This window comes from Nocardiopsis coralliicola (assembly GCF_054779695.1).
Window position 1 is genome coordinate 1 of sequence record NZ_BAAGXT010000005.1, and the last position, 55,143, is coordinate 55,143.

Annotated in this window: 53 protein-coding genes, 2 tRNA genes, 1 other RNA gene and 1 pseudogene (1 of these 57 only partly in view); 37 read left to right on the forward strand and 20 right to left on the reverse strand. The window is 72.6% G+C overall.

Translation table 11 applies throughout. From position 1 onward, the window contains the following. The 7 genes from ACYVGT_RS05590 to ACYVGT_RS05620 all read left to right on the forward strand — a co-directional run. A partial coding sequence (locus ACYVGT_RS05590; protein WP_460855333.1) for a transglycosylase domain-containing protein occupies positions 1-2,264 on the forward strand: 2,264 nt, incomplete at its 5' end. Between the two features lie 354 nt (positions 2,265-2,618). Beyond that, positions 2,619-3,968, forward strand: coding sequence for a glycosyltransferase family 87 protein (locus ACYVGT_RS05595; RefSeq protein WP_460855334.1), 1,350 nt, complete (start codon positions 2,619-2,621; stop codon positions 3,966-3,968). A 76-nt stretch (positions 3,969-4,044) separates the two neighbouring features. Further along, positions 4,045-4,335: a 30S ribosomal protein S6 gene (rpsF, locus tag ACYVGT_RS05600; RefSeq protein WP_460855335.1), complete on the forward strand. Its 291-nt coding sequence runs from the start codon at positions 4,045-4,047 to the stop codon at positions 4,333-4,335. A gap of 48 nt (positions 4,336-4,383) precedes the next feature. Beyond that, a complete protein-coding gene (locus ACYVGT_RS05605) occupies positions 4,384-4,956 on the forward strand; it encodes a single-stranded DNA-binding protein (protein ID WP_460855336.1) in 573 nt (190 codons plus the stop codon). Positions 4,957-5,121: 165 nt separating this feature from the next. After that, positions 5,122-5,358, forward strand: a complete 237-nt coding sequence (gene rpsR / locus ACYVGT_RS05610) for a 30S ribosomal protein S18 (protein WP_460855536.1) — start codon at positions 5,122-5,124, stop codon at positions 5,356-5,358. Positions 5,359-5,384: 26 nt separating this feature from the next. Further along, the gene (gene rplI, locus ACYVGT_RS05615) at positions 5,385-5,831 is read left to right on the forward strand and encodes a 50S ribosomal protein L9 (protein WP_460855337.1); all 447 of its coding nucleotides are present in this window, start codon (positions 5,385-5,387) and stop codon (positions 5,829-5,831) included. A 192-nt stretch (positions 5,832-6,023) separates the two neighbouring features. Then, positions 6,024-6,842 (forward strand): peptidoglycan recognition protein family protein, encoded by an 819-nt coding sequence (locus tag ACYVGT_RS05620; RefSeq protein ID WP_460855338.1) that lies wholly within the window; start codon positions 6,024-6,026, stop codon positions 6,840-6,842. An 18-nt stretch (positions 6,843-6,860) separates the two neighbouring features. Here the strand turns inward: ACYVGT_RS05620 and ACYVGT_RS05625 are convergent, their stop codons facing one another. Continuing rightward, positions 6,861-8,237, reverse strand: coding sequence for an MATE family efflux transporter (locus ACYVGT_RS05625; protein WP_460855339.1), 1,377 nt, complete (start codon positions 8,235-8,237; stop codon positions 6,861-6,863). 509 nt (positions 8,238-8,746) lie between these two features. On the opposite strand from ACYVGT_RS05625, the gene ACYVGT_RS05630 reads away from it, so the two are divergent. Then, positions 8,747-11,377: a replicative DNA helicase gene (locus ACYVGT_RS05630; protein ID WP_460855340.1), complete on the forward strand. Its 2,631-nt coding sequence runs from the start codon at positions 8,747-8,749 to the stop codon at positions 11,375-11,377. A 249-nt stretch (positions 11,378-11,626) separates the two neighbouring features. Here ACYVGT_RS05630 and ACYVGT_RS05635 read toward each other — a convergent pair whose 3' ends face one another. From ACYVGT_RS05635 to upp, 5 genes are all read right to left on the reverse strand, one after another. Continuing rightward, a complete protein-coding gene (locus ACYVGT_RS05635) occupies positions 11,627-11,854 on the reverse strand; it encodes a hypothetical protein (protein WP_460855341.1) in 228 nt (75 codons plus the stop codon). A gap of 324 nt (positions 11,855-12,178) precedes the next feature. Beyond that, positions 12,179-12,697 (reverse strand): PH domain-containing protein, encoded by a 519-nt coding sequence (locus tag ACYVGT_RS05640; protein ID WP_460855342.1) that lies wholly within the window; start codon positions 12,695-12,697, stop codon positions 12,179-12,181. Positions 12,698-12,710: 13 nt separating this feature from the next. Next, complete coding sequence (locus ACYVGT_RS05645; protein WP_460855343.1) at positions 12,711-12,875, reverse strand: hypothetical protein; 165 nt, start codon at positions 12,873-12,875, stop codon at positions 12,711-12,713. Between the two features lie 350 nt (positions 12,876-13,225). Beyond that, complete coding sequence (locus tag ACYVGT_RS05650; RefSeq protein WP_460855344.1) at positions 13,226-13,441, reverse strand: hypothetical protein; 216 nt, start codon at positions 13,439-13,441, stop codon at positions 13,226-13,228. Positions 13,442-13,923: 482 nt separating this feature from the next. Further along, positions 13,924-14,577, reverse strand: coding sequence for a uracil phosphoribosyltransferase (gene upp / locus ACYVGT_RS05655; RefSeq protein ID WP_460855345.1), 654 nt, complete (start codon positions 14,575-14,577; stop codon positions 13,924-13,926). A 365-nt stretch (positions 14,578-14,942) separates the two neighbouring features. On the opposite strand from upp, the gene ACYVGT_RS05660 reads away from it, so the two are divergent. From ACYVGT_RS05660 to ACYVGT_RS05680, 5 genes are all read left to right on the forward strand, one after another. Further along, on the forward strand, positions 14,943-15,452 hold the full coding sequence (locus ACYVGT_RS05660; protein WP_460855346.1) for a tRNA adenosine deaminase-associated protein: 510 nt from the start codon (positions 14,943-14,945) through the stop codon (positions 15,450-15,452). Between the two features lie 65 nt (positions 15,453-15,517). Continuing rightward, positions 15,518-16,039, forward strand: coding sequence for a tRNA adenosine deaminase-associated protein (locus ACYVGT_RS05665; RefSeq protein WP_460855347.1), 522 nt, complete (start codon positions 15,518-15,520; stop codon positions 16,037-16,039). 83 nt (positions 16,040-16,122) lie between these two features. Beyond that, on the forward strand, positions 16,123-16,590 hold the full coding sequence (locus tag ACYVGT_RS05670) for a nucleoside deaminase (protein ID WP_460855537.1): 468 nt from the start codon (positions 16,123-16,125) through the stop codon (positions 16,588-16,590). 10 nt (positions 16,591-16,600) lie between these two features. Continuing rightward, positions 16,601-16,685 (forward strand) — tRNA-Ser (locus tag ACYVGT_RS05675). 130 nt (positions 16,686-16,815) lie between these two features. Beyond that, complete coding sequence (locus tag ACYVGT_RS05680; protein ID WP_460855538.1) at positions 16,816-17,262, forward strand: phosphoribosyltransferase; 447 nt, start codon at positions 16,816-16,818, stop codon at positions 17,260-17,262. A 25-nt stretch (positions 17,263-17,287) separates the two neighbouring features. Here ACYVGT_RS05680 and ACYVGT_RS05685 read toward each other — a convergent pair whose 3' ends face one another. Beyond that, positions 17,288-17,653 (reverse strand): DoxX family protein, encoded by a 366-nt coding sequence (locus ACYVGT_RS05685; RefSeq protein WP_460855348.1) that lies wholly within the window; start codon positions 17,651-17,653, stop codon positions 17,288-17,290. 87 nt (positions 17,654-17,740) lie between these two features. Between ACYVGT_RS05685 and ACYVGT_RS05690 the strand changes: the two genes are divergently transcribed. Next, positions 17,741-18,595: a sigma-70 family RNA polymerase sigma factor gene (locus ACYVGT_RS05690; protein WP_460855349.1), complete on the forward strand. Its 855-nt coding sequence runs from the start codon at positions 17,741-17,743 to the stop codon at positions 18,593-18,595. 77 nt (positions 18,596-18,672) lie between these two features. On the opposite strand, the gene ACYVGT_RS05695 is transcribed toward ACYVGT_RS05690, so the two are convergent. Continuing rightward, positions 18,673-18,757 (reverse strand) — tRNA-Ser (locus ACYVGT_RS05695). Between the two features lie 95 nt (positions 18,758-18,852). On the opposite strand from ACYVGT_RS05695, the gene ACYVGT_RS05700 reads away from it, so the two are divergent. From ACYVGT_RS05700 to ACYVGT_RS05715, 4 genes are all read left to right on the forward strand, one after another. Further along, positions 18,853-19,284, forward strand: coding sequence for a hypothetical protein (locus ACYVGT_RS05700; RefSeq protein WP_460855350.1), 432 nt, complete (start codon positions 18,853-18,855; stop codon positions 19,282-19,284). 130 nt (positions 19,285-19,414) lie between these two features. After that, positions 19,415-19,510: signal recognition particle sRNA small type (gene ffs, locus ACYVGT_RS05705), an RNA gene on the forward strand. A 203-nt stretch (positions 19,511-19,713) separates the two neighbouring features. Continuing rightward, complete coding sequence (locus tag ACYVGT_RS05710; protein ID WP_460855351.1) at positions 19,714-21,837, forward strand: DNA polymerase III subunit gamma and tau; 2,124 nt, start codon at positions 19,714-19,716, stop codon at positions 21,835-21,837. Positions 21,838-22,179: 342 nt separating this feature from the next. Next, positions 22,180-22,536: a YbaB/EbfC family nucleoid-associated protein gene (locus ACYVGT_RS05715; protein WP_460855539.1), complete on the forward strand. Its 357-nt coding sequence runs from the start codon at positions 22,180-22,182 to the stop codon at positions 22,534-22,536. Positions 22,537-22,630: 94 nt separating this feature from the next. On the opposite strand, the gene ACYVGT_RS05720 is transcribed toward ACYVGT_RS05715, so the two are convergent. Then, positions 22,631-23,347: a DUF6882 domain-containing protein gene (locus tag ACYVGT_RS05720; RefSeq protein ID WP_460855352.1), complete on the reverse strand. Its 717-nt coding sequence runs from the start codon at positions 23,345-23,347 to the stop codon at positions 22,631-22,633. Positions 23,348-23,827: 480 nt separating this feature from the next. Between ACYVGT_RS05720 and recR the strand changes: the two genes are divergently transcribed. The 3 genes from recR to ACYVGT_RS05735 all read left to right on the forward strand — a co-directional run bounded on the left by recR (position 23,828) and on the right by ACYVGT_RS05735 (position 26,984). Then, positions 23,828-24,427 carry a recombination mediator RecR gene (gene recR / locus ACYVGT_RS05725; RefSeq protein WP_460855353.1) on the forward strand — a complete coding sequence of 200 codons (600 nt, stop codon included), beginning with the start codon at positions 23,828-23,830 and terminating at the stop codon, positions 24,425-24,427. Between the two features lie 230 nt (positions 24,428-24,657). Then, positions 24,658-25,929, forward strand: a complete 1,272-nt coding sequence (locus ACYVGT_RS05730; RefSeq protein ID WP_460855354.1) for an aspartate kinase — start codon at positions 24,658-24,660, stop codon at positions 25,927-25,929. Then, the gene (locus tag ACYVGT_RS05735) at positions 25,926-26,984 is read left to right on the forward strand and encodes an aspartate-semialdehyde dehydrogenase (protein WP_460855355.1); all 1,059 of its coding nucleotides are present in this window, start codon (positions 25,926-25,928) and stop codon (positions 26,982-26,984) included. Before ACYVGT_RS05730 ends, ACYVGT_RS05735 begins: the two co-directional genes overlap by 4 nt. 121 nt (positions 26,985-27,105) lie before the next feature. Here the strand turns inward: ACYVGT_RS05735 and ACYVGT_RS05740 are convergent, their stop codons facing one another. The 9 genes from ACYVGT_RS05740 to ACYVGT_RS05780 all read right to left on the reverse strand — a co-directional run bounded on the left by ACYVGT_RS05740 (position 27,106) and on the right by ACYVGT_RS05780 (position 36,993). After that, the gene (locus tag ACYVGT_RS05740) at positions 27,106-27,828 is read right to left on the reverse strand and encodes a GntR family transcriptional regulator (RefSeq protein WP_460855356.1); all 723 of its coding nucleotides are present in this window, start codon (positions 27,826-27,828) and stop codon (positions 27,106-27,108) included. A gap of 3 nt (positions 27,829-27,831) precedes the next feature. After that, the gene (locus ACYVGT_RS05745) at positions 27,832-29,658 is read right to left on the reverse strand and encodes a S9 family peptidase (RefSeq protein ID WP_460855357.1); all 1,827 of its coding nucleotides are present in this window, start codon (positions 29,656-29,658) and stop codon (positions 27,832-27,834) included. A gap of 224 nt (positions 29,659-29,882) precedes the next feature. Continuing rightward, positions 29,883-30,593 (reverse strand): HXXEE domain-containing protein, encoded by a 711-nt coding sequence (locus tag ACYVGT_RS05750; RefSeq protein ID WP_460855358.1) that lies wholly within the window; start codon positions 30,591-30,593, stop codon positions 29,883-29,885. 198 nt (positions 30,594-30,791) lie between these two features. Continuing rightward, complete coding sequence (locus tag ACYVGT_RS05755; RefSeq protein ID WP_460855359.1) at positions 30,792-31,280, reverse strand: NUDIX hydrolase; 489 nt, start codon at positions 31,278-31,280, stop codon at positions 30,792-30,794. A 216-nt stretch (positions 31,281-31,496) separates the two neighbouring features. Beyond that, complete coding sequence (locus tag ACYVGT_RS05760; protein WP_460855360.1) at positions 31,497-32,135, reverse strand: GNAT family N-acetyltransferase; 639 nt, start codon at positions 32,133-32,135, stop codon at positions 31,497-31,499. A 304-nt stretch (positions 32,136-32,439) separates the two neighbouring features. Next, positions 32,440-33,732 carry a dihydrolipoamide acetyltransferase family protein gene (locus ACYVGT_RS05765; RefSeq protein ID WP_460855361.1) on the reverse strand — a complete coding sequence of 431 codons (1,293 nt, stop codon included), beginning with the start codon at positions 33,730-33,732 and terminating at the stop codon, positions 32,440-32,442. A gap of 9 nt (positions 33,733-33,741) precedes the next feature. Then, entirely contained in the window at positions 33,742-34,740 is a 999-nt protein-coding gene (locus ACYVGT_RS05770) for an alpha-ketoacid dehydrogenase subunit beta (protein WP_460855362.1), read from the reverse strand. Between the two features lie 12 nt (positions 34,741-34,752). Continuing rightward, positions 34,753-35,865, reverse strand: coding sequence for a pyruvate dehydrogenase (acetyl-transferring) E1 component subunit alpha (gene pdhA, locus ACYVGT_RS05775; protein WP_460855363.1), 1,113 nt, complete (start codon positions 35,863-35,865; stop codon positions 34,753-34,755). Positions 35,866-36,315: 450 nt separating this feature from the next. Next, a complete protein-coding gene (locus ACYVGT_RS05780) occupies positions 36,316-36,993 on the reverse strand; it encodes a GntR family transcriptional regulator (RefSeq protein ID WP_460855364.1) in 678 nt (225 codons plus the stop codon). 768 nt (positions 36,994-37,761) lie between these two features. On the opposite strand from ACYVGT_RS05780, the pseudogene ACYVGT_RS05785 reads away from it, so the two are divergent. Both ACYVGT_RS05785 and ACYVGT_RS05790 read left to right on the forward strand, forming a co-directional pair. Further along, positions 37,762-38,430, forward strand: a pseudogene (locus ACYVGT_RS05785) (phosphatase PAP2 family protein); the annotation flags it as partial. A gap of 368 nt (positions 38,431-38,798) precedes the next feature. Continuing rightward, entirely contained in the window at positions 38,799-39,707 is a 909-nt protein-coding gene (locus tag ACYVGT_RS05790) for an NAD(P)-dependent oxidoreductase (RefSeq protein WP_460855365.1), read from the forward strand. A 31-nt stretch (positions 39,708-39,738) separates the two neighbouring features. Here the strand turns inward: ACYVGT_RS05790 and ACYVGT_RS05795 are convergent, their stop codons facing one another. Then, entirely contained in the window at positions 39,739-40,815 is a 1,077-nt protein-coding gene (locus ACYVGT_RS05795) for a DUF418 domain-containing protein (protein ID WP_460855366.1), read from the reverse strand. Between the two features lie 384 nt (positions 40,816-41,199). Between ACYVGT_RS05795 and ACYVGT_RS05800 the strand changes: the two genes are divergently transcribed. The 4 genes from ACYVGT_RS05800 (at position 41,200) to ACYVGT_RS05815 (ending at position 43,541) form a co-directional block, all read left to right on the forward strand. After that, entirely contained in the window at positions 41,200-42,582 is a 1,383-nt protein-coding gene (locus ACYVGT_RS05800) for a flavin monoamine oxidase family protein (protein ID WP_460855367.1), read from the forward strand. A gap of 225 nt (positions 42,583-42,807) precedes the next feature. Next, a complete protein-coding gene (locus tag ACYVGT_RS05805) occupies positions 42,808-42,930 on the forward strand; it encodes a hypothetical protein (protein WP_460855368.1) in 123 nt (40 codons plus the stop codon). A gap of 102 nt (positions 42,931-43,032) precedes the next feature. Next, the gene (locus ACYVGT_RS05810; protein WP_460855369.1) at positions 43,033-43,284 is read left to right on the forward strand and encodes a type II toxin-antitoxin system Phd/YefM family antitoxin; all 252 of its coding nucleotides are present in this window, start codon (positions 43,033-43,035) and stop codon (positions 43,282-43,284) included. Next, entirely contained in the window at positions 43,281-43,541 is a 261-nt protein-coding gene (locus ACYVGT_RS05815; protein WP_460855370.1) for a Txe/YoeB family addiction module toxin, read from the forward strand. The genes ACYVGT_RS05810 and ACYVGT_RS05815 overlap by 4 nt, the downstream gene beginning before the upstream one ends. Before the next feature lie 96 nt (positions 43,542-43,637). Here the strand turns inward: ACYVGT_RS05815 and ACYVGT_RS05820 are convergent, their stop codons facing one another. Continuing rightward, positions 43,638-44,057, reverse strand: a complete 420-nt coding sequence (locus tag ACYVGT_RS05820) for an SRPBCC family protein (RefSeq protein WP_460855371.1) — start codon at positions 44,055-44,057, stop codon at positions 43,638-43,640. Between the two features lie 146 nt (positions 44,058-44,203). Between ACYVGT_RS05820 and ACYVGT_RS05825 the strand changes: the two genes are divergently transcribed. From ACYVGT_RS05825 to ACYVGT_RS05870, 10 genes are all read left to right on the forward strand, one after another. Continuing rightward, positions 44,204-45,199, forward strand: coding sequence for a GlxA family transcriptional regulator (locus tag ACYVGT_RS05825; RefSeq protein WP_460855372.1), 996 nt, complete (start codon positions 44,204-44,206; stop codon positions 45,197-45,199). Between the two features lie 62 nt (positions 45,200-45,261). Next, positions 45,262-45,888 carry a DJ-1/PfpI family protein gene (locus ACYVGT_RS05830; protein WP_460855373.1) on the forward strand — a complete coding sequence of 209 codons (627 nt, stop codon included), beginning with the start codon at positions 45,262-45,264 and terminating at the stop codon, positions 45,886-45,888. 134 nt (positions 45,889-46,022) lie between these two features. Next, positions 46,023-46,862 (forward strand): alpha/beta fold hydrolase, encoded by an 840-nt coding sequence (locus ACYVGT_RS05835; protein ID WP_460855374.1) that lies wholly within the window; start codon positions 46,023-46,025, stop codon positions 46,860-46,862. Between the two features lie 765 nt (positions 46,863-47,627). Then, on the forward strand, positions 47,628-48,890 hold the full coding sequence (locus ACYVGT_RS05840) for a glutaminase (RefSeq protein WP_460855375.1): 1,263 nt from the start codon (positions 47,628-47,630) through the stop codon (positions 48,888-48,890). Between the two features lie 179 nt (positions 48,891-49,069). Beyond that, on the forward strand, positions 49,070-49,678 hold the full coding sequence (locus ACYVGT_RS05845; protein WP_460855376.1) for a helix-turn-helix domain-containing protein: 609 nt from the start codon (positions 49,070-49,072) through the stop codon (positions 49,676-49,678). 370 nt (positions 49,679-50,048) lie between these two features. Continuing rightward, the gene (locus ACYVGT_RS05850) at positions 50,049-51,311 is read left to right on the forward strand and encodes an NAD(P)/FAD-dependent oxidoreductase (protein WP_460855540.1); all 1,263 of its coding nucleotides are present in this window, start codon (positions 50,049-50,051) and stop codon (positions 51,309-51,311) included. Positions 51,312-51,826: 515 nt separating this feature from the next. Continuing rightward, positions 51,827-52,132: a (2Fe-2S)-binding protein gene (locus ACYVGT_RS05855; RefSeq protein ID WP_460855377.1), complete on the forward strand. Its 306-nt coding sequence runs from the start codon at positions 51,827-51,829 to the stop codon at positions 52,130-52,132. Continuing rightward, positions 52,129-53,484 carry an FAD-dependent oxidoreductase gene (locus ACYVGT_RS05860; protein ID WP_460855378.1) on the forward strand — a complete coding sequence of 452 codons (1,356 nt, stop codon included), beginning with the start codon at positions 52,129-52,131 and terminating at the stop codon, positions 53,482-53,484. Before ACYVGT_RS05855 ends, ACYVGT_RS05860 begins: the two co-directional genes overlap by 4 nt. A gap of 79 nt (positions 53,485-53,563) precedes the next feature. Beyond that, the gene (locus ACYVGT_RS05865) at positions 53,564-54,487 is read left to right on the forward strand and encodes a dihydrodipicolinate synthase family protein (protein WP_460855379.1); all 924 of its coding nucleotides are present in this window, start codon (positions 53,564-53,566) and stop codon (positions 54,485-54,487) included. Position 54,488: 1 nt separating this feature from the next. Next, positions 54,489-55,143, forward strand: partial view of a proline racemase family protein gene (locus tag ACYVGT_RS05870; RefSeq protein ID WP_460855380.1) — the 5' portion only. It continues 347 nt past the right edge of the window; only the first 655 of its 1,002 coding nucleotides appear in the window; its start codon is at positions 54,489-54,491; the stop codon falls past the right edge of the window.

Here is a 55,143-nt window from a genome sequence, read left to right on the forward strand (position 1 = left end):
GGCGCGAGGCCGCGCACGGGGCCCGCTCCGGCGGTGCGCGCCGTGCAGCCGGCGGCGGCGGTTCGCGCCGCCGCCCCCCGGGACGCGGGCGCGGCGGCGACTTCGACGACGACCGCGGCCCGGTCAAGCGCTTCTTCGCCAAGGTGTGGAAGCCGGCCCTGATCGTCTGCGGTGTCCTTTTCGCCGGTGGTGTCGCTGCGCTGGCGATCGCCTACTTCTCGATGGACAACGCCGAGGAGATGGAAGCCCAGGCCGCGGCGACCATGGAGGCGTCGGTCATCTCCGACGGCGGCGGCGAGGAGATCGTCACCACCGGCGACGTCAACCGGCAGCCGGTCACCTACGACGACATCCCCGACACCGTGGTGAACGGAGTGCTCGGCACCGAGCAGCGCACGTTCCCCAGTGACGGCGGCATCTCCATCACCGGCACGATGCGCGCGATCCTGTCCGGCGGCTCCGCCGGCGGCGGCTCCACCATCACCCAGCAGATGGCGCGCAACTACTACGACGGCCTCTCCCAGGAGCGCAGCTACGTCCGCAAGCTCAAGGAGATCCTGATCTCCATCAAGCTCGGCAACCAGCTGAGCAAGGAAGACATCATCACGCAGTACCTGAACACCATCTACTTCGGGCGCAACGCCTACGGTGTGCAGGCTGCGGCGCAGGCGTACTTCGGCAAGGACGTGCAGGACCTGGACGCCGCCGAGGGCGCGTTCATCGGCGCGATCATCCAGCAGCCGGGCAACTTCGAGAACTTCGAGGCCGACCCGGCGATGGAGGAGGTGCTGCGCGAGCGCTGGCAGGAGCACTCCGTCAACGGCATGGTCCTGATGAACGAGGACTACCCCGACTACGGCCTCACCGCCTCCGAGGCCAAGGAGCTCGAGTTCCCCGAGACGGTGCCCTACGACACCGGCCAGGACCTGAGCGGCTACAAGGGCTACGTCCGCGAAGCCGTGTTCAACGAGCTCGAGTCGCGCTACGGCGTCACCCGCGAGCAGGTCGCCAAGGGCGGCTACCAGGTGCAGACCTCGCTGGACCAGCCGCTCATGAAGCAGGCGGAGAAGGCGTTCACCGAGACGCTCCCCGAGGGCACCCCGGAGGACACCAACTACGCCCTCACCTCGGTCGACCCGGCAACCGGCGAGATCAAGGCGTTCTACGGCGGCACCGACTTCACCAGCGACGCCAACAACTCGCTGAGCGAGCGGGCACAGGCGGGTTCGGCGTTCAAGCCCTACGCGCTGGCCGCGGGCCTGGAGAACAACATCGGCCTGGAGTCGATGTTCGACGGCGACTCGCCGCAGACCTTCGAGGGGATCGAGGGCGAGATCCAGAACGACTCCAACAAGTCGTGGGGCCCGGTGGACCTGATCGATTCCACCAAGCACTCGGTCAACACGTCCTACGTGAAGCTCACCGAGGAGGTCGGCGCGGAGGCCGTGCGCGAGAAGGCGCGCCTGGCCGGCGTCGGCGAAGAGCAGCTGGAAACCGCCCAGCTCGGCGCGAACATCGTGCTCGGCACCTACCAGGTGCGCGCGCTCGACCAGGCGTCCGGCTACGCCACCTTCGCCAACCAGGGCGTGCACCTGCCGGCCCACATGATCACCAAGGTGGTCGACCCCAAGGACGAGGAGGTCGCCCCGAACGACGCCGACGAGCTCGAAGAGGGCACCCGGGCGTTCAGCGCCGAGGTCGCCGCGGACTCCACCTTCGCGATGCAGCAGGTGGTCACCGAGGACGGCGGCGGCAAGGAGGCCATGCTGGGCGACCGCCCGGTAGCCGGCAAGACCGGTACCTCCAACGACGCCAAGTCGGCCTGGTTCGTGGGCTACACCCCGCAGATGTCGACCGCGGTCGGGCTGTTCCGCGACAACGGCGAGCAGCTGGAGATCCCCGGCGTGCAGGACGTCTACGGCGGTACCACCTCGGCGAAGATCTGGCGCTCCTTCATGGAGGTGGCGATGGAGGGCGAGCCGGTCGAGCAGTTCCCGGCGCGCGCCAACATCGGCGCCGCCGAGGACTTCCTGCCGGCGGAGCCGTCGCCGACCCCCGAGCCGGAGCCGTCGCAGCCGCCGGAACCGTCGGAAGAGCCGACGACACCGCCGACCGACGGCCCGTCCTTCTCGCCGCCGCCCACGGGCCCCGAAGAGCCGTGCGTGCCGGCCTGGGACTGCGACGATACGGAGCCGGGGCAGCCGGAGGAGCCGGGGCAGCCCGACGATCCGGGCGGCGACCTGTTCGGGCGCAGGGAAGACTAGGGATCAGGACGCGGCGCGGATGCCGGCGTCGGCCAGGGGGCCGGCGCCGGCATCCGGCGTTCGGGGCGGAAACCGGTATCGGACGATTTGGAGTGATCGACGGTGGGTGCGCAGCACGGCGCCGCGGCGGGGGGTACCGGCGGGGCGGGCGGCCCGCGGGGGCCGGGCGGGGAACAGGAGCGGCCCGGGCTGCCGGGCGATGCAGCGGCGGCCGGTACGGGGACGGCCGCGGGGGATGAGCGGGAGCCCGGTCCCGAGCCCGAACCGGCCGGCGGCTCCGGCCCCCCGGAACGATCCGGCAGTCCCGGGCACGCGGACGGCGCCGGGGCTGCCGCGCAGCCGCGCGGCAGCCGCATGCCGTGGGCCGCGCTCACCCTGCTGGGCGCGGCCGGTGCGCTGATCGGCTATCTCGCGAAGTGGCCGTGCCGGTTCGGCGGCGCCTGGCTCGACGGCGGCCAGTACGCCGCGTCCTGCTACAGCGACGTCTTCCCGCTCTACTACCGCGACGGCCTGGACGAGGGCGCCCTGCCCTACCTCGACCGGCCGCTGGAGTACCCGGTGCTCACCGGCGGCCTCATGCACCTGCTCGGGCGGGCGGTCGCCGGCCTGCCCAGCACGCTCGACCGCGCCTTCGCCTACTTCGATCTGACCGCCCTCGCCATGGGCCTCTGCCTGGTCGCAACGGCGCTCGCGACCGGATGGATCGCCGGCCGCGGCGGCGTCCTGCCGGACGCCGCACGTGCGGCGTCCGGGTTCGACCGGCGCCGCGCCCTGCTGGCCGGCGGTGCCGCGGCGCTGCTGCCCGCAGTGGTGCTCACCGCCTACATCAACTGGGATCTGCTCGCCGTCGCCCTGTTCACCGCGGGACTCGGCGTGTGGGGCGCGGGTACCGGCAGCCGGGCGGGCGCGCGCGGTCCGGCGCTGCAGTGGGCGGGCGGCGCTCTGATCGGACTGGCGGTCGCCGCCAAGTTCTACCCGTTCCTGGCCTTCGGTCCGCTGCTGGTCCTCTGGCTGCGCGGCCTGTTCGGCGGCGCGCTCGGGCGCACCGGCGGGATCAGCGCCGGCGCCCTGTTCCGCCCGCTCGGCGGAGCGGCCGCCGCGTGGGCTGCCGTCAACCTCCCCGTGGCGGCCCTCGCGCCGGAGAACTGGGCCACGTTCTTCACCTTCTCCCAGGAGCGCGGGACCGACTGGGGCTCCGTCTACTACGTGCTCGGCGGGTTCGGCCTGTTCGACAGCGCCGACGGCGACCTGGTCAACAGCGTCGGCGTCGGCGCGCTCGCGCTCGCCTGCGCGGGCGTCGCCGCGATCGGCCTGTTCGCCCGCCGGCCACCGCGTCCCGAGCAGCTGGTGTTCCTGGTCGTCGCCGCGTTCCTGATGACCAACAAGGTCTGGTCGCCGCAGTTCGTGCTCTGGCTGGTGCCGCTGGCCGTGCTCGCCTGGCCGCGCACGATGGGCGTCCGGCTTCCGGCGGTGCTCTTCGCGCTCTGGCAGCTGGCCGAGGCCGCGTACTTCTTCGGGGTGTGGCAGCACCTGCTCAATGCGGCGGCGGTTGCGGACCCGGCGGTGCCCGACCCGGCACCGGGGCTGGGTTTCGAGGGGTATGCGGCGGTCTCGTTGGCCCGGTTCGGCACGCTCCTGCTGCTGGCCGGGGCGGTGGTCGCGGACCTTCTCCGACGCGGCAAAACGGTCGCAGGCCTGCGGTAGCCTTGGCTCTCGTCTGGCTCAAACGCCTCCTGCCATGGAGAGACCATGGCCGCGACAGTCCAGAGGAGGAACGGCAATGCGTCGTTACGAAGTAATGGTCATCCTCGACCCCACCCTTGACGAGCGCACGGTTGCGCCGTCGCTCGAGCAGTTCCTCGCGGTGATCCGCAACGACGGCGGGTCCGTCGAGAAGGTCGATGTCTGGGGCAAGCGCCGCCTCTCGTACGACATCGCCAAGAACAGCGACGGCATCTACGCGGTGATCGACCTGACCTCCGAGCCCGCCACGGTGAAGGAGCTGGACCGCCAGCTCAACCTCACCGAGTCGGTGCTGCGCACCAAGGTGCTGCGTCCCGAGGTCCACTAGCGCCGGGCGTCCCTCCAGCCGCACGATCCGATCCAACGGGAGCCGTCCATGGCAGGCGAAACTCAGATCACCCTCGTCGGCAACCTCGTCGACGACCCCGAGCTGCGGTTCACCCCCAGCGGTGCTGCCGTGGCCAACTTCCGCGTCGCATCGACCCCGCGCACCTTCGACCGGCAGGCCGGCGAATGGCGCGACGGCGAGTCCATGTTCCTCACGTGCTCCGTCTGGCGGCAGTACGCCGAGAACGTGGCGGAGAGCCTCCAGCGGGGCATGCGCGTGATCGTGCAGGGGAAGCTGAAGCAGCGTTCCTTCGAGACGAAGGAAGGCGAGAAGCGCACCGTCTTCGAGATCGACGTCGACGAGGTCGGCCCGGCTCTGCGCAGCGCCACCGCGAAGGTGACGAAGGTGCAGCGCCAGGGCGGACAGGGCGGCGGTTTCGGCGGCGGTGGCGGCGGCTTCGGCGGCCAGCAGGGCGGCCAGCAGGGCGGCGGCTACGGGAACCAGGGCGGCGGCTTCGGCGGCGGCCAGGGCAACCGGGCCCCCGCTGAGGACCCCTGGGCCACCGGCGGCGGTGGCGGCGGCTTCGGCGGCGGCGGGTTCTCCGACGAGCCCCCTTTCTAGGCACCGCCCGCTGCACCACTCGCGGCTGAACTGCGCTCGTCCGCGGTAACCGCACTGCACTCGGGCCGATGCGCGCCGCGCACCGGTCTGCGCCGGCTTCGGCCGGCACTCTGTCCACACCGACCATCCCCGGGGTTCCCGGGGCTCTTGAAAAGGAGCACCACGATGGCGAAGCCTCCGGCACGCAAGCCCAAGAAGAAGGTTTGCCTGTTCTGCCAGGAGAAGCTCTCCTACATCGACTACAAGGACACGACCCTGCTGCGGAAGTTCATTTCCGACCGCGGCAAGATCCGTGCCCGCCGGGTCACCGGCAACTGCACCCAGCACCAGCGCGACGTCGCCACGGCGATCAAGAACTCGCGTGAGATGGCGCTGCTGCCCTACACCAGCACCGCTCGCTAACGGGGATTCCGAGGGAGGCACTCGTCATGAAGCTGATCCTGACCCACGAGGTCAACGGTCTCGGTTCCCCCGGCGACGTCGTCGAGGTGAAGGACGGCTACGGCCGCAACTACCTACTGCCCCGCGGTTTCGCCATCCGGTGGACGCGCGGCGGCCAGAAGCAGATCGACTCCATCCAGCGGGCCCGTCGCGCGCGCGACATCCGCAGCCTGGATGAGGCCCAGCAGGCCGCCGGCCAGCTCGGCAGCCTCACGGTGACGCTGACCCAGCGCGCCGGTGACGGCGGCCGCCTGTTCGGCTCGGTCACCGCTGCCGACGTCGCCGAGGCGGTCAAGGCCGCCGGCGGCCCGCAGCTGGACAAGCGCCGGATCGAGATCCGGAACGCGATCAAGTCCGTGGGCGCGCACAAGGTGCAGGTCCGCCTCCACCCGGAGGTCTCCGCCACCATCGCGCTCGAGGTCGTGGGCGGCTGACCGGCCCCGCCGGTCCGCTGCACCGGGCCCCGTTCCTGCACCGCAGGGGCGGGGCCCGCGGCGTGTGCAGAGGCCGCGGCGCCGGTTCCCGGGGCGGGAGACACGCCATCGCTCTATAGTCACACTTGGTTGTTAGTTGGTGACTTAAAGTGGTGATGTGGGTCGCCATGGCCCCGGGAAGGATGGATCCGCATGTCCGTTGACGAGCCGGCGCCCGCGGGCGCGATGACCCGCCGCGGAGCGGTGCGCACCGCCGCCGTCGCCGCGGGCGCCGTGCTGCTGGGCGGTGCGGCCGACCTCGCCGCCGCCCCTGCAGCCTCGGCCTCCGCTGAACCCAAGGTCTACACCCGGTCCGACTGGGGCGCGCGCAAGGCCGCGCGCGCTGCGACGCTCACCGGAGCGCCGGACCACATCGTCATCCACCACACCGCCACCGGGAACAGCACCGACTACTCGGCGGGGCACGCCGCCGCGCTCTCCCGGTCGATCCAGCGGTACCACATGGACAGCAACGGCTGGGATGACACCGGTCAGCAGTTCACGATCTCCCGTGGCGGCCACCTGATGGAGGGCCGCAACCGCAGCCTCTCCGCGGTGCGGCAGGGCCGGCATGCGGTGGGTGCGCACACCGCCGACCACAACTCCCACACCGTCGGTATCGAGAGCGAAGGCACCTACACCTCCGCCACACCCACCAAGGCGCTGATGGAGCGGCTCACCGAGACGTGCGCCTGGCTCTGCACCGTCTACGGGCTCGACCCCAAGGATGCCATCGTCGGGCACCGCGACTACAACTCCACCAGCTGCCCCGGCGACCGGCTGTACTCGCTGCTGCCGTCGCTGCGCAGGGACGTCGCCGCGCAGATGTCCCGCAAGGAAGGGCGGCTGGAGCTGCTCACCGCCGCCGACCTGCCGCAGGACCACCTGCCGACATTCCCGCTGGTGCCGTCCAACGAGCGCACTGCGGAGTACTACCACGGGCCCACTCTGGGCGAGCGCGACGGCCGCTGAGCAGGGGGCGCCGCCCGGTCAGCGGGTGGCGCCCAGAACCACCCACGCCGGGCCGCGCGCCCGCAGCCCGAGAGTGATGCCGCGCGCGGCCATCCACACCCCGAACGCCGCCCACAGCCGCACCAGCGCATCCGGAGCGCCTGCCGGGGTGGTCCACAGGACGACCGCTGCGCAGGGCAGGAACGCCAGCATCGTCCACAGACTGGCCCAGGCGAGGTAGCGGTGGTCCCCGGCGCCCATGAGCACGCCGTCCAGCACCATGACCACACCGCTGAGCGGCTGCAGCAGCGCCACCATCAGCAGCGCGCCGAGGATGAGCGCGTGCACCTGCGGGTCGCCGGTGAACGGGAGCGGCGCCCACGGCCGGAGGACCAGCACGCACACCGCGAAGAGCAGGCCCACGCCCACGCCCCACTCCAGCGAGCGCCGGGTGGCCTCCCGAGCGCCCGGACCGTCGGACGCGCCCAGATAGCGGCCCACGATGGCCTGGCCGGCGACGGCCAGCGCGTCCATCGCGAAGACGGTGAGCGACCAGAGCTGGAACGCCACCTGCTGCGCCGCGACCTCGGCGTCGCCCAGCCGGGCCGCCACCGCGGTGGTGAGCACCAGGACGATGCGCAGCGACACGGTGCGGACGAACAGCGCGGCGCCCGAGCGGGCGGAGGACACCAGCCCGGCCCTGCTGGGAGCCAGGGAGACCCCCTTCGCCCGTGCGCTTCGGAATACCGCCGCGACATACACCGCGGCGCCCGCCGACTGCGCGATGACCGTCGCCCACGCCGAACCGGCGATGCCCCAGCCGAAGGCGAAGACGAACAGGGCGCACAGCGCGGCGTTCGCCGCGCACATTGCCACCGACACGGCCAGTGGGGTGCGTGCGTCCTGCAGCCCGCGCAACACACCGGTGCCGGCCATCACCAGCAGCAGGCCGGGGGTGGAGAGGAGGCTGATCTGCAGGTACGTCTGGGCGAAGGGGGCCGCCTCGGGGGAGGCGCCGAGCAGTGCGATCAGCAGCGGAGCCAGCGGGATGCCGGCCGCGGCGACGGCGGTGCCGATGAGCACCGCCAGCCAGAGGCCGTCCACCCCGGCGCGCAGCCCGGAGCGCAGGTCGCCGGCGCCGAACCTGCGGGCGACCGCCGCGGTGGTGCCGTAGGCGAGGAAGATGCACAGGCTGGCGAGGGTCAGCAGGATGGTGCCGGCGACGCCCAGCCCGGCGAGCGCCTCGGTACCGAGGGTGCCGACGATGGCGGAGTCGGTGAGCAGGAAGAGCGGCTCGGCGACGAGGGCGAAGAACGTGGGCACGGCGAGGGCGAGGATCTCCCGGTCGTGCCGGTGGCGGAACGGGAGCGCTGGCAGCCGCCGCGGCCTGCCCGGCCCGGGCTCCGGCGCGCGCACCCCGGAAGCGGCGGCAGTACGCTCGGCGTCCCCGGCCGCGGGCCCACCTGCAGCAGCACCCGCGGCACCCGCGGTACCGGCAGGACGGGGAGCGCCGGCGGCGTGGGCCGCGCCGGCGCTCTGCGGATCATCGGATGGCTCCGGCTGCGGAGCGGGGGAGGGGTGCGGGTGTCCAGGCATTGCGCTGCCACGTTATCCGCACCTCCGTCCGTCATCCACCAGAAGGCACCCATCCTGTGGATAACTTGTGGACAGTGGAGTGTGAGGATTCTTTCGCGCACACCCTGTGGGGGGCGTAGTTACAGGTCAATCAGGATGCTTGTGGTCCACCTGGAAGTTGTCCACAGGTACTGTGCACAGGTTGTCCGCAGAAACGGCCGAGTCATCCACAGGATCTCCCCAGCGCCGTCCACACCCCGCTTTGCGCGGGGGGCCGCGGACTCGCGACAATCGTTCGGACCGGTGGCAGGGCGCGCGCCCGCCCCGGTCCATGATCAGGGGGAGAGTGTGTGAGCGTGTCCGAGTATCCGCCGGAGCAGCCCGGGTTCGAGCGCACCCCGCCGCACGACATCCTCGCCGAGCAGAGCGTGCTGGGCGGCATGCTGCTGTCCAAGGACGCCATCACCGAGGTCGTGGAGATCGTCCGCTCGGCCGACTTCTACCGGCCGGCGCACCAGATCGTGTTCGACGCGGCGGTGAACCTCTTCTCCCGCGGCGAGCCGGTGGACGCCATCACGGTCAGCGCCGAGCTCACCAAGCGCGGGGAGATCACCCGCGTCGGCGGCGCGCCCTACCTGCACACCCTCACCGAGGCCATCCCCACCGCGGCCAACGCCGGCTACTACGCCGGCATCGTCTCCGACCGCGCGGTCCTGCGCCGCCTGGTCGAGGTCGGTACCCACATCGCCCAGATGGGCTACACCGGCGACGGCGAGGTCGACGACATCGTCGACACCGCCCAGGCCGAGGTCTTCCGCGTCGCCGAGAAGCGCACCGGCGAGGACTACCTCCCGCTCAGCGACATCATGCCCGGCGCCCTGGACGAGATCGAAGCAATCTCCGCCCACGACGGCTCGATGACCGGCGTCCCCACCGGCTTCACCGATTTCGACCAGCTCACCAACGGCCTGCACGCCGGCCAGATGGTCATCATCGCCGCCCGGCCGGCCGTGGGCAAGTCGACCCTGGCTCTGGATTTTGCCCGGGCCGCGTCCATCAAGCACCAGCTGACCAGCGTGTTCTTCAGCTTGGAGATGGGGCGGAACGAGATCGTGATGCGGCTGCTGAGCGCCGAGGCGCGGGTGCCGCTGCACACGATGCGGTCCGGGCTGATGACCGATGACGACTGGCAGCGGCTGGCGCGCCGGATGGGTGAGGTGGCCAGCGCGCCGCTGTTCATCGACGACTCGCCGAACATGTCGATGATGGAGATCCGCGCCAAGTGCCGCCGCCTCAAGCAGCAGCACGACCTGAAGATGATCATCGTCGACTACCTCCAGCTGATGAGCTCCCCGGGCCGCGTCGAGAGCCGCCAGCAGGAGGTCTCCGAGTTCTCCCGTTCCCTCAAGCTCCTCGCCAAGGAGCTCGAAGTCCCCGTCATCGCGCTCTCCCAGCTCAACCGAGGCCCGGAGCAGAGAACGGACAAGAAGCCGCAGGTGAGCGATCTACGCGAATCGGGCTGTCTGACAGCTGATACACGGGTGCTGCGTGCTGACACGGGCGCGGAGACCACCATGGGTGACCTCTATGCGGCCGGGGCGCGCGACATCCCGGTGTGGGCCCTCGACGAGCGGCTCCGCCTCGTCGAACGCCGGATGACGCACGTCTTCTCCAGCGGTACGAAGCAGGTGTACCGGCTCCGGCTGAGGTCGGGGCGCGAGGTCACGGCATCGGGCAACCACCCGTTCCTCGCCTTCCAGGGCTGGACCGCTCTGTCGGAGTTGTCGCCCGGCGACCGCATCGGAGTACCACGTCATACGCCGGCCCCCGTCGGTGCGTCTCCGATGTCCGAGGCGCACGTCGTCCTGCTTGCGCACCTGATCGGGGACGGATCCTTCGTCAAGCGCCAGCCCATCCGCTATGCCAGTACCGACGAGGCCAACCTCCAGGCAGTTACTGAGGCTGCCGCGGATTTCGGCATCACGGCGGTGCGTGACGAGTATGCGGCCGCGCGCACCACCTCCCTCCGCCTTCCCGCCCCCTACCGGCTTGCACGGGGGCGCCGTAACCCGATCGCGGCGTGGCTTGACGAGCTGGGTCTTTTCGGCCTGCGCAGTCATGAGAAGTTCGTCCCTGAACCGGTCTTCACGCTCCCCAACAGCCAGGCAGCCCTGTTCCTGCGCCACCTTTGGGCTACCGACGGGTGCGTCTTCTGGGACGAGGGGCGGGGACTGGCGCGCGTCTATTACGCGTCCACCAGCCGGCGTCTCATTGACGGTGTTGCCGCCCTGCTGGCTCGGTTCAACGTGATGGCGCGCATCAAGACGGTCCGGAAGACGGGCTACCGCGACGGCTACCAGCTGCACGTCTACGGCGGGGAGAACCAGCTGCGCTTCCTCGACAAGATCGGGGTGCACGGCGCCCGGTCTGATCAGGTCCGCCAGTGCCAGGAGGGCCTGGACGGAGGGCGGACCAACACCAACCTCGACACGGTGCCGGTTCAGGTGTGGGACCGGGTGCGCACCACGCTGTCGATGAAGGAGATTTCGCACCGCGAGTTCACGGCGGCGATGGGAACCGCGTTCTGCGGTAGCACGCTCTGGAAGCGCGCACCAAGCCGCGAGCGCCTCGGACGCGTGGCCGCAGTGCTGGACGACGCCGACCTCGACCTGATGGCGACCAACGACGTGTTCTGGGACGAGATCGCCGCGATCGAGCCGCTTGGCGAACAGGAGGTCTTCGACGCCACGGTCCTAGGGGGCCATAACTTCGTCGCCAACGGCATCAGCGTCCACAACTCCATCGAGCAGGATGCTGACATGGTGCTGCTCCTCTACCGGGAGGACGTGCACGACAAGGAGTCCCCGCGGGCCGGTGAGGCGGACATCATCGTGGCGAAGCACCGCAACGGCCCGACGGCCGAGGTGACCGTGGCGTTCCAGGGCCACTACAGCCGGTTCGTCGACATGGCGCCGGGCTGATCCGGGCTGGCAGCGCGAAGGGGGGCACCGCCGGTGGCGGCGCCCCCCTTCGCGCAAGGGCCGGAACGCCCTGGGCCGGATGCGGCCTAGGGAGTGTTTTTTGCAGGCTTCCGTCAGGCGGGCGGCCGTCCAGGCAATCTCTCGCAAGTCCGCTGTGCGAAGTTAAGCCTGGTTTGGCTTTTCGAGTGCAGCGGCGCAGCGAGAGGCAGCCTGGTGGTCGCGCAGCCAGGAATGGTTCAAAAACACGACCTAGACCCAGCGGGCCTCGGGGCGGGTGCGGCCGGTGGCGTCGGTGACGAGCTCCCACGTGAGCGTGGGGCGCCGCGGTGCCGGCGGCTCGGCGGGGCGCTGTTCGGGAAGGACCTCGCTGCTGCGCCGGGGCGACCCCGGCACACGGCGCACCACCGAGCTGCGGGCGCGGCGGCGGGCGGGCGCGGTGCGGCCGGACTGCGCCGCCACGATCGGCTCGCGTGCCATGGCTTCACCCCCAGTATCGATGTCTAGAGGGATTACGTTAACCCTTCGTTCACCTTGGAGCAAATCATTTCGGCGGCGTGGCGCGCTTCGGGGGCGGAGTGGACCGCCTGCACCTGGGCGTTCATGCCGGTCGGAACGGAGGGGCGACGTCCAAGTGAACAGGAGGTGAACAAGAAGGGGGCGTGTCATGGCGGCCCGGTGCGCCGTCTGGACGCGACCGCTGTGCTGCGGGTCCGCTCCGGTGGAGAAAACGCGGAAGCGCCCGCCGGCGGCGGGCGCTTCCCGGGTCGTGCGGGCGCCTCACTGCGCGAGGCGCGGGTGCGGCTATTTCCCCTTGTCAGGGAAGATCAGGCCGACGACTTCGAGGTACAGCTGCTCCGGGTACGGAACGAAGTTGATTCGGCTCAGCGCCTGGTCCTGACCCGCGGACTCCATGATGAAGGTGCCGTAGCCGAGGAACCGGCCCATGATCGTGCGCTCGAACCGCATGTCGGTGACCTTGCCCAGCGGCATCATGTTCACCTCGCGGGTGATGAGGCCCGTGGTGAGCAGGAGCCGCGCCGAGGTGATCACGAAGTAGTCGACCGACCACTCCGCCACCTTCCAGACGAACCACACCAGCACGAGCAGCCAGACCCACCAGATCACGGCGAGTGCCGTGGGGGTGGCGGCGAGCGCCGTGTTGCTGAGGATGCCCGCGACGATGAGCGCACCGAGCACGAGGCCGACCGGGCCCATGAGTACGGCGGGGTGCCGCCGGATGGTGACGACGTCCTGCTCATGGGGCAGCAGGTACCGGTTGACCGATGCCGGAGCCCGGTTGGTCGAGGCAACGAGCTTCATGGGCTCCCGGTCCCTACACGCTGAGCGCGTTCACGAAGCGCGACAGTGATTCAGCGGCGGACATCAGGCCGCCCAGGCCGGTCTGGATGACTCCGGCCGCGCTTTCCGGCTGAGTGAGCAGATAAAAGGCGACGAAGGCGATGAGGGCATACCCCAGCCATTTTTTCAACTTGGCCATGACCGACTCCCCAACAAAGCAACCTGACCCACCGACCCAAGCTGATTGTTACACCGACAATCGAGCCCGTAAAGCCAGATGCCCGTCATCGGCGCGCCGTGCCCCTGCGAAGGGTGTGGTTCTGGTCACGATCTGCGGTGTGCGCGGCGCGGCGGCGTGCGCACCGCGGTGGCGGGACAGTGCCGGCAGGGGCGGCTGCGACCTGCGCCCACGCGCGCTGCGCGCTTCGCCGGGCGGGTGCTGCAGTGCGGGCGGCAGCGGGCGGTCCCGCGGGGATCCGGCGCGTCCGGGAGCGGGGCCGGTCTCAGCCAGGAGCAGCCGGAGCTGTCCGCGCGGCTGGGCGCCTCTGCTCAGCGCTGCTCGGCGAGCGCCATCGCGAGCACCTTGAGATGCTGGCGGGCGATGCGTTCGACCAGTTCAGGGGCTGCGCGGCCGGTGACGTCCAGGGCGCCCTGCCGGGCGGCGCCGACACATCTGCGCACGGTCGTCCGGTCATGGACGCCGGAGAACTCGAGATCGAGCTGCTCGGCGACGGGCGAGAGCGCGGGATCGGGCTGCTCGGTCATCTCACTCCTCGAGGGGGCCGGGTGATCGATGGCGCGGTGGGTCCGTAGGCGCGCGGTGACGGTCGCGCGCCGCTGCGTGACGGATGGGGGTGCGGCGTGCCGCCCGCCCCAGGGGGAGGCGCGGGGAGTTCTAGCACGTCGTTGACCATGATCACTCTAATGTGTCACGTCTTCGTCTCGAAATCGGTTCGACTGGCCATGGTCGTGCCGTGTCGTGTTGTGCGCGGAACGCCATGCGGCGCCGCGGGCTTTCTGGGTCGGTCGGGTTCGGCGTTGCTTTCGGGGCCCCGTTTCCAGGAATCCGGTCTGGGGCGTCTGCGACGCTGTGCTCCCCATGCCCGTATTTTCGGATGTCCATTCACGTGTGTCCGGACATATACAAAAACGCGTCCGTCCCGTGTCGGACGGACGCGCTGCGCCGCCGGGGCGCCACCCGGAAGTAGCCCGGCGCGCCCGCCGCCGCGGCGGGCGCGGGGCCGGTGTCAGACGGTGCCGTAGAGCCGGTCGCCCGCGTCGCCGAGTCCGGGAACGATGAAGCCCTGGTCGTTGAGCCGGTCGTCGACGGCGGCGGTCACCACGCGCAGCAGGGCACCGTGGCCTTCGCCGAGCGTTTCGTTGAGCTTCTCCTCCACCGCGACCAGCCCCTCGGGAGCGGCGAGCAGGCAGATGGCGGTCACGTGGTCGGCCCCGCGGTCCACCAGGAGCTTCAGCGCCGCGGCAAGGGTGCCGCCGGTCGCGAGCATCGGGTCGATGACGTAGCACTGGCGGCCGGAGAGGTCCTGCGGCAGGCGGTCGGCGTAGGTCGCCGGCTGCAACGTGTCCTCGTTGCGCGCCATGCCGAGGAAGCCGACCTCGGCGGTCGGCAGCAGCCGGGTCATCCCGTCGAGCATGCCGAGTCCGGCCCGCAGGATGGGGACGACGAGCGGCGTCGGCCGGGTCAGCTGGACCCCGGTGGTCGTCTGGAGCGGGGTGTCGACGGTCACCGGGGAGACGCGGACGTCCCTGGTCGCCTCGTAGGTGAGGAGGGTGACGAGCTCGTCGGTCAGCCTGCGGAACGTCGGGGAGTCGGTCCGCACGTCGCGAAGGGTGGTCAGTTTGTGCGCGACGAGCGGGTGGTCGACGACCAGGGTCTCCATGGAACTCTCCGATGAGCGGGCGCAGGTGCGGATTCGGCGACCGATTCTATCCGTGCGTCACGCCCGGAAGCCGATGGTGCGGCGGGGCGCTCGTCACGCCCGGCGCGAGCGGGGCGGCCTTCCGTGGCGCTCTGCCCCCTGCCTTCGATGATCCTGTCCGTCTCGGGGGCGGAGCGGGCGCGGGTCGGATCTAATGGAAGGGTGTGACGGTACACGGGGCTGCGGTTGTCGATCGAAGGGCGGGTGCAGGGGTGAGGGGAGCGACAAACACCGCGCAGGACGGCGGATCCGGCGGCGGCTACGATGACGCAGCCGGGACGGATCTGCCATCCTGTCCCGATCATGACCGGCCTGATGGGGTGGCGATGACGCAACTCGACGTGAGCGACGACCTGCCCGACGAAGGGGATTTCGCGGCCGTCGCCTACCGCGAGGACGACCTCTGGGACGTCTACCTCCTCCCGGAGGCGCTGACCCGCGACTTCGGCGGGCTCCTGCAGGCGCTGCGCCAGCAGCCCAGCATCAGCGGCGCCATCGGCCTGGTCTCCGTGGGCGACGACTTCTTCGTCATCGTGCGCATGTACAGCCACGACAACGTCAGCGTCTTCCTCTCCGATGTCACAGCCTCGGTGGACTGGCCGGTGGCCCGCGAGGTGCTCGACTACCTCGACATCGACGTGCCCGACGACGAGGACCTCGACCAGGTGCTGCCCGCCGGCGACCTCTCGATCCTCGCCGACCTCGGCCTGGAGGAGATGGAGCTGGGTGCGCTCGCCGGCGATCTCGACCTCTACCCGGACGAGGTGCTGGCGAGCGTCGCGGAACGCCTGGGATTCCAGACCGCTTTCCAGCGTGCGCTGGACAGCATGGGGTAGGGCCTTCCACGGTCTCGGGCCTGAGCGGGCCCGGAGCGGATCGTCAGGAGAGGACGGGACTCGCTGTGGCGCTCTTCGCAACGGTGTTCTTTCCCGCCGCGCGCGGCTGGCGCGACGCCGACGTGGAGGAAGCGGTGGCAGCCGCCGCCGACCCGGATGAGCCGGGCGGGATCGACGAGGTCGCCGACGCTCTGCGCGATGCAGCCGGCGCGGTCGACCCGACCGCGCCCGAGGGCACGATGCTGCTGTTCCTGGAGGCCGACGACGAGTGGTTCGGCGTCGTCCGCCTCGACGACCGGGAGGACCCGCGCGTGTTCCTCTCCGACGCGCGTGCCGTCCACGAGCACCCGGCCGCCGCGCTGCTGCTGGACAGCGGCGCGATCGACGCGCCGGAGCAGACCGAGGGCACCGGGCAGAAGCCGCAGCCGGTTCCGGGCGGCGACAGCGCCGTGCTCGACGGCTTCGGCACGTCGGCTCGGGAACTTGTCGACATGACCACCGCGGAGGGCGCACTCCCCGCCGAGGTGCTCGGCGATCTGGCCGAGCGGGCCGGCTTCGCTGACCTCTACGACGCGGCGCGCCTGTGAGCACAGCGCCGGACTCCAGTGCGGACGGCGGCACCGGACACCGTGCCGGCGGGTCCCTTCCGGGCCCGCTCCAGGACCGCGCACTGCTGGACTCCGCAGTGCTGCGCGCCCTCGGCGAGGGGGCGCGGGCGGCCGCGTCGGGCGACGTCCCCGTGGGGGCGGTCGTGCTGGACGCCGAGGGCGCTGTCATCGGCGCCGGGCACAACGCCCGGGAGGCGGAGGGGGACCCCACCGCGCACGCCGAAGTCCTCGCCCTGCGCGCGGCGGGCCTGGCCCAGGGCAGCTGGCGGCTGGAGGGCTGCACCCTCGCCGTCACCCTGGAGCCGTGCGCCATGTGCGCGGGGGCCGCCGTGCTGTCCCGCGTCGCCAGGGTGGTCTACGGAGCGCGCGACCCGAAGGCCGGCGCCGCGGGGTCGCGCTGGGACCTGCTGCGCGACCCGGCCGCCAACCACCGGCCGGAAGTCGTGCCGCCGGACCTGCTGCCGGCCCGGACGGCCGACCGCTGCGCCGCTGCACTTACCGATTTCTTCTCCCGGCGACGTTTCCGGTAGAGTCACTCCCGGTGGAGTCGCCTAGTGGCCGATGGCGCTCGCCTCGAAAGCGAGTGTAGGGAGACCTACCGTGGGTTCGAATCCCACCTCCACCGCTTCTGGCCCGGGTTCACGCAGGTGAGCCCGGGCCATTGTTGTTTCCGCCGGCTTCCGGCCCGTTCCCGAGGAGACACCGTGGGCGTCGAAGAGCGCGAGAACCTGACCTACGAACTGTTCGGCACCGCGATGCGGGAGATGGCCCAGGAGATCGCCGACGACGGCTTCGAACCGGACATGATCCTCTCGATCGCCCGCGGCGGCCTCTTCGTCGCCGGCGGTCTCGGATACGCCCTCGACGTGAAGAACCTGCACGTGATGAACGTCGAGTTCTATACCGGCGTCGGCGAGACGCTCGACATGCCGGTCATGCTCCCGCCGGTGCCCAACGCCGTCGACCTGAGCCGGAAGAAGGTCCTGGTCGCCGACGACGTCGCCGACACCGGCAAGACCCTGAAGCTGGTCCACGACTTCTGCGCCGAGCACGTCGCCGAGGTCCGCAGCGCCGTGGTCTACGAGAAGTCGCAGTCCCTGGTGAAGTGCGAGTACGTGTGGAAGCGCACCGACCAGTGGATCAACTTCCCGTGGTCGGTCCAGCCCCCGGTGGTGGCCCGCACGGGGCGCCGGGACGCCTGACCGGGGCGTCCCCGCACCTCGCGGGTCAGGCCCCGGCGGCCAGGGTGAGCATGTGGGCGGCCGATGCGATCGCGAGGAGCAGATAGGCGCCTGGCCCTGCGATGTTGCGTAGGACGCGTGCCCGGATATGGGCGATGACGGCGCCGATGAAGAACAGTGTCAGCCCTGCGCCGGCCGCGGCGCCGATCCAGGGCCACGCGACCAGGCCGACGGTGAGCCCGCCCGCGCCGGCCGCCTTCAGCGTGCCGAGGAGCGGCAGGGCCCTCTCCGGGACGTGCACCGCGGCGGAGTTCTTCAGGACGAAGTCGGCCCGGACGTAGTCGGCGGCGGCGATCAGCAGGTTCGCCGCGATGCACGCGATTGTGGCGACGAGTCCGATCTGTAGGCTCATCAGCAGGTATCTCCCCGGGGATGGTCGGATTCGGGATCTGCGGTCTCACCTGTCCCGACGTCCTCCGCCCCGGAAAGGTGACAACTGGTGGTGCCGACCGAGGAGTTCGAAGCGGCCCGGCCGCAGCTGACGGCGATCGCATTCCGGCTGCTCGGATCCGTCCATGACGCCGAAGACGCCGTGCAGAGCACCTGGCTCAAGGCGTCGGCCGCGGATTCGGACGGCCTGCGGAACACGGCCGCATGGCTGACGACCGTGCTCACCCGCGTCTGCCTCGACCAGCTGCGCATGCGGCACCGCCGCCGGGAGGAGCAGCTGACGGAGGAGCAGCTCCCCGCCCGGGCCGTCGCAGCGGATGAGCACTATCTGCAGCGGGAGAGCATCTCGCGGGCGCTGATGGTGGTCCTCGGACTGCTGACGCCCGCCCAGCGCGGTGCCTACGTCCTGCACGACCTGTTCGGCGTCCCGTTCCGCGAGGTGGCCGAGGCCCTCGGCACCACGGTGGCGAGCGCCAAGAAGCACGCGAGCAGGGCGCGCGGGAGGATCGGCCGGAATGGCGCCGCGCCCGCGCCCGCGGCCGCCTCTGCCGACAGCGCCGTCGTGGAGGCGTTCCTTGCCGCGGCGGCCGGCGGCGACATCGACCGGATGGTCGCGCTGATGACCGAGGACTGCGTCCGCGTCGCCGATCCCGCCCTGACCCCTCCGGGAACACCGGGAGTGGTGTCCGGCGCCCGCGCGGTCGCCGAGGAGACCACGCTGTTCGCCGAGCGGATCCGTGCCAGCGTGCCGATGCATGCGGGTGGCCGGACGGTCGGGGCCATCGCCCCCGGCGGCCACCTTGTTGCCGTCATCGCCGTCACCACGAGGGGCGGCCGGGTCGCCTGGATCGACATCCGCCGGCCCGCCGCTTCCGTGTTCGCGGTCCCGCCGGAGACGCCCTGACCGGCGAGCTCCGGACACGACGAAGGCCCCGACCGCGCACCCGGTCGGGGCCTTTCGTTCTGCCTCGTAGAGGCGAGCGGAGGATACGAGATTCGAACTCGTGAGGGGTTGCCCCCAACACGCTTTCCAAGCGTGCGCCCTAGGCCTCTAGGCGAATCCTCCGCAGACAACTCTACACGCTGTGCAGGGGTGGTTCGACCGTGTTTCCCGAAGCAGCGGGCGGTTCGCGCCGGCGCGGCGGCGGGCAGGTTCCGGGGATGGATGCTGAGGCGGAGGCGGCGGGAGCACCGGGGCAGCCGGGCCGCGCCCGCCGGATCGGGCGGGCGGCGCTGCGGCTGTTCCCGCGGGTGCTCGGCCTGTTCACCGCGGCCTATGCGGTCTGGGTGATCGCGGACCCCGCCGCGCTGACCGGGCCGCTCGGGATGCCGGCGGACGACCCCGGGACCGAGGTGCTGGTGCGCACGATGCTCGTGCGCGATGCGGCCTGCGGTGCCGCGATGCTGCTCGCCCCCTACGGCGCGCCGCTGCTGACCGCGATCGCGATCCGGGTCGCCTCCGATCTGGGGGACGCGGTGCTCTTTGGCACCCTGCTGCCGGCAGCCGAGGCCCGCCCGGCGGCGATCGCGGTGGCGGGGGCCTTCGGCCTGGTGTGCGCGCTGAGCGCCCTCGGTGCGGGGAGGCGGCGGTGACCGGCGGAGCTCACCCGCACGGGGAAGGCCCGGCCGGAGGGCGGACCGGGGCGGCGGTGGGTGCGGAGCGGGGCCGGATGCCGCCGCGCCGGGATGGTGCGGGCACCGCCGCGCGTCGGATACGATGAGGGCAGACCCCTCGTGCGGCGTCATCTTATGAACCTCCCCAGGGCCGGAAGGCAGCAAGGATAAGTGAGCTCTGGCGGGTGCGCGGGGGGTCCTTTCTGTGTCCGGGCACGGCATGCCGCACCCCCGGTCCCGCGGGCGCGTCCCCGCCGCTGAACCGTCCGGCCGCCGCCGCTGTCCACAGGTCCGCGGATTGCTGCGCGGAACGTCCCCGGAAGCGGGTTGAATGGGAGCGGGCCGAGGGAAGCCGCGGCTGTGCGGAGGCCGCGCCCGCCGGTCCGCGGAGGGAGTCGTGAGCAGGTCGTGAGCATCGCGCTGTACCGCAAGTACCGGCCCGCCACGTTCGGCGAGGTGCGCGGGCAGGAGCACGTCACCGACCCGCTGCGCCAGGCGCTGCGCAACGGCCGCATCAACCACGCCTACCTGTTCAGCGGTCCGCGCGGCTGCGGGAAGACGTCCAGTGCCCGCATCCTCGCCCGGTCGCTCAACTGCGACCGCGGCCCCACCCCCGACCCGTGCGGCGAGTGCGGCTCCTGTGTCGCGCTGGCGCCGGACGGCCCCGGCAGCATTGACGTCATCGAGATCGACGCGGCCTCGCACGGCGGCGTGGACGACGCCCGCGACCTGCGCGAGCGCGCCTTCTTCGCGCCGGTGAACTCGCGGTACAAGGTCTACATCATCGACGAGGCGCACATGGTGACCCGCGAAGGGTTCAACGCGCTGCTGAAGCTCGTCGAGGAGCCGCCGCCGCACCTGAAGTTCGTCTTCGCCACCACCGAGCCGGACAAGGTCATCGGCACCATCCGCTCGCGCACCCACCACTACCCGTTCCGGCTCATCCCGCCGAGTACCCTCCGCGAGCTGATGGAGGAGATCCTCGGTGAGGAGGGGGTCGCGTTCGACCCGGCAGCGCTGCCGCTGGTCGTGCGCGCCGGCGCCGGCTCCGCGCGCGACTCGCTCTCCATCCTCGACCAGCTGCTCGCCGGCTCGGGAGAGGACGGCATCACCCGGGACGGCGCCGTGGCGCTGCTCGGCTACACCGACTCCGCGCTCCTCTCCGAAATGGTCGACGCCCTGGGCTCCGGGAACGGCGCCGCCGCGTTCGGCCTGATCGAGCGGGTCATGGAGGGCGGCCACGATCCGCGCCGCTTCACCGCGGACCTGCTGGAGCGCGTCCGCGACTTGGTGGTGCTCGCCGCCGTTCCGGATGCCCTCGACAAGGGCCTGGTGAACGTCGCTCCGGACACCGTGGACACCCTGCGCGAGCAGGCGTCCCGGATCGGACCGGCCACCCTCACGCGCGCCGCGGAGGTCCTCAACCAGGGGCTGACCGAGATGCGCGGCGCCACCTCTCCGCGGCTGCTGCTGGAGCTGCTCACCGCACGGCTGCTGCTGCCCGCCGCCGACCCGTCCGACGGGTCGGCGCTGCTGTCCCGGTTGGAGACGCTCGAGCGCAGCGGCCCGCCCGCGGCGGCCGCTCCGCCCGCCGCCCCTGCCGAGCAGCGTCCCGCGCCGGCGCCGGCGCCCGCCCCCGCTACACCGCCTGCCGCGGCGCACCAGCCGCCTCCGCCCGAGCCGGAGTCCGCTGCTCCGGGCAGCGCGGCGCCGGAGCCGGCCGCCGCTGCGGCATCCGCTCCGGAGGCCGAGCCCCGTCCCGCGCCGGACCGCCCCGCGTCCGGAGCCGCCGAGCTTCCCGCCGCGGACTGGCCGGAGCCCGTCCGCCCCGGCGAGGGCGGAGCTTCCGCGCCCGAGCCGGCACCGCAGCCGTCCGCTCCGCCGCCCGCCGCGGCGGCGCCGGCCCGCCCCGCGGGCGGCGGATCGGGCGTGGTCGACCTGGGCGCGCTCCAGGCCTCCTGGGGGCGGGTCCTCGAAACGATCAAGGGGATGCGCCGCTTCACCTGGATGATGCTGAGCGGCAACGGCATCGGCCCGGTCGGCGTCGAGGGCAACCTGGTCCAACTCGGCTTTCCCCGGCCCAACGAGGCCAAGGGCTTCGCCAACAGCGGCAGCGACGCCATCGTGGCCGGCGCGATCCAGCAGGTCTTCGGCACCGAGGTGCGCGTCTCCGCGGTGCCCGCCAGCGGTGGTGCGCCCGCCGCACCCCCGCCTCCGGCACCGGGGCCGCAGGGGCGCGATCGCCCGGCGCAGCCCGCTCCGCCGGAGCCCGAGCCGCAGCGCAGCCGCGGCGGCCCGGAGCGGCGCATCGTCACCGGCCTGGAGGAGCCGCCGCCCGATCCCTATGACGATCCCGTCGGTGCCCCGCCCGAACCCGACTACGGCGAGCCCGGCCCGTCCGAGCCGGCGCCGCCGCAGGCGCCCTCCGGCGGGGCCCCGGGCGGCGGGGGCGCCGGTCCGGCGTTCACGCTGATCGAGAACGAGCTCGGCGGCACGATGATCGACGAGATCGACCACACCGCGCAGCAGTAGCCCTGTGGCCGCGCCGTGCCGCAGCGGCGCTGTGCTGGCGGAGCAGGCAGACGGCAGCGCCACGGCTGGTGCCGCCGGAGCGGTGCCGAGCCAGCGCTGGTCGGCCGCACCCTGTCGTTCTGGTGCCCTGTCGCTCTGTCTCCTCGTCGACAATGCCCGCCGCATGCCAGCCGGCGCCGCAGCCAGAGGCCGCGGCGACAGTGCAGCGGCGGGCGGCAGCTGCCGCCCCGGGCCGCCTGGCCCTGGTCCGCAGGGCCCGCACGCGGTACCGGCGAGCGGTTACGCTCGCAGGAGTCGGCACCTGATGCGAGGAGTGGTGGGCACGTGAACCCTGGCGGCGGAATGGACATGCAGGCGCTGCTGCAGCAGGCACAGCAGATGCAGCAGCAGCTGATGGAAGCACAGCAGCAGTTGGACGAGGCGCAGGTCGAAGGCACGTCCGGCGGCGGGCTGGTGAAGGTCACGGTGAACGGCCGCGGATCAGTGGAGGACATCTCCATCACGGCTGACGCGGTGGACCCCGAGGACCCCGCCGAGTCCGCGCAGACCATCGCCGACCTGGTTCTGGCGGCGATCCGGGACGCGGAGGCGGCTGTCGAGCGCCTCCAGCAGGAGAAGATGGGGCCGCTCAACGACGCCCTCGGCGGAATGCCGGGCGGCGGGATGCCGGGCGGCATGCCGGGGCTTCCGGGGATGTGACCGGCCGCCCCCGCACAGACGCCCGAGGGGCCCGGAACCGCACTGCGGTTCCGGGCCCCTCTCCGTCGGCCCCCGGTGCCGGGCGGGGTTCCCGCTACTGTCCGCCGAGCTTCGCCGAGATCCGGGCGAGCCGGCCCTGGTCGTCGAACTCCGCGGTGTAGGCGCAGTCCGGGCGGGAGCCGGTGAGCGAGCCGTCCGGCTCCTCCTGGACGCTGAACCGGTACCGCTCGAAGTAGCCGGTGACCGTGCCCCGGTGGTCGTGCGGGAATGCCTCGATCCCGCGCAGGATGCGGCTGGGCACCGAGGCCGGTTCCAGCTCGGCCCACGGGATGGCCTCGTCGACCATCACCATGCCGAACAGGGCGCCGGTGTCGGCGGTGACGCCGCCGTACCCGCGGGCGCACAGCAGGCCCGCGCAGACCTGCATCAGCCGCTCGGCGGCCAGGCGCGGGTCGGCATACCCGGCCAGTTCGAGCCGCGGGGAGGTCAGCTCGGGGGCGCCGTGCTGCTCGCCGATCGCGCGCAGCTCCAGCGACGTGGCGAGCCGCTCCGAGCCGGGCGGATGCATGGGCTCGTTCGCCCACGCCCACAGCCAGCTCCCGTCGGTGCCGAAGGACCCCAGCGGGGCGATGCTCACCGTGATGTCGCCCTGCCGGAAGAGGCTGTTCGGGACGTCGATCCACCATTCGGCCATCGGGTGGAAGGCGTTGTAGACGTCGGTCTGGTCGAAGGTCCAGGCCGCGTAGCGGGCGCCCATCCGCTCCAGGACGGGGCTGAACCAGCGGACGGGCTCCGCGGCGGGTGCGCTCATTGCGGCGATCCTTCCTCGTGGACATCGCAGTCGGTGTGGGGGAGCCGGGATCCGGCGGGTGCGGCCGGCGGTGCGGGGGATGGCCGGACCGCCGGGTGAACGCGCCGGCGGTGCCGAAAGAGGGGCATCGGGTTAGAGGGGGCGCGCGCCGCAATCGTTCCCGGCACGGGGATCAGACGTGCCGTGCGCCGCGCGAACGTGCGCACGCTCCTATCGAGTCCGCACACGGCCCCGACCTTAGGGCATGCCCGGTGGGTACCCGGCGGGTAACCGCCCTACTGCACGGCGCCCTGGCGGGGACGCCACCCACCCACATGCCCTTGCATCCAACCGCGGCGTCCAGTCCGCGGCCCGGTCCGCAGGACACCGGCGGCGGGGCGGCCGCCAGCGGACGCCCGGCCGGGACGGGGCGGTGCGGCCGCACCGGGCGCCCGGCGCCGATATCGTGGGGGCACGAGCAGATCACACGGCGGGTAGGCGATGTACGAAGGCGCGGTCCAGAACCTGATCGACGAGCTCGGGCGGCTGCCCGGCGTCGGTCCCAAAAGTGCGCAGCGCATCGCGTTCCACTTGCTCGCCGCGGAGAACGCCGACGTCAAACGACTGGTGAACGCGCTCGTCGAGGTGAAGGAGCGGGTCCGCTTCTGCGCCGTGTGCGGCAACGTCTCCGAAGAGGAGCAGTGCCGCATCTGCCGGGACGCCCGCCGCGATGAGGCCGTGGTCTGCGTGGTGGAGGAATCCAAGGACGTCGTCGCCATTGAGCGCACCCGCGAGTTCCGCGGCCGCTACCACGTGCTCGGCGGCGCCATCAGCCCGATCGAGGGCGTCGGCCCGGACGACCTGCGCATCAAGGAGCTCATGACCCGGCTGTCCGACGGCCGGGTGACCGAGCTGATCCTGGCGACCGACCCCAACCTCGAGGGCGAAGCCACCGCCACCTACCTCGCGCGGCTGGTGAAACCGATGGGTCTGAAAGTGACCCGTCTGGCCAGTGGGCTTCCGGTGGGCGGCGATCTCGAATACGCCGACGAGGTGACCCTCGGCCGGGCGTTCGAGGGCCGCAGAAGCCTGGAGTTCTAACTCACATTTTCCCTTCCGGCCTGCGCGCCGGATCGCCGCCGGAGGCTGCAGCGGGAGCGGTATCCACCGAGATGGCGGTGTTACTCGGACGAAACACGAGTAGTGCGCCGATTTACGGGTAAGCACTGCCGCCGGTGCCTTTCTGCCCAGGTGGGAGGGCATCTGACGACTACCGCCGACTACACTCACATGTTGATCGACCTGAATCTCAATCCCCAGGAGCGCCGACCGTGGCTTTGATCGTGCAGAAGTACGGTGGCTCTTCCGTCGCCGACGCGGAGGCCATCAAGCGAGTCGCACAGCGGATCGTCGCCCAGAAAAAGGCGGGATATGACGTCGTCGTCGTGGTCTCGGCCATGGGCGACACCACCGACGAACTCATCGACCTCGCCGAGCAGGTCTCTCCGCTGCCCCCTGGGCGCGAGCTGGACATGCTCCTGACCGCCGGCGAGCGCATGTCGATGGCCGTGGTCGCGATGGCGATCGGGAACCTCGGCTACGAGGCTCGCAGCTTCACCGGCTCCCAGGCCGGTGTCATCACCACGTCGCTGCACGGCAACGCCAAGATCATCGACGTCACCCCCGGGCGCATCCAGGAGGCGCTCGACGAGGACGCGATCTGCATCGTGGCGGGCTTCCAGGGCGTCTCGCAGGACAGCAAGGACATCACCACGCTGGGCCGCGGCGGCTCCGACACCACCGCCGTCGCGCTGGCCGCGGCGCTCAACGCCGATGCCTGCGAGATCTACAGCGACGTCGACGGCGTCTTCACCGCCGACCCCCGGATCGTCCCCTCTGCCCAGCGCATCCCGGTGATCTCCTATGAGGAGATGCTGGAGATGGCCGCGAGCGGCACGAAGATCCTCCACCTGCGCTGCGTCGAATACGCGCGCCGGTACAACATCCCGCTCCACGTGCGGTCGTCCTTCAGTCAGAAGCCCGGAACCTGGGTCGTCTCGGAAGTTGAGGAAACCGAAGGCATGGAACAACCGATCATCTCCGGGGTCGCGCACGACCGCAGCGAAGCCAAGATCACGGTGGTCGGTGTGCCCGACCGGATCGGTGAGGCGGCGTCGATCTTCACCGGGCTGGCCGAAGCGGAGATCAACATCGACATGATCGTGCAGAACGTGTCGGCCGCCTCGACCGCGCGCACCGACATCTCCTTCACGGTGCCCGACGACGCCGGCCAGACCGCGCTGTCGGTGCTGAAGAAGCTGCAGGAGAAGGTCGGCTTCGAGTCGCTGCGCTACGACGACAAGATCGGCAAGGTGTCGCTGATCGGCGCGGGCATGCGCTCCTACCCGGGAGTCACCTCGCGGTTCTTCGACGCGATCGCCGGCTCGGGGACCAACATCGAGATGATCTCCACCTCGGAGATCCGCATCTCGGTGATCGTGGAAGAGGACCAGGTCGACGCGGCGGTCGCCGCGGCGCACACCGAATTCCAGCTCGACGCCGATCAGGTCGAGGCAGTCGTCTACGGAGGTACCGGCCGATGAGCACCCGTCTCCCCACCCTCGCCGTCGTCGGCGCCACCGGCGCGGTCGGCAGCGTCATGCTCGACATCCTGTCCACCCGGGAGAACGTCTGGGGCGAGATCCGCCTGATCGCCTCGCCCCGCTCGGCCGGCAAGCGGCTGACCGTGCGCGGCGAAGAGGTCGAAGTCCAGGCGCTCGCGCCGGAGGTCTTCGACGGCGTCGACGTTGCGATGTTCGACGTGCCCGACGAGGTGTCCAAGGAGTGGGCGCCGATCGCGGCGGCCCGCGGCGCGGTCGCGGTGGACAACTCCGGCGCGTTCCGGATGGACCCCGACGTCCCGCTGGTCGTTCCCGAGGTCAACGCGGACCAGGTCCGCAACCGGCCGCGCGGCATCATCAGCAACCCGAACTGCACGACCCTGTCGATGATCGTGGCCATCGGCGCGCTGCATCGCGCCTACACCGCCACCGAGCTGGTCGTCTCCTCCTACCAGGCGGCTTCGGGCGCCGGCCAGGAGGGCATCGACACGCTGCACGACCAGATCGAGAAGGTCGCCAGCGACCGCACGCTGGGCAGCCGCGCCGGCGACGTGCGCGGCGCGGTCGGCGAGCTCGGCCCGTTCCCGGCGCCGCTCGCGATGAACGTGGTGCCGTGGGCCGGCTCGCTGAAGGAGGACGGCTACTCCTCGGAGGAGCTGAAGGTCCGCAACGAGTCGCGGAAGATCCTCGGCCTGCCGGACCTGCGCGTCGCGGCGACCTGCGTCCGCGTCCCGGTGGTCACCACGCACGCGCTGGCCGTGCACGCTACCTTCGCCCAGGACGTCGACGCCGCCGACGCGCGCCGCCTGCTGGATTCCGCCCCCGGCGTGGTGGTGCAGGACGACCCGGCTGCCGGCGAGTTCCCGACGCCGTCCGACGTGGTGGGGACCGACCCGACCTGGGTGGGCCGTATCCGCCGGTCGATCGACGACCCGCGCTCGCTCGACCTGTTCCTCTGCGGCGACAACCTGCGCAAGGGCGCGGCGCTGAACACGGCGCAGATCGCCGAGGTGGTGGCGCAGGAGTTCACCGGCTGAGCAGCGGCAGCTGCGCCGGACAGCGGGCCCGCCCGCTGTGCGGAAGCACCGAGCGGATGCCCCGCACGCCCCCGGGTGTGCGGGGCATCCGCCGTTCCGGGGAACGCTGCCGGGGCGGTGCTCAGCGGAAGCGCGGCTGGGCGAGGCTGAGCCGGTAGACGAGCCGGCAGTGGTCGACCGCGGAGACGAGGTCGGAGGTCTGCACCGGGCGCCCCGAACTGAGGTGGGTCCGCTCCACCACCAGGGCGGGCAGCCCGGGTGCGGTCTGCAGGTAGGCGGCCTCGGGCTCCTGCAGCGGCCGGACGGCGACCTCTTCGACCACGCGGTCGATGAGGGTGCCGGCCGCGTGCAGCCGTTCGAGCAGGCCGAGCCGCGGATCGGAGTCGCAGGGCGAGCGCAGGGTGCCGTTGGTGAGGGAGGTGGGCTCCCACGCGGTGTGCAGCGCCACCGGCTGCCCCTCGCTGCTGCCGATGCAGCGGCTGCGGTAGACCGGGTCGCCGTCGCGCAGTCTCAGCCGGCGGGCGACGGCTTCGCCGGCAGGCTCCTCGGTCACGTCGGTGCTGCCCTGGCGCAGTGGTGCCAGTCCGCCGGAGGATCGGTCGGTGCGCACGAAGCGGTGCGCCTGCGGGGCCTCCCGTACGAAGTACCCGGCGCCGGGCCGGGCCTCGACCAGCCCTTCGCTGACGAGGAGCCGCAGTGCGTGCCGCGACACCTGCTCGCTGACCCCGTGCCGGAGCGCGAGGCGGGACCGCGAGGGCAGGCGCATCCCCGGAGGGAACTCGCCGGTGAGGATCGGCCGCCGGAGCTGTTCCGCCACCCACTGGTAGCGCGGCTGCTCCTCCATCGGCTAGGCCGGCTCTGCGGGAAGCGCCTCCTCCCGGGCCATGCCGAGGTTTCTCAGGGCGAAGTCGAGTTCGGTGCCCACCTGGCGGATGCCCTCCTCCACCACGAACGATCCGTGGCCGGCATCGAAGCGGTACACCTCGTGGGGCGTGCCGAGTTCGGTGAGCCGGTCGAGATAGCGGTCGATCTGGCGGATCGGGCAGCGCGGATCGTTCTCGCCGGCCAGCACCAGGACGGGCACCGCGACCCGGTCGGCGTAGCTGATCGGCGACGAGCGCTCGTACCTCTCCGGTACTTCGTCGGGCGAGCCGCCGAACATGGAGCGGTCGAAGGCGCGCAGCGCCTCCATCTCGTCGGCGTAGGCGGTGGCGTAGTCGGCGATGGGCACTGCGGCGATGCCGAGCGTCCAGTCCGCGGGCCGGGTGCCCAGTGCGAGCAGCGTCAGGTAGCCGCCCCACGAGGCGCCTTCGATGACGAGCCGCTCGGGGTCGGCGATGCCGTCGGCGACCGCCCAGTCGCGGACGGCGCTGACATCCTCCAACTCGGTGAGGCCGACCCGGCGCTCCAGGGCGTCCCGCCAGGCACTGCCGTATCCGGTGGACCCGCGGTAGTTGACCCGGACGACGGCGAACCCGTGGTCGACCCAGGCGGCGACGTCCGGCGCGAACGCGTCCAGGTCCTGCGCCTGCGGGCCGCCGTGCACCAGGAAGACGGTGGGGTAGGGCGCGGTGCCGGATTCGGGCAGTGACAGCAGCGCGTGGATGGGACCGCCCGGGCCGTCCACGTCCACGTCGCGCGCAGTGACCGAGGCGGGCGCGGGCGCACCGGGCGGGGCCAGCACGATGGAGCCGCCGGAGCTGCGCACGACCGGCGGCTGCGCGGAATTCGACCACGAGTACTCGATGGAGCCGTCGGGCCGCGTCGCCGCCGCGGAGACCGTGCCCGGCGGCGTGGCGATCCGCTCGGTGGTTCCGGCGGCCAGGTGGTGCAGGTACAGCTCGGTGCGGGCGCGGTGGTCGCGGGAGATGAGCAGCGCGGTGCCGTCGGCCGTCCAGCCGGCCGACAGCTCGCCGTCGAGGCCGAGGGCGACCTCCTGCTCGGTGCCTGCCTCCGGGTCCCACAGGAGCGGCTCGGTGCGGCCGCGCCGCTCGTGCAGCACGAGCAGCCGGTGCCCGCCCGGCTCGAACGCGATGGGGAACAGGCCCTTGCCGTCGCCGTCCCACAGGTCGGCGACGGGCTCGGCGGTGAGCGCGCCGGAGGCGACCGGAGCGCCGGGGGCGTCACTCGCGCGCAGCCGGTAGACCCGGACGGCCATGTGCCGGGAGTCGCCGTGTTCGCTGTGCGCCAGCGCGAAGAGCTCCTCGTCGTCGGAGAGGTCGGTGAGGAAGCCTTCCTGGCGGTGCTGGTAGAGGGTGGTCGGCTCGCGGCCCGGCCGGCTCAGGTGGACGCTGAAACCGTCGTCGGTCGAGCGCCCCACTAGTGCCCGGGTGCCGCCGAGTGCCACGCCTGCCATGTAGGACGGGGCGAGGCCGGGAGCGGCGGTCTCTTCGGGCCCGCCGGTGAAGGGCTGCCGGCGCCACGCGCCGAACTCGTCGCCGTCGGTGTCGTCGAACCACCAGATCCACGCGCCCGCGGGGTCGAGGACGCCGGCCTCGGTGCCGTTGGGGCGCTTGGTGGCCTGCCGCTGCTCGCCGGTCGCGCGGTTCCAGGCGTAGAGCTCCCAGGTGCCGCTGGAGTTGCTGCGGAAGAGGGAGTGGTCGGGGGCCTCTCGGGCCCAGCTAGGGAGACTGATCCTGCCCGCACGGAAGCGGTCCTGCCAACGCTCGCCCATGCCTCCAGTAAAGCAGCGCGCCGCGCACCCCGGAGGCGAATGCGCGAGTCGGCTTGACCACTCCCGGTCGAATCGGAATCGCGCGCGGTGTGTCCCGTGGCATACGTGTGGCGGTTGTGCCCGCCGGGAATCGCATCGGCAACCGCCGCTCCGGCGCGCAGGGGGCGGCCCGCCCCGCCCCGGCATCCGGAGCATACGGAACAGCGCGGTCGGCTACGGAGTGCTCAGGACGGATACACGCGGTGCCGCGACCGGATTGGTACGTCCCCTTCGGTTTGGCCGGATGGGGCACGCAGCATTGACTCTGCCCTGTTCGCTGGTAGCCCGTCAGGCCCGGCGGCCCGCTTTCCCCGAGCCCGGTGCAGGGACACCACGCCGGCGGCCCCGGCGTGGACACCGGCCAGAACCACGGGAAAGAGCGCGAAGGCGGCTGCGGAGATGCGCGGTCCCGCGGCAGGCACGCCCGCCCGGCGCAGGTGGCGCAGCGCGAGAACGGTGAAGGGCGCGGCGACGAGCGGCGCGGTCACGACGCCCGGCGTGTACCCGCGCAATACGGCGGCGGATGCCAGGTGGGTGGCGGTGTGCAGGCCGAAGCCGGTGAGGGCGGCCTGGTAGAAGGCGCTGCGTCCGCCGGTCCGCGCGCCGTCGGCCGAGGCGGCGAGCATGACGGCCCCCGTGAGCCCGATCGCCGCCGCCGCGTGCGCCCGGTCCGTGTCAAGGCGGTCCCATACCGCGCCGGGCAGCCACGGGACAGCCCGCTCCAGCCGCGGGCGCGCCCGCCGCGCCCAGCCGGGCATCGTGGCCAGCTCCTCCAGATCGTGTACCGCCCAGGCGGCGACCAGGCCCCAGGTCGCGAAGGACGATACGGGGTGGGCAGGCCCCGCCTCGGAGGGCGCGGCCGTGGGTGCGGGCACGGCGGCGGTCCGGTCGGTCATGGCGGCCCCTCGGTAGTCCGTCGGCCGGCGGAGCGCGGCGCTGCGGAGGCGCGGCTGGCCGGTGCCCAGGAGCTCCGGGCCCCATGGCGTTGGCAGCCTAACCGTGCAGCGCCCCGCTGCCATCGGCCACAAGGATGACGGCGGTGGCGGCCGAGGGCCCGCCGGAAGGAGCGGAGCGGAGAAGGCCTCCGCCAGCGCCTAGTCGCCGTCCACCCGGCGGATGAGCACGCCGTCGGCGGAGAGCAGCCGGCGGATGAGGACCGGGTCGTAGTCGGCGAGTTCGGCGTCGCAGAGGATCCGCATGTCCGTCGGGTGCGGAAGCAGGTCGCGCGGGTGGACCTGCTCGACTTCGGCGCCTTCGGCGTGCGCGTCCGGGTCCATCGGGCACGGGTGCAGGGACCGGTAGACGTGCAGCCATTCGTGGTAGTCGGAGCCGCCGTCGCTCCCGCGCACCTCATAGATCGCGATCGGGGCGAGCGCACCGACGTGCAGGCCTGCCTCGTCAGCGCCGCGCCGGGCCGCCTGCTCCGGCGGCTCGCCCTCCGCGGCCTGTGCTCCGGGGAGGAGCCAGTGCCCAGCGCGCGGCCCGTCAGCCCGTTGGACGAAGGTCAGTGACCAGTCCGGGCCGGGGACGACGGCCACACCGGTGGCCGGAACGGCAGCGGGCGAGGGGGCGGGGGCACTCACGGGCGCATCCTTCGCGTCGAGGGGCATCGGGCTGCCCCGCTCTCCGGAGGAGAGGGGGCGTCACGTGGCGCGCGGGCGGCGGAGCAGCAGGGGAGCGGCCCGCGGCGGATCACCACCATCGCGCATCCGCCCCGTACCCGCCACCGGCTCCGAGAATCCGCCGTGTTGTTTCACGTGGAACGGCGCCCGCTCCGGCGTGCGGCTCCGCGGCGGCGGTCAGGTGGCGGGCGAGCGCTCCATGCACCAGGTCCGCGGAGCCCCGCCCGGGAGCTCGACCTCGGCGGTCACCCGGAAACCGAGGCGCTGGTAGAGGGCGACGTTGTCCAGCGAGGCCGTCTCCAGGAACGCCGGGACCCCTGCTGCCTGAGCGCCCTGGATCCCCGGTGCCAGCACGGCGCGGCCGAGCCCCCGCCCCTGCTCTTCCGGCCGCACCCCGACGGTGGCCAGGAACCAGCACGGGTACTGCGGACGGTACCGGTCGAGCACTGCTTCGGCCTCGGCGACCGCGGAACCGCGGTCGCCGTAGAGCGCAGTGATCTCGTCCGCGGTGAAGACGTCCGGCGGCGGCGTGCGGTCCGGGGTGCTCCACACCGCAACGGCGGCCCCGGAGTCCGCCGTCCAGACCTTCCCGTACGGCAGCCCGACCTCAGCGGCGAAGTACCGCTGCACGGCCCGCAGCCGTTCGGCGTAGCCCTCATCCGGGAGCGACCAGCGGCACCAGGCGTAGTCGGTGAAGGCCGCGCCGAGCGTGTCGGCGATGGCGGGGAGGTCGGCGGCGGTGGCCGGCCGCACGGTGTCGGGTGCGGAAGCCGGGTTCGGTGCGGACGATGCTGCGGATTCGGGTAGTGAGGGCATGCTCGGACAACGAAAGCGGCGCCCGACCTCGTTCCAGGACGGGCGCCGCAAAAGGCCGTTCGGGAGCGCGGCCCTGCAGGGTGGTTCGCGTCGGCCCTGTTTGTGGTGGTGCTGTCCAACACCTCCGCCAGGTCCTTCGGGAGCGCCTTCCTGCAGGGTGGTTCGCGTCGGCCCTGTCTGTGGCGGTGCTGCCCAACACCTCCGCCAGGTCCTTCGGGAACGCCTTCCTGCAGGGTGGTTCGCGTCGGCCCTGTTTGTGGTGGTGCTGTCCAACACCTCCGCCAGGTCCTTCGGGAACGCCTCCCTACAGGATGATCTGCATCGGGTTCTCCAACACCTCCGCCAGATCCTTCAGGAACGCGGCACCCACGGCGCCGTCCACCGCGCGGTGGTCGACGGACAGCTCCAGGGCGATGGTGTTCCGGGCGACGACCTCGCCGTCGCGCACCACCGGGGTCGGCTTCATCGCCCCGACCGCCAGGATCGCCGGCTCGGGGGTGTTGATCACCGCGGAGAAGCTGTCGATGCCGAACATGCCCAGGTTGCTGACACTGAACGTGCCGCCGGCCATGTCCTGCGGCTTCAGCTTGCCGTCCCGGGCCTTGCCCGCGAGCTCGCGGGTGTCGGCCGAGATGTCGGTGAGCGTGGCCTTGTCGGTGTCGTGCAGGACGGGAACCACAAGGCCCTCGTCGATGGCGACGGCGACGCCGACGTTGATCCGGTGGTGCTGGAGCAGCTTCCCGTCGATCCAGGAGCGGTTGACCTCGGGGTGCGCCTTGAGCGTGGTCGCGGCGGCCTTGACGATGAGGTCGTTGAAGCTGATCTTGGATCCGGTGTCGGCGAGCTGCGCGTTGATCTGCGCGCGGAACGCCCTGAGCTCTTCGGCGTCGATCGTGCGGCGCAGGTAGAAGTGCGGAGCCTCCTGCTTCGACTCCACCATGCGGCGCGCGATGGTCTTCCGCATCTGGCTGACCTTGAGCTCCTCCGACGCGCGCAGGTCGTCGGAGGCGGCCGGTGCTGCCGCCGGAGCGGACGGTGCCGCTGCTGCCGGGGCTGCGGCCGGAGCGGCCTGGGCGGTGCCCTGGCTGCGGGCGGCCTCGATGTCGGCCCGGACGATGCGGCCCTTGGGTCCGCTGCCCTGGATCTGCTCGATGTCGAGGCCGTACTCCTTGGCGAGCCGGCGGGCCAGCGGCGAGGTGCGCGGGCGCGCCGCGCCCTCCTCGCCGGATGGTGCCGGACCCTGCGGAGCGGCGGCCGGGGCCGGAGCCGGCTCTTCAGCCGGAGCGGCCGTTTCGGCCGGCGCCGCCTCGGCGGGCGCCGACGGCGCGCCACCGCTCGCGGGCGCCTCGGGAACGGCGTCGGGCGTCTCGCCGATCACGCCGATGACCTGGCCGATCGGTACGGTGTCGCCCTCGGCGGCGTCCTGGCGGACCAGGTAGCCGTCCTCGTAGGCCTCGTACTCCATGACGGCCTTATCGGTCTCGATTTCGACCAGCACGTCACCGGAGGAGACCTTGTCGCCGACCTTCTTGGTCCACGAGCTGATGACGCCTTCCTCCATGGTGTCGGAGAGGCGCGGCATGTAGATCTCAGACATCAGTCTCCCCTAACCCACGCGCCGGCCGACGGCGTCCAGGGTCTCCTTGACGGCGGCGGTGATCGAGTCGATCGACGGAAGCGCCGCGGTCTCCAGCGGTTTGGCGTAGGGCATCGGAACCTCGGCCATGGCGACGCGCCGGACCGGGGCGTCGAGGTAGTCGAAGGCGCCCTCCTGGATGGAGGCGGCGATCTCGGCGCCGATGCCGTAGGTCAGCCAGTCGTCTTCGCAGATGACCGCGCAATTGGTCTTGCGCACGGACTCTACGACGGTCTCCCGGTCTAGCGGGCGGAGACTGCGCAGGTCGACGACCTCGACGCTGATGCCCTCTTCGGCGAGCCGCTCGGCGACCTGGGTGGCGGCGACCGCCATCCGGGAGTAGCCGATGAGGGTGATGTCGGTGCCCTCGCGGGTCACCGCGGCGCGGCCGATCTCGGCGACGCTCTCGTCGCCGTCCGGCACCTCGCCCTTGGAGTTGTAGAGGCCGAGGTTCTCCAGGAAGAGCACCGGGTCGTTGTCGCGGACCGCGGCGCGCAGCATGGAGGCGGCGTCGGCCGGCGTGCTGGGCGCGAGGACCTTGAGGCCCGGCACGAACGAGTAGTACAGCTCGATGTTCTGCGAGTGCGTGGCGCCGAGCTGCTGGCCGCCGCCCCCGGGGGTGCGGATGACCATGGGCACGCTGGTCTGGCCGCCGAACATGCCGTAGATCTTCGCGGCGTGGTTGACGATCTGGTCGATCGCGATGAGCGAGAAGTTGATCGTCATCAGCTCGACGACCGGGCGCAGGCCGAGCATCGCGGCGCCGATGGCGGCGCCGACGAAGCCTTCCTCGGCGATCGGGGTATCCCGGACGCGCTTCTCGCCGAACTCCTTGAGCAGGCCCTCGGTGATCTTGTACGAGCCCTCGAAGACGCCGATCTCTTCGCCCATGACGAAGACGTTGTCGTCGCGCAGCATCTCGGCGCGGAGGGTGTCCCGCAGGGACTGGCGGTAGGTAATGGTGGACATGAACCCGCTCCTTTACTGCTCGGCGAACACCGGGTCGGCGGGCATGCGGCGCGACTCGTTCGCCACCGGGGTGGCGTAGGTGTAGTCGAACAGTGTCGACACCTCGGGGTTCGGGCTGTTCTCGGCGAAGTCGGCGGCGTCGGCCACTTCGGCCTTGACGGACTCGGCGATCTCGGCCTCGGCCTCGTCGGTGAGCACACCGGACTCGGTCAGGGCCGCGCGGAAGAGCGCGATCGGGTCGTTCTCCTGGGCGCGCGCCTCGGTCGTCTGCTCCTCGGTCCGGTACTTGGCCGGGTCGACGACGGAGTGGCCCTTCATCCGGTAGCTGGTGGCTTCCAGGATGAACGGGCGCTGCTCGGTGCGGGCGCGCTCGACGAGGTCGGCAGCGGCGTCGCGGACGGCGAGGACGTCGCGCCCGTCGACGCGCACGCCTTCGATGCGGTAGGCCGAGCCGCGCTTGTACAGCTCGGGCTCTGCGGAGGACCGCTCGACGGTGGTGCCCATGCCGGTGAAGTTGTTGATCACCACGAACACGATGGGCAGGTCCCACAGTGCCGCGATGTTCAGCGACTCGTGCCAGGCGCCGATGTTGGTGGTGCCGTCGCCCATCTGGCACATGACGACTTCGCTGCCGCCGCGGTAGTTGACGGCGAGGGCCGCGCCGGTGGCGAGCGGAACCTGGCCGCCGACGATGCCGTAGCCGCCGAGCATGCGGGTCTCGGTGTCGAACATGTGCATGGACCCGCCCCAGCCCTTGGAGACGCCGGTGGTGCGTCCGTAGAGCTCGGCCATGACGCTGCGCGGGCTCATGCCCTTGGCGATTGCGTAGCCGTGGTCGCGGTAGTTGGTGAAGAGGTAGTCGTCGCTCTTCAGCGCCGTCATGAGGCCGACGACGGTCGCCTCTTCGCCGAGGTTCAGGTGGCAGTAGCCGCCGATCCGCGCCTGGGTGTAGGCCTGCGCGGTCCGCTCCTCGAAGCGGCGGATGAGCAGCATCTGCCGGTAGTAGTCGAGGAGCACCTTGGGCTGCTCTGCGGAGACGTCGGGGGTGTCGTCCTTGCGGTTGCGCCGGCGCCGGGAGGCGCTCCCGGCGGAACCGCCGCCCTTCGGCTTGGCCGTGTCAGCCATGCTGGTGCCTTTCTACGTGCATCGAGCGGTTCCGCAGCGGCGGTGGCCGCTGCGGAGCCGGCACCCCGGGCGCCCGCGCGCGGGTGCCCGGGAGCGGAGCGCGGGCCCGGGCTCGTCGGGCGCGCTCGCGGCTGCTCGCTGGTGGCTTGTGTGCGAATGGCGCGGCCTCGGTGGCTGGTCGAGGGTCCGCTCCCTGTGTTCCTCGATTCCCCGCGGGGGCCCGACCATTCGCGGCCTGCGGAGTGCCACGGTCCGCAGGGCGGGGTGGCGAGGGGCTGCACGTTCTGTTGTGATGTGTGTCGCCCACACTCTACGGATTGATCGATGATCGATCAATCCGACTCCTACTCAGGATACGGGGCGAACGGGACATCGCATCCGGCTGCCGTGCCGGGTTGCGGCGGGCCGAATCCCGCTGCGACGTCGGCGGCGTGCTGCGGCGGCTGCCGCTCAGCCGTTCGCGGCGCGGGTCCGCATCGCCGCGTCGACATAGTTGTGCACGTGGTCACTGAGCATCCGCCCCACGCCCGGATCGCGGCGGACGAACGCCTCGGTGATCTCGGCGTGGTCGGCGGCCTTGGCGTGCAGCTCCATGTTGAGCCAGCGCACCGAGAGGCGGGTCCACACCTCGACGCCGAGGGACTCCCAGGTGTGCAGCAGCACGCCGTTGCGCGCGGCGGCCACGATCTCGCGGTGGAAGCCGACGCTGTGCCGGATCTGCTCCTCGACGTCGCCCTGGGCGGTTGCGCGGCGCAGCGCCTCCACCGATCCGGACAGCCGGGAAGGGTCTTCGGCGAGCCGGTCTGCGGCGAGTTCGGCCGCGACGCGTTCGAGCCCGGCCCGGACGGGATAGATCTCCGCCATGTCGGCGACACCGAACTCCCGGACCCGGGCGCCCTTGTTCGGGACGGACTCGATGAGGCGGAGCGTCTCCAGTTCGCGGAGCGCCTCGCGGACGGGGGCCTGGCTCACGGCGAGCTCGGCGGCGATGCGGCGCTCGACGATCCGCTCGCCCGGCTTCCAGCGGCCGGACAGCAGACCGTCCACGAGGACCCGGCGGATCTGCTCCCGGAGGGGGTTGCGCGCAAGCGAACCCTCATCGCCAGGAGTGTCGGATCGGTCGACCATCGGCGGCCTTTCTGCTGTTCGTCTGCTTTACTCTGCCGGCCTGCTCCACGGTGCCCGCTGCGGCTCCGCGTGCCGCCGGGGCGCAGCGGCGGGCGCCCCCGCGATAGTGCCAAGCGGGCGCGCCGTCCGGTCGGGCGGCCGGGCGGACCGCCGGGTGGAACGGGATGAACATCACCCCCGTGTCCCCTGACCGGACGGCAAAGCGCGAGGTGGGACGATCGTAATCAACGGGCCGTCGCGGTGCGCTGCGGCGCAGGGCGCTATGCTCTCCTGTCGGAAATGTTCGTTCAGAGCCGGGTAACGTGGACACGGTGTCCCCCGCCCGGCGACCGATAGGCCCGCCGCGACGGCGGAGCCGCGGGGCCCCGGCCCGCGCGCCTGGCATGAGGCGGCGGCCGCGGAACGTCCCGGAAGGCCACGGCGCTCTGCCCTCGCGCCGGCCCGCGCCGTCCCCCGATGCCCCCTGCAACCGGCCCACCCTCCGCACAGCGCAGGTCGGAGAAGCTACAGGAACCACCCATCCGAGAGCGGCGAGCCCGTCCCCCCGAAAGCACAGCAGTGCCGCAGGCCAGCCCACGAAAAGTGAGACAGCACTGAGCACCCATGATGCACCTATCGCGGACCCGGTCGAAGCCGACGCCGACAGCGGATCCCTCCTCGCACCGGCACCCTAGACACAGCAGGGCCGTCGCTGCCCTGACCGGCGCATCCGTGCGCAGGCCGGAGCGCAGCCCCCAGGGCGACAAGGGCCCCGTGCGGTGGCCGAGTGTGAGCGAGATCGCGTGGGGAATCGCGTCCGACAAGACCGCGATCGCGATGGCCGTGCTGCTCATCACCATGACCATGCTCTCAGCCGGCCCGCTGCACCCGATCGACCGGTTCGTGAACGAGGCGCCGCGCCCCTACTGGGACGAGGTCCGCGTGTTCCTCATCCTGTGGCCGGACAACGTCGCCTCGCGATTCGTGGCGATCCCGGTGCTGGCAGTGGCATCGCTGCAGCTCGCGTACTGGTTCCGCTCGTGGCGCCCGATCATCCTGTCCGGTGTGGGCGTGGTGGGCATGATGAGCCTCGTCGCATCGATGAAGCTGCTGCTGGGCCGGAACCATCCGCGCGCCGGAGACCCCGCATTCTTCAACGACGCCGGCGGGGTCTCCTTCCCCTCCGGCCACGGGGCCAACGCCGTGCTCATCTACGGGCTCGTGCTCTTCCTCATCATCCGGTACGGCGTCGCACGGCCGCACATCGTGCGCCGGCTGTTCGCCACCATCGTCGTCATCGCGGCGCTCCAGTTCGCCGTCTCGGCGTTCCTGCACTTCCACTGGTTCACCGACCTCGTGACCGGGATGATCGCCGGCGGCCTGTCGCTGCGGATCGTGATGCGGCTCGATGCGCTGATCCCCGCCGGCCGCACCACGCTGTGGTGGCCCTGGTACGGCGGCAGCTTCTGGTCGGCGGTCGACGGCGGCCGCACTGCCGATGCCGCCGAGGACAGCGGCGACGACGAGTCCGGCACCGCCCAGCGCAGCGGTTCGGCGCCGGCCGGCCCCGGCCGCTCTGACCGGAGCCGGACACCGGGCGGCTCCCGCCCCGGCGACGGCGAAGACGGCTCCGCCCGCACCCGCGAAGCCGCCTGACGCCCCGGAGGCCCTGCTTCCCCCGCCGGGAGCCACTCGGGCCGCTCCGTGCCCCGGTGCCGCGGCGCGCCGTTCTGGAAGGCGTGTTTGCGCTGGTTAGGGTCGTGGCGTCAGCCGTCGACCGAGGGGGCAGCGTGTCGGAGCAGTCGGCCCACCACACCCATCAGCCCGTGCATCCCCTGCATCAACCGGGCGAGCCGCGGGCCGACGTCCGGGTCGCGCTGCTCGGCACCGGGCACCTCGGTACGGCCATCGCCGACCGGCTGCTGCGCGAGCGGGTGCCGGTGGCCGTGTGGAACCGCACCCGGGCCAAGGCCGAGGCGCTGGCAGAGCGCGGCGCCACCGTCGCGGACTCGCCGGCCGGGGCCGCGGCCGGAGCCACCCACCTGATCACCGTCGTCACCGACGCGGCAGCGGCCGAAGAGGTCGTCTCCGGCCTGGGCCCGTTCCCCGCTGGCAGCGCCCCGATGTGGCTGCAGATGGGCACGGTCGGCGCGGAAGGGGCGGACCGGCTCGCGGTGGTCGCCGAACGCGCCGGGCTGGACTTCGTCGACGCGCCGGTGTCCGGCAGCACCGGGCCGGCCGAGGAGGGGCGGCTGCTGGTCCTCGGCTCGGGTGACCTCGCGCTGCAGCCGCGCGCCGGCGAAGTGCTGTTCTTCCTGGGCACCCTGCTCTGGGTGGGGCCGGCGGGCGCGGGCAACCGGCTCAAGCTGGTCGTCAACGACTGGATGGCGACGGCCACGGTGATGGCCGCCGAGTGCCTGGAGCTCGCCGACCGACTGGGGCTGTCCGGCGAAGAGCTGCTCAGCGTGCTGGAGAAGGGCCCGCTCGGCATGCCCTACGCGATCGAGAAGGCGCGCGCCATGCTCGGCGGCGACGACGGCGCGCGCTTTCCGCTTCGGCACGCCCTCAAAGACCTGCGCCTGGCCCACCAGGACAGCGGGACGCCCCCGGGAGAGCTGCCGGTGAGCGAGGCGGCCCGCCGTGCGTTCCGCACGGCCGAGGCCCGGGGCCTGGACGGCCGGGACGTCTCCGCCGTCCGCCGCGTCTACGGCGTCGGACCGGGCGGCCCCCTGTAGCGGCCGCGCGGAGCTGCGCGAGCGGCTCCGGTCAGCTGCGGCGCAGGGGCAGGCGCTGCCAGTAGGTGAGGCAGCGCCAGGCCCATTCGAGGGGTCCGAACGCGTAGCGCCGGAGCCACAGTGCGCTTGCCGCAGCCTGTACGAGCAGGATGGCGGTGCCGAGGAGCGCCGCAGCGCCCCACGCGTCCGATCCGGCGAGCCCGAGCAGGCGGCCCGCCGGCACGAAGAGGAGAGCGGCGGTGACGTAGTTGGTCAGCGCGAGCCGCCCCATCGGGGAGAGCGCTGCGCTGACGGCGGGTCCGGCGGGGGTGCGCAGGAGCAGCAGGAACGCGCACGCGTAGACGGCCGCTATGGCCAGTGCGAGCAGTGCGCCGATCCGGGGCTGGACGAGCGCGGGCAGGTCGGCGCCGACCAGCGCGAACCCGACCCCGGTCGCGATGGCCGCCGATGCCAGGGCGGCGGCGACCCGGCCCGGACGGTGCTCCACCGCGTCGGCCGCGCCGGCCCGTGCCAGTGCGTAGCCGGCGGCGAGCAGCCCCGGCATCAGGCCGAACCCGCCGACCCCGGCGGCAACACCTGCCGCGGTGAGCAGAACCGCGGCCCGCACCGCCCAGCGGGCCGGAGCGAAGCTCAGCGGGAGCAGGACGGCGGTGCCGGCGACCGCGAACGGCAGCAGCACCTCGCCCGGCTGGATGAGGTGGAGGAGGGCGCCGGCAGCGGCGAGTGCGGCGAACCGGCGGAGGAGGAGCACGCGGGGCCGGTCCGAGCGGCGCTCGGCCGAACGCAGCAACAGTCCGAAGCCGACGCCGAACAGCAGGAAGAAGATCGGGTAGAAGCGGCCGAAGACGAGGACCCGGAGCGCATCGGGCATCTCGCTGGGGAACGCGAACATGTCCAGCGTCTGCGGGATGTTGATGAAGATGATGCCGCAGAGGGCGAACCCGCGCAGGGCGTCCAGGGCGCCGATCCGGCGCCGCGCGGCCGCCGGCATCGGCTCTCCGGTCCCCGGAGCTCCGGAGGGTGCGGCGCCCGCGGCAGTGGCGACGGGCTCCGTGCCGCCGGCCGCCCGCCCGGCGAGCGGGCCGCGGCCGTCCTGGTCTGTGCTCACGCCGTCGATTCTCCCTACGCAGCGCACACCCCGCATCACTCTTCGGGCTGAAGGCGTTCCTCCGCCCTGAGAGGGACGCGCGCACCGCGGCGGCCGCCGGGCCCTGCGGCGCAGGCCGCTGTGGCGGGCGGTGCTCCCGGGGGCGGAGCGAGGCGGGGGAGCGGGTTCCCGGTGCGGGCGTCCGGTTCAGGTCGCCGAGGAGGGCGGAGCGGGGGATTAGCCGCGGTCACGGGCGGTATGACGAGAGACGGCGCTCGGATTCGGGCGCCGGAGGCGCTCCGCGCGGGGCGGTGCGTGCCGGGCCGCTGCAGGGGCTACGATCGGCGGTCCGGGGTCCGGCCGGAGCCCGGATCCGAGGTCCGCTCGGCAAGAGGTGAGAGGGCAATGGAGCAGGTCGAGGTCGCGGTAGTCGGTGGTGGGTTGTCCGGGCTCGTCGCCGCTCGGCGGCTGAGCGCTGCGGGCGTCGGTCCCGTGGCGGTCCTGGAGGGCGCGGAGCGCACCGGTGGCCGGGCCACCGTGATGGCCGACGCCGATCTGGGCGGCTACCCGCCCGGCAGCATGTGGCTGCGCAAGGCCGACCGGCGGCTGCGCGCGCTGGCCGAGGAGCTCGGTGTCACCGTGGAGGACACCACTCCGCTGGCGTCCTTCGACGACCTCGTGCTGGACACCGACGGTGACACCCACGTCAGCGAGGACAACATCCCGCTCGACGTGACGTGGTGGACGCGGCTCCGCACCGATTTGCTGATGAGCCGGGTCGCGCGGATGGCCGGCAAGATGGACTTCGCCTGCCCGTGGCGGCACCCCAAGGCCGTCGAGCTGGACGAGCAGACGGTCCACGCGTGGCTGCGCGACCACTCCGCCGACCCCGAGCTGCTCACCCTGCTGGAGGAGCACCTCACCATCGAGGCGGGCGTGCCGGCCGAGCGCATCAGCATGCTGTGGATGCTCGCGCACATCGGCCCCACCCGGGTGGAGGACGCCCACCCGCTCCGGCTCGACCCGCTGCTGCTCGCCGAGCGGGCAGCTGAGGCGGCGGAGTCCGACGACGGCGTTGACGTCCGCACCGGCTGCCACGTGCGGACCATCGACGCGTCCGGGCAGCGCATCGTGCTCTCCGGCGACTGGGGCGACCTGGCGGCCGACCGCATCATCATGGCGCTGTCGCCGGCCGACGCCTACCAGATCGCGTTCCGCCCCGAGGCGGCGCCGAGCCGCCGACGCTTCCAGCGGGAGTGGCCGCAGGGCGAGATCCTGCGTACCGAAGTGATCTACGAGCGCCCGTTCTGGCTGGACGCGGGCCTCTCCGGCGACGTGCACGTGGACGAGGGGATCCCCGCGCACACCTGGGACGACAGTCCGTCTGACGGCGCGTTCGGCCGGCTGATCGCGCACACCTACTCCTTCGGCGCGGCGAGCCCGCTCGGCGCGGACCAGGAGATCGTGGAGAACCCGCAGCGGCACCGGGCGGTCCTGCTGGAGAACCTGGAGGCCGCCCTGGGCCACGAGGCGGCGTCGCCGCTGGCCATCGCCGAATCCGAGGCCGGGCCCGGACTGTACTCGCGGGCCTACCAGTCGCCGGCGCCGCCGGGGTTCCTCACCGAGTACGGGCCGCTGATGCGGGAGGCGAGCGGCCCGGTGCACTGGGCCGCGGCCGAGACCGCCGGCTTCCCGGAGAACAGCACGCTGGAAGGCGCGCTGAGCAGCGGATGGCGTGCGGCCGACGAGGTCCTGGCCGAGCGCGCGCAGGGCGCCGGGGTCGGCTGAGGCCGCCGGCGGTTCCCGAGGGCTGCACCGCGGAAGCGGTGCAGCGGGAGCGCCGCTCTCCGCGCACCGCGGCGGAGGCCGGAGCGATCACGCCCCGGCCCTCCTGCTGCGCGCTCGGGCGGAGCGGCCCAACGGCGTGCTCAGCGGCGCGGGAGCAGCAGGCTGAGCAGTGCGCCCGCGCCCACCACTGCGGCACCGGTCTATGCCGCCGCCTGCAGGCCGTCCGTGCTCCCAACAGTCGGCGAGCTCTACACCCACTTGGCGGGCATGACCCGATGGGCCGAGGAACACCGCGGAGCGGTGTCCGCGGCGCGGATGCGCTATGACGCGGCGCAGGCCGCGGAGTAACCGGATCCTCGCGTCGGCGGTGATTCTGGACGCGGAGGGTGGGAAGAACGTACAATTTCTTGTACAATGAGCGTGCGTTTCGGTCTCGAGAGGGAGCCCACCATGAAGACCATCACCTATTCCGAGTCCCGCGCGAACTACGCCGCCACGCTCGACTCGGTGACCGACGATCGCGAAGAGGTCGTCATCACGAGAGCCGGAAGAGAACCCGTAGTCATGGTGGCGCTGTCTGAATACGAGACTCTGCGGGAGACTGCCTACCTCCTTCGCAGCCCCGAGAACGCCCGTCGCCTGGTGACCGCGATCGAAGAGCTGGAGTCCGGCCGCGGCATCGATCGGGAGCTGAACGGGTGAAGCTCGTATGGGCGGAAAGCGCTTGGGAAGACTACGTCTGGTGGCAGGGGCAGGATCGCAAGATCCTCAAACGCATCAACGCCCTTATCGAGGACATCGCCCGCAATGGCAACGAGGGCATGGGAAAGCCGGAACCGCTGCGGCACGGCTTCCAGGGCTACTGGTCCCGGCGCATCACCGATGAGCACCGGCTCGTGTACAAGCTGAACGAGGACGAGATAAGAATCGCCGCCTGCAGGTACCACTACGGCAAGTGACGTCATTGCTCATGGCCCAGCTCGGGCCGCCGCGCAGAGGTCCGCTGTTCGGCGGCATCGGCATGCCACTCGGACGAGCCGGGACGGCACAGGCCCCTATCGGCCTTCCGCTGCTGTGCGGAGGCCCTCCGCCTCCTGGTCGACCATGCGGCGGATGGTCGTTGCGGCGGCGAGTCCGGCGACGCGGCCGAGCGGGCCGGAGACGCGGAAGGTGAGCGTGGCGGCGGTGCCCGCGCCGTCCGGCTCGACTGCGTGGACGGCCTCCTCGACCGTGCCCGGGGCCGTCCGGCGCCAGGCGAACGACTTCCCCTCCGCCACCTCGGTCACCAGGTAGCGCACGACACCGCGCCCCGGCTGGCTGAGCTCGACCGCCAGGCCGGGCCGCAGCCCCTCGCCGTCCGGCAGCAGCACTGAATCCACCGTCGGCGTCCAGGCGGCCCAGCCACCCACGTCCGCCAGCACCGCCCAGACCACTTCCGGCGCTGCGTCGATCCAGACACTCTTCCGATAGAGCATGCGGCTCCCTGCCGTCGGCTGCTCCGAGTCTCCGTCGCCGCCGCCCGCACGACAAGGCCGCAGCCCGTGTCCGCCGGCCCTTCCTGGCCGAAAGCGAGGGGTGCACGTCATTGCCGCCGCGGCCGCAGCCTCCGGATACTTGCCGCATGGAGACGCAGAGCAGCGGTGCCGTGCGCGACGTCCTCGTCGTCCTCTTCGACCGCTTCCAACTCCTCGACATGGCCGGCCCCGTCGACGTCCTCACCGGCGCCTCCTACGCCGCTCAGGACGGCGGCTACCGCGTGCGCACCGCCGTCCTCGGCGGCGGCTCCGCGACCGCCGCCTCCGGTACCCGCATCGCCGCCGATACCGACCTCGCCGCCGCCGACCCCCCGCACACTCTGCTCGTCGTCGGCGGCTGGGGGACCTGGACCGCGGCGGATGAGCCGCGGTTCCTGGCCGAGATCCGCCGCCTTGCCGCCGGCGCGCAGCGCACCGCCGCCGTCTGCACCGGAACCCTGATCCTCGCCGCCGCCGGCCTGGCCGACGGCCACCGCGCCACCACCCACTGGGCGTTCTGCGACCAGCTCGCCGAAGCCCACCCGGAGGTCCGCGTCGAACCCGACGCGATCTTCGTGCGGGACGGCACGCTCGCCACCTCGGCCGGCGTCACCGCGGGCATCGACCTCGCGCTCGCCCTCGTCGAAGAGGACCTCGGAGTCGAGGCTGCGCGTACCGTGGGCCGCCACCTCGTCGTCTTCCTCCGCCGCCCGGGCGGCCAGTCCCAATTCAGTGCATGGACCCGCACCCGGCGCATCGGCCCGCCCGCGCTGCGCGCCGTCCTGGAGCTCATCGATGCCGATCCCGCCGCGGACCTGTCCGTTCCCGCCCTGGCCCGGCGGGCCGCGATGAGCGAACGGCACTTCGCCCGCCGCTTCACTGCGGAAACCGGCCTGCCCCCGGGCCGCTACGTCGAGCAGGCACGCGTCGGCGCAGCCCGCGCCCTCCTGGAGTCCGGTGCCGCCGGCATCGACGCGGTCGCGCGCAACTGCGGCTTCGGGACCGCGGAGACGATGCGCCGGGCGTTCCTCCGCGTCCTCGGCGTCGCGCCCGCCGACTACCGCAGCCGCTTCGCCGCCACGAGCGCCCCGATCGGCCCCTGACCCGGCCTTCTCCGCCCACCACCCCGGCTGCGCGGGCAGCCGCCGACACCGGAAGGCCCACCATGGACATCGCGTTCGCGCTCTACCCCGGAATGACCGCCCTCGACTTCGCCGGACCGCACGAGGTCCTCACCCACCTCCCCTCCGTCACCAGCCATTACGTGGCCGCCAGCGCCGGCGAGGTGGAGTGCGACTCCGGCCTGAAGGTCCGCGCCGAGGAGGACTTCGCCGCCGTTCCGCGCCCCGACGTGGTCGTCGTTCCCGGCTCGGGGCAGTTCGAGGCCGTACTGGAGCGCGAAGCCGCGCTCATCGAATGGCTTGCCGCCGTGCACCCGGCGGCCACGTGGACGACGTCGGTCTGCACCGGATCGACGCTTCTCGCCGCCGCCGGAATCCTCCGCGACCGGCCCGCCACCACCCACTGGGGCGCCCGTCAGCTCCTCGCTGGACAGGGGGTGCGCGTCGTCACGGACCGCGTCGTCGTGGTCGGCGACGTCATCACCGCCGCCGGTGTCTCGGCCGGCCTCGACATGGCGCTCACCCTCGCCGACCGCCTCTGGGGCGAGCAGACCGCCCGCGCTCTCCAGCTCTTCCTGGAGTACGCGCCCGAACCACCCTTCGACTCCGGCTCCCTGGAGACGGCTGACCCCGCTGTCGTCGACCATCTCCTTGGCGCCCTCTCCGACTGACCGAAGGCCGCCGCGCCGGGTGCTTCGGAGCGCGGGGCCGGAGCAGCCCCCTCGGCTGCTCCGGCCCCGCGCCGACCGATGAGTCCGCGCGGGCTCCGCAGTCTTCCCAGTACCGGACCGACCGAGGAGGCACCATGACCGAGCTCGCACTGCACGAGGGAGTCCTCACGCGTGCCGGAGTCCGCATCCGCTACGCGGTCGGCGGCGACGGGCCGCCCCTGCTCCTGATGGGTGCACCCATGGACGCCGACGCGTTCGTTCCCCTTGCCGCGGAGATGAAGGGCTACCGGATCGTGCTGCACGATCCGCGCGGCATCTCCGGCAGCACCCTCGACGACCCTGATACGCCGTCGACCCCGGAGCTGCGGGCCGGCGACGTCGCGGCGCTCATGGACGAACTGGGCATCGAGTCCGCCGACGTCTTCGGCAGCAGCGGAGGAGCGGTCACCGCGCTCGCGCTCGCCGAGCACCACCCCGAGCGGGTGCGCACCGCCGTCGTCCACGAGCCGCCGCTGCTCAGCCTCCTACCCGACGCCGCCGAGCGCGAGAAGCTCACCGATACCACCGTCGCCGCCTTCCACTCCGGCGGACTCGGCGCGGCGTGGGCGCACTTCTTCTACTCGTCCGGCATGGCGCCGGAAGAACCCGCGCCCGGTGAGGCGCCGCCCGGCTTCACCGAACCCTCCGCGCAGGACCGGGAGAACGGCCGCCGCTTCTTCGTCCACGAGCTGCGCGCCACGACCCGCTACGTGCCCGACGCGGCGGCACTCGCCGCGGCGCCGCACCGCATCGCCGTCGGCATCGGCGCCGACTCCGGCGGCCTCGACACCATGGAGACCTCGAAGGCCCTGGCCCGCCTGCTCGGCACCGCCCCGGTGGTCTTCCCCGGCGGCCATACGGGCTTCGCGGAGTCCCCCGCCGACTTCGCCGCCCTTCTCGCGGGCGTCATGGAGGACTCCGCCCAGGGCGGGTAGCGGAGGAGACGGCTGAGGCCCTGGTTCCAGCGGCTCCCGGAGCCGAAGACGGCCGCGAACCGGTGGCACGTCGAAGAACTGCGGGTCGGCAGGGGCCGCGAGGTGCCGGTCGACGTTCGCGTGCAGCGGGTGACGGCGACGGTGGAACGGTTGGTCGCAGTGGGCGCCACTGGCACGCAGATCAAGGACGATCCCGGCATCGGCCATGCAGGACCCCGAGGGCAACGAGTTCGACGTCGTCTGAGGCCGTGCGGCTGCTCTGGCCGCGGTCGCTCATCCGCCGCCGCGGCCGCGCACGGACACGCCGGGCCTGTCCGGCGAGCGCCCGGTACCCGCCGGGGCGGGCCCGCCTGTGCGCGGCACCGCCCCGGGCGCATTTCGGTGCAGGTGCGCGGCCCGCGATCGCCAGGGCAGTGTCCGCTGCCCGATCGGCGCGCGGCGGCGCCCTCGATCAAGCACGCCCTGGTCCGGCAGCGGAGGCGGACGGCCGCATCGCCGCCGCAGCGTCTCCCCGGGCCGGAGCTTCGGCCCGGTCCCGGCACCCGGGGGGGGCGTTGAGTTCGGGCGGGATGGTTTCCCGTGAAACGTCGGTGGCACGGAGGCGACGCTGTATGCGCAGCTCAGCGGGTGTGCCGGGGTAGGCGCTTCGGGGAGTCCGGCCGGGACGGCGCGACACTGTGCGGCGCGTGCGGGGCCGCAGTGGAGCGCACTCCTACGATGGGCAGAGCCGGCAGCAGCACCAGCGGCGGCAGAGGAGAGGAACGCGTGCGCTCACCGATCCCCGACTACCTCGAGGAAGTCCTCGGCACCTGCGGTGCCGACGACTCCGGCGCGGTCGCCGACTACATCCCCGAACTCGCCGCCGCGGACCCGGACCGGCTGGCCGTCGCCGTCTCCACCGTCAGCGGCACCGTCTACGGCGCGGGCGACTGCGCCGCTGAGTTCACCATCCAGTCGATCTCCAAGCCGTTCGTCTACGCCCTCGCCATCCAGGACCGCGGCCTGCCCGCTGTGCTCGAACACGTCGGTGTGGAGCCTTCCGGCGAAGCGTTCAACGAGATGTCCCTGGAGCGCGGCTCAGGGCGCCCCCGCAACCCGATGATCAACGTCGGCGCCATCACCGCGCACAGCCTCGTCGGACCGCCTGGAATGCCCCGCGCCGAACGCATGAACCGGGTCGAAGAGCGGCTGGCCGCGTTCGCCGGCCGCCCGCTCGAGGTGGACGAGGCGGCGCTGGAGTCCGAGGCCGGCACCGCCCACCGCAACCTCGCCATCGCCCACATGCTGCGCAGCTACGGCATCATCGACGAAGACGCCGAAGCCCTGGTCCACGACTACATCCGGCAGTGCTCGCTGCGCGTCACCACCCGCGACCTGGCGCTGATGGCCGCCACCTTCGCCAACGGCGGTGTCCAACCGGTGACCGGCGAGCGCATCATCGACCATGCCATCGTCCGCCAGGTTCTCAGTGTCATGGCGACCTGCGGCATGTACAACGCCGCCGGCGACTGGCTCACCACCGTCGGCATCCCCGCCAAGAGCGGTGTCGGCGGCGGAATCCTCGGCGCGCTGCCGGGGCAGATCGGGCTCGGCGTCTTCTCGCCCCGCCTCGACGAGCACGGCAACAGCGTCCGCGGCGTCCGCGTCTGCGAGCGGCTCTCCGCTGACATGGGCATGCACCTGATGGAGGTCGCCGCGCCCGCCCGCTCGGTGCTGCGCTCCGGCGCCGACGTGCGGCGGCCGGACGGCTCGACCGCCCGCGTCTTCGAACTCCAGGGTGCGCTGCAGTTCGCCGGAGCCGAGCGCCTGATGCACGCACTGGCCGCCGCCGCCCCGGCCCCGGCCATCGCCATCGACCTGACCCGCGTCTACTCCGTCAACGACGTCGCGCGCCGGATGATCCTCGAAGCGGTCCGCCGCTTCGGCCAGGACGGCACCTCCGTCATCTTCGTCGACCCCGACGGCGTCATCGCCGAGCCCGTCGCCGGCGATGGAACCCGACCCGCGGTGGTCGATGCGCTGCGCTGATGCGCTGCGCAGACGCGCCCGGGGCTGCGCCCGGGAGCCGGCAGGGGAGCGGGTCGTACGGTGAAGTGAACGCTCCTGGGGCCAGTGCGCGGCCGCGCCCGCCGCGCAGCCCCCGCGCCTGCTGCGGTCGGCGGGGCAGCGGCGGCGGTAGCCTCCTTCCGGACGAGGTAAGGAGTGCCGTGGCCAGAGAACGAGGCGGTCGGGTCCTCGCGGTGAACCTGCGCGCGCTGCGCGAGCGGGCCGGCATGTCGCTGTCCGAGCTCGGCCGGACAGCGGGCATCGCCAAGGGGACGCTCTCCCAGCTGGAGTCGGGTTCGGGCAACCCGACCATCGAGACCGTGTTCAGTCTGTCGAACGCGCTGGGTGTTCCGGTATCGTCCCTGCTCACCGAGCGCGGCGACCCCGACGTGGTACTCGTCCGCTCGGCAGGGCTGGAGGTGCTCAGCAGCAACGCCGTCGATCTGCGCATGCTGCGCCGGATGGACGTGACCGAGCGGGTCCTGGAACTCTACGACCAGCGGGTCCGCCCCGGTGAGCGGCAGCACTCCGAAGGCCACCCCGGCCGCGAGCATGTCGTGGTCACCGAGGGCCGCCTGCTGTTCGGCCCGCCGGACGATCCGTTCCTCCTCGAACCCGGCGACTACGTCTGCTTCCCCGCGGACCGGCCGCACATCTACGAGACGGTCGACGAGCCCGTCACCTCGGTCCTCCTCCTCGAATACCCCGCCGACGCCGGACCGCCCGCCCTCGGTGCCACCTGCTCCGCTGCCGCCGGCAGCAACCACTGACGGGCGAGCGCCCGGGAGCTGCGGCCGGTGACCGCCGCCGGTGCGACAGCCGCTTGCCGCGCCCCGGCATCCGGCGGACTGCCGCCCGCTTCCGTGCCGGCCCTGCGCCCGGCCGGCCCGGTCGGCCCTGCCGCTGCGCCGTCCGCTGACCGGACTGCAGTCGGACTCGCCGGATCTCCGTTCGCTTCTCCGAACATCGCTCCGCCGTGTCCGCGGCGGCGCCGCCCGCCGAGGTCGGGCTCGTGCCCTGCTCGGCGCGGATCAACAGCGCGTTTCGGCGGCGGATTCACACTTCGCGGGGGATTGACGTGGATCACACTGCCTGACTACGCTCGCGAACGTTCAGTTTAATGAACGGATCTTGAGTGCAGTGCGGACGCCGCGGCGGCCCGACCACTCGGGGGCCGTCGTTTCCGGACGGAGGTGCCGCGTGGCAGCACAGGTGCGGAAGAGCGGACACCCGGACGCGGTGGTGGTCGGGGCGGGAGTGGTCGGTGCCGCGTGCGCCGAGGCGCTCAGCTCCCGCGGGATGCGCGTCACCGTCGTCGATCGCGGCGCCCCTGCCGCCGGCACCAGCGCCGCCTGCGAAGGCAACGTCCTCGTCTCCGACAAGGAGCCCGGCCCGGAGCTCGCCCTCGCCCAGGAGTCGCGTCGGCTCTGGCCCGCACTGCTGGAGAAGCTCGCCGACGAGATCGGACCGGAGGCGGCCGAGGCCGAGTGGGAGGAGAAGGGCGGGCTCGTCGTCGCCACCGCCGAGGACGCCGCAGCACCGCTCGCCGCGTTCGCCGCCGGCCAGCGCTCCGCCGGCGTCCGCGCCGACGCCGTCTCCGCCGCGGCGGCCCTGGAGCTGGAGCCGCACCTCACCCGCTCGGTCACCGCCGCCATCCTCTACCCCGAGGATGCGCAGCTCCAGCCGGTCCTCGCGACGACCGCCCTGCTGGCTGCCGTGCGCGCCCGCGGCGGCCGGGTGCTCCCGCGCACCGGCGCCCTCGGCGTGGAGCGCACCCGCAGCGGCGCCGTCGCCGGCCTGCGCACCCCGGGCGGAACGCTCCCGTGCGGCACCGTCGTCAATGCCTGCGGCCCCTGGTCCGGCGCGTTCGCCGCGGCGGCCGGTGCCCCGATCGACGTCCGGCCGCGCCGCGGCATGGTTCTGGTGACCGCGCCGCTGCCGCCCGGTACCGTCCGCCGCAAGGTCTACGACGCCGACTACGTGGGCGCCGTGGCCAGCGGCGACGCCGATCTGCAGACCTCCACCGTCATCGAGTCGACCCGCGGCGGCACCGTGCTCATCGGCTCCAGCCGGCAGCGCGTCGGCTTCGACGACACCGTCCGCCCCGATGTGCTGCGCGCCATCGCCCGCAAAGCCGTCGGCCTCTACCCCCCGCTCGCCCGCACCCAGGTCATGCGCGCCTACGGCGGCTTCCGCCCCTACGCGCCCGACCACCTGCCGGTCATCGGCGAGGACCCCCGCCTCCCCGGCCTCTGGCACGCGACCGGCCACGAAGGCGCCGGCATCGGGCTCTCCGCCGCGACCGCCCGCCTCCTCGCCGACCTCGCCACCGGCGCTCCGCCGCCGCTGGATCCCGCGCCGTTCCGCGCCGGCCGCCCCGCGCTGCTGGGGGAGGCCCGCTGATGGCGGCGCCCCCCACGCCTGTCGACGGACCGGCATCGTCGCAGTCCGGGCCCGCGCCGGCCAGCAGGACCGCAGCCGGGGTGGAGCGCGGTCGGTGGGCTTTTGCTGCCGCAGGGTGCGCAGCGCCCGCCCGCCGCTTCCGCGCGGACCCCGACCCGGGCGCACCGCACTTGTTCGGCTCCCCGCGGCACCGGCCCGACCGGAGCGGCCACCGGTCTGCCGGGGGGCCTCGAAGCTCTGCCGGAGACGGCCCGCCACCGGCGGCACCCGCTCCCGGACCGGGACCGGGAAACGCAGCCGGACCTGCAGGCCCGGTCTTCCTGCGCCGCGACCGCGCAGGTGCCCGGTCAGCGCGCCGCCGGCGCTGCACCGTCCGCGGCGCCCGCCTGCCACAACCGCGCGGGCGCCGGAGCGGACGCGCCCAGCCTGATCGGCTCCCTGACCCGAGCGGCGCTGCCGCCCGCCCCCGCCCCTTTCCGCGCCGACTGCTCCGCCCTGCTGGAGGAGGACCGCTCATGCCCACACCAGCCGCCCCTGCCGAGGGGCCGCCACCGTCGGAGTACCTTCGCGTGCACGTCGACGGCACCGCAACCGAGGCACTGCCCGGGCAGACCGTCGCCGGCCTGCTCATCGGGCTCGGCCGCCGGTCCTGGCGCACCACCCGCGGCGGCGGGCGGCCGCGCGGCGTGTTCTGCGGCATCGGCGCCTGCTTCGACTGCCTCGTCGTCGTCAACGGCGTGCCCGACGTGCGCGCCTGCCGCCGCATCCTCGCCGACGGCGACGATGTCCGCGTCCAGCACGGTGCGGAGCTGCCGTCATGAGCGCCGCACCAGCACCCGAGCGCGCCGTAGTCGTCGGTGCCGGACCTGCGGGGCTTGCCGCAGCCCGGGCCGCCGCAGCGGCCGGTGCCCGCGTCCTGCTGATCGACGCGGAGGGCGCCCCCGGCGGCCAGTACCTGCGCGGTGATGCGATCTCGGGCACCGCCCGCGCCGCGGTCCCGCCCGGCGTCGACTACCTGCCCGACACCGCAGTGTGGGCGCTGGAGCCGCTCGACCGCGGTGCCCGCCTCCACCTGCTCACCGGGCCCGCCGACAGCACCGGGCGGACCGCCAGCACCGTCACCGCGCCCGCCCTGGTCCTGGCGACCGGCGCCCACGACCGCCCGCTGCCGTTCCCCGGCTGGGACCTTCCCGGCGTGTTCACCGCGGGAGCCGCGCAGGCCCTCGCGAAGAGCCAGCGGGTGCGCGTCGGCGAGCGCGTGGTGGTCGCCGGGACCGGACCGTTCCTGCTGCCGGTCGCACGCTCCCTGATCAGCGCCGGCGCCCAGGTCGCCGCGGTGCTGGAGGCCAACGACCCGGTCACCGGCTGGCTGCGCGCGTCCCGCGGCGCCGCGGCGGGCGCCGGAAAGCTGCCCGAACTGGCCGGACACGTCGCCGCGCTCGCCCGGCACCGCATCCCTTACCTGGTGCGCACCGCCGTCGCCGAAGCCCACGGCGGCCAGGCCGTCGAGGCAGTGACCGCGGTCCGCGTCGACGCGGACTGGGCGTCCGTGCCCGGCACCGAGCGCCGCATCGAGGCCGACGCGGTGTGCGCCGGCTACGGGTTCGTGCCGCAGACCGAGCTGGCCCTCGCCGCCGGCTGCGCGCTGGACGACGGATTCGTCCGGGTCGACGCGGCCCAGTCCACGACCGTACCCGGCGTCCTGGCCGCGGGTGAGCTCACCGGCATCGGCGGCGCCGACCTGTCCGCTGCGGAGGGCGCCGTCGCCGGAACCGCGGCGGCGCGCCTCCTCGGCTGTACGGCCCCCGCCCCCGTGCGGGAGCTGCGCAGGGTGCGCGCCGGCCGGAGATTCGCCGCCGCACTCGCCGCGGCCCACCCGGTCCGGCCCGGATGGCAGGGCCGGCTGCGCGGCGACACGGTCGTCTGCCGCTGCGAAGAGGTGACCTGCGGCGCCCTGGGCACCACCGTCGCCGAGCGCGCGGCCGAAGGCGCCCGCCCGGTCAAGCTCACCACCCGAGCCGGACTGGGGCTCTGCCAGGGCCGGATGTGCGGCGCCGCCGTCGCCGACCTGACCGGCGCCCCGGCGCTGGCCGACGGCTTCGCGCGCCGCCCTTTGGCCCAGCCGCTCCGCCTCGGTGAACTCGCCGAAGCACCCCCCGCCGAAACCCGCTGACGCTCCCGCTGCCAACCGGCATCCCCCGCCCCCGATCCCCGCCCCGCCGCTGACGGCACCGAGATGGAACGGACCCGCCATGACGCAAGAGAAGCTCGACGGTGTCATCGTCGCCACTGCCCTGCCCTACGCCGAGGATGCCGCCGCACCCGCCGGCCTCCGCGTCGACCTCGACGCCTATGCCGAGCACTGCCGCTGGGTGGTGCAGAGCGGCTGCCGCGGCGTCGGCCCCAACGGCTCGCTCGGCGAGTACTCGTCGCTGACCGGTGAGGAGCGGCGCGCCGTCGCCCGCACCGCGATCGAGGCCGTGGGCGACGACGGAATCGTCGTCGTCGGGGTGCACGGCGTCGGCGCCCACCAGGCCCGCGAGTGGGCCGAGAAGGCCGCCGAGGACGGCGCCGACGGCGTGCTCTGCCTGCCGCCGACCCTCTACCGCGCCAACGACGCCGAGATCCTGCGCCACTTCGAGCAGGTCGCGTCGGCCGGCCTGCCGGTGATGGCGTACAACAACCCCTTCGACACCAAGGTCGACCTGAAGCCCGCTCTGCTCGCCGAGATCGCGGCCATCGACAACGTGGTGGCCGCCAAGGAGTTCTCCGGCGATGTGCGCCGCGTCCTGGAGCTGCGCGAGCTGGCCCCCGAGCTGAACATCGTGGCCGGCGCCGACGACGTCGCTCTGGAGTCGCTGCTCATGGGCGCCGGCGGCTGGTTCGCCGGGTTCCCCAACGTGTTCCCGGCCGAATCCGCGCACCTCTACGAACTCGCCCGCGCCGGAAGGCTCGCCGAGGCGAAGGCCCTCTACGAGCCGCTGGTGGCCGCGTTCCGCTGGGACTCGCGCACCGAGTTCGTGCAGGCCATCAAGCGCGGCATGGAGATGGTCGGACGCACCGGCGGCCCGTGCCGCCCGCCCCGCGGGCCGCTCGCACCCGAGCAGCTCACGGCACTGGAAGCCGACATGCAGCGGGCGATCGACTACCTCGCCGCGCACCCGGTGGCGGCCTGAGATGCGCGCCGCACGCTACTTCTCCGCGGTCGACTCGCACACCGAGGGCATGCCGACCCGCGTCATCACCGGCGGCGTCGCCCCCATCCCCGGCGCCACCATGGCCGAGCGCCGGCGCTACTTCCTCGACCACCTCGACCACATCCGCGAGCTCCTCGTGAACGAGCCGCGCGGGCACTCCGCGATGAGCGGCGCGATCCTGCAGCCTCCGCTGCACCCGGAGGCCGACTGGGGCGTGCTCTACATCGAGGTGTCCGGCTGCCTGCCGATGTGCGGGCACGGCACCATCGGTGTCGCGACCGTCCTGGTCGAGACCGGCATGGTGGAGGTGACCGAACCGGTCACCCGGGTCCGGCTGGACACCCCGGCCGGACTGGTCACGGCGGAGGTCGCCGTGGCCGACGGCCGCGCCGAGTCGGTGGCCATCCGCAACGTGCCCTCGTTCAGCCACGAGCTGGACGCGGCTGTCGACGTGCCCGGCATCGGGACGGTCACCTACGACATGGCCTACGGCGGCAACTTCTACGCCGTGGTTCCGGCCGCCGATCTCGGCATCCCGTTCGAGAAGGCCGCCAAGGACCGGATGATGGCGACCGGGCTGTCGGTCATGGACGCGATCAACGAGCAGCGCCGGCCGGTGCACCCGGCCGATCCCG

What these genes read in the sequence shown, in the direction of transcription:
- ACYVGT_RS05660 (WP_460855346.1), top strand. Translation starts at nt 14,943, where the DNA reads ATGACGCAACTCGACGTGAGCGACGACCTGCCCGACGAAGGGGATTTC.
- ACYVGT_RS05715 (WP_460855539.1), top strand. Translation starts at nt 22,180, where the DNA reads ATGGACATGCAGGCGCTGCTGCAGCAGGCACAGCAGATGCAGCAGCAG.
- ACYVGT_RS05760 (WP_460855360.1), bottom strand. Translation starts at nt 32,135, where the DNA reads ATGCCCTCACTACCCGAATCCGCAGCATCGTCCGCACCGAACCCGGCT.
- ACYVGT_RS05650 (WP_460855344.1), bottom strand. Translation starts at nt 13,441, where the DNA reads ATGACCGAGCAGCCCGATCCCGCGCTCTCGCCCGTCGCCGAGCAGCTC.
- rpsR (WP_460855536.1), top strand. Translation starts at nt 5,122, where the DNA reads ATGGCGAAGCCTCCGGCACGCAAGCCCAAGAAGAAGGTTTGCCTGTTC.
- ACYVGT_RS05770 (WP_460855362.1), bottom strand. Translation starts at nt 34,740, where the DNA reads ATGTCCACCATTACCTACCGCCAGTCCCTGCGGGACACCCTCCGCGCC.
- ACYVGT_RS05820 (WP_460855371.1), bottom strand. Translation starts at nt 44,057, where the DNA reads ATGCTCTATCGGAAGAGTGTCTGGATCGACGCAGCGCCGGAAGTGGTC.
- recR (WP_460855353.1), top strand. Translation starts at nt 23,828, where the DNA reads ATGTACGAAGGCGCGGTCCAGAACCTGATCGACGAGCTCGGGCGGCTG.
- ACYVGT_RS05740 (WP_460855356.1), bottom strand. Translation starts at nt 27,828, where the DNA reads ATGGAGGAGCAGCCGCGCTACCAGTGGGTGGCGGAACAGCTCCGGCGG.
- rpsF (WP_460855335.1), top strand. Translation starts at nt 4,045, where the DNA reads ATGCGTCGTTACGAAGTAATGGTCATCCTCGACCCCACCCTTGACGAG.
- ACYVGT_RS05720 (WP_460855352.1), bottom strand. Translation starts at nt 23,347, where the DNA reads ATGAGCGCACCCGCCGCGGAGCCCGTCCGCTGGTTCAGCCCCGTCCTG.
- ACYVGT_RS05645 (WP_460855343.1), bottom strand. Translation starts at nt 12,875, where the DNA reads ATGGCCAAGTTGAAAAAATGGCTGGGGTATGCCCTCATCGCCTTCGTC.
- ACYVGT_RS05595 (WP_460855334.1), top strand. Translation starts at nt 2,619, where the DNA reads ATGCCGTGGGCCGCGCTCACCCTGCTGGGCGCGGCCGGTGCGCTGATC.
- ACYVGT_RS05635 (WP_460855341.1), bottom strand. Translation starts at nt 11,854, where the DNA reads ATGGCACGCGAGCCGATCGTGGCGGCGCAGTCCGGCCGCACCGCGCCC.
- ACYVGT_RS05800 (WP_460855367.1), top strand. Translation starts at nt 41,200, where the DNA reads ATGGAGCAGGTCGAGGTCGCGGTAGTCGGTGGTGGGTTGTCCGGGCTC.
- ACYVGT_RS05855 (WP_460855377.1), top strand. Translation starts at nt 51,827, where the DNA reads ATGCCCACACCAGCCGCCCCTGCCGAGGGGCCGCCACCGTCGGAGTAC.
- rplI (WP_460855337.1), top strand. Translation starts at nt 5,385, where the DNA reads ATGAAGCTGATCCTGACCCACGAGGTCAACGGTCTCGGTTCCCCCGGC.
- ACYVGT_RS05745 (WP_460855357.1), bottom strand. Translation starts at nt 29,658, where the DNA reads ATGGGCGAGCGTTGGCAGGACCGCTTCCGTGCGGGCAGGATCAGTCTC.
- ACYVGT_RS05865 (WP_460855379.1), top strand. Translation starts at nt 53,564, where the DNA reads ATGACGCAAGAGAAGCTCGACGGTGTCATCGTCGCCACTGCCCTGCCC.
- ACYVGT_RS05700 (WP_460855350.1), top strand. Translation starts at nt 18,853, where the DNA reads ATGGATGCTGAGGCGGAGGCGGCGGGAGCACCGGGGCAGCCGGGCCGC.
- ACYVGT_RS05780 (WP_460855364.1), bottom strand. Translation starts at nt 36,993, where the DNA reads ATGGTCGACCGATCCGACACTCCTGGCGATGAGGGTTCGCTTGCGCGC.
- pdhA (WP_460855363.1), bottom strand. Translation starts at nt 35,865, where the DNA reads ATGGCTGACACGGCCAAGCCGAAGGGCGGCGGTTCCGCCGGGAGCGCC.
- ACYVGT_RS05830 (WP_460855373.1), top strand. Translation starts at nt 45,262, where the DNA reads ATGGACATCGCGTTCGCGCTCTACCCCGGAATGACCGCCCTCGACTTC.
- ACYVGT_RS05620 (WP_460855338.1), top strand. Translation starts at nt 6,024, where the DNA reads ATGTCCGTTGACGAGCCGGCGCCCGCGGGCGCGATGACCCGCCGCGGA.
- ACYVGT_RS05735 (WP_460855355.1), top strand. Translation starts at nt 25,926, where the DNA reads ATGAGCACCCGTCTCCCCACCCTCGCCGTCGTCGGCGCCACCGGCGCG.
- ACYVGT_RS05810 (WP_460855369.1), top strand. Translation starts at nt 43,033, where the DNA reads ATGAAGACCATCACCTATTCCGAGTCCCGCGCGAACTACGCCGCCACG.
- ACYVGT_RS05860 (WP_460855378.1), top strand. Translation starts at nt 52,129, where the DNA reads ATGAGCGCCGCACCAGCACCCGAGCGCGCCGTAGTCGTCGGTGCCGGA.
- ACYVGT_RS05750 (WP_460855358.1), bottom strand. Translation starts at nt 30,593, where the DNA reads ATGACCGACCGGACCGCCGCCGTGCCCGCACCCACGGCCGCGCCCTCC.
- ACYVGT_RS05765 (WP_460855361.1), bottom strand. Translation starts at nt 33,732, where the DNA reads ATGTCTGAGATCTACATGCCGCGCCTCTCCGACACCATGGAGGAAGGC.
- ACYVGT_RS05640 (WP_460855342.1), bottom strand. Translation starts at nt 12,697, where the DNA reads ATGAAGCTCGTTGCCTCGACCAACCGGGCTCCGGCATCGGTCAACCGG.
- upp (WP_460855345.1), bottom strand. Translation starts at nt 14,577, where the DNA reads ATGGAGACCCTGGTCGTCGACCACCCGCTCGTCGCGCACAAACTGACC.
- ACYVGT_RS05605 (WP_460855336.1), top strand. Translation starts at nt 4,384, where the DNA reads ATGGCAGGCGAAACTCAGATCACCCTCGTCGGCAACCTCGTCGACGAC.
- ACYVGT_RS05825 (WP_460855372.1), top strand. Translation starts at nt 44,204, where the DNA reads ATGGAGACGCAGAGCAGCGGTGCCGTGCGCGACGTCCTCGTCGTCCTC.
- ACYVGT_RS05835 (WP_460855374.1), top strand. Translation starts at nt 46,023, where the DNA reads ATGACCGAGCTCGCACTGCACGAGGGAGTCCTCACGCGTGCCGGAGTC.
- ACYVGT_RS05680 (WP_460855538.1), top strand. Translation starts at nt 16,816, where the DNA reads ATGCGGGAGATGGCCCAGGAGATCGCCGACGACGGCTTCGAACCGGAC.
- ACYVGT_RS05685 (WP_460855348.1), bottom strand. Translation starts at nt 17,653, where the DNA reads ATGAGCCTACAGATCGGACTCGTCGCCACAATCGCGTGCATCGCGGCG.